General features: G+C 42.2%; 61 protein-coding genes (2 of these 61 only partly in view). 43 read left to right on the top strand and 18 right to left on the bottom strand.

The window, feature by feature from the left end:
* The 5 genes in view from ACXYMT_RS07605 to ACXYMT_RS07585 are tightly spaced (at most 32 nt apart) and all read left to right on the top strand, a layout consistent with a single transcriptional unit that may run on beyond the window.
* A protein-coding gene (locus ACXYMT_RS07605) for a ParB/RepB/Spo0J family partition protein (protein ID WP_459058483.1) crosses the window boundary here: on the top strand, positions 1-515 show its 3' portion. The gene continues 391 nt to the left of window position 1, outside the view; only the last 515 of its 906 coding nucleotides appear in the window; its start codon lies beyond the left edge, outside the window; its stop codon occupies positions 513-515.
* Positions 505-1,089: a DUF5683 domain-containing protein gene (locus ACXYMT_RS07600; RefSeq protein WP_459058482.1), complete on the top strand. Its 585-nt coding sequence runs from the start codon at positions 505-507 to the stop codon at positions 1,087-1,089. Before ACXYMT_RS07605 ends, ACXYMT_RS07600 begins: the two co-directional genes overlap by 11 nt.
* A complete protein-coding gene (dapB, locus tag ACXYMT_RS07595; RefSeq protein WP_459058481.1) occupies positions 1,089-1,796 on the top strand; it encodes a 4-hydroxy-tetrahydrodipicolinate reductase in 708 nt (235 codons plus the stop codon). Before ACXYMT_RS07600 ends, dapB begins: the two co-directional genes overlap by 1 nt.
* Before the next feature lie 32 nt (positions 1,797-1,828).
* On the top strand, positions 1,829-3,394 hold the full coding sequence (gene lepB / locus ACXYMT_RS07590; RefSeq protein ID WP_459058480.1) for a signal peptidase I: 1,566 nt from the start codon (positions 1,829-1,831) through the stop codon (positions 3,392-3,394).
* 12 nt (positions 3,395-3,406) lie between these two features.
* Positions 3,407-4,039, top strand: a complete 633-nt coding sequence (locus ACXYMT_RS07585; protein ID WP_459058479.1) for a WbqC family protein — start codon at positions 3,407-3,409, stop codon at positions 4,037-4,039.
* Here the strand turns inward: ACXYMT_RS07585 and ACXYMT_RS07580 are convergent.
* The 7 genes from ACXYMT_RS07580 to ACXYMT_RS07550 all read right to left on the bottom strand — a co-directional run bounded on the left by ACXYMT_RS07580 (position 4,028) and on the right by ACXYMT_RS07550 (position 10,272).
* Complete coding sequence (locus ACXYMT_RS07580) at positions 4,028-5,065, bottom strand: endonuclease/exonuclease/phosphatase family protein (RefSeq protein ID WP_459058478.1); 1,038 nt, start codon at positions 5,063-5,065, stop codon at positions 4,028-4,030. The two genes, ACXYMT_RS07585 and ACXYMT_RS07580, sit on opposite strands and share 12 nt — an antisense overlap.
* Entirely contained in the window at positions 5,065-5,976 is a 912-nt protein-coding gene (locus tag ACXYMT_RS07575; protein ID WP_459058477.1) for a rhomboid family intramembrane serine protease, read from the bottom strand. Before ACXYMT_RS07575 ends, ACXYMT_RS07580 begins: the two co-directional genes overlap by 1 nt.
* Positions 5,976-6,725, bottom strand: coding sequence for a rhomboid family intramembrane serine protease (locus ACXYMT_RS07570; protein WP_459058476.1), 750 nt, complete (start codon positions 6,723-6,725; stop codon positions 5,976-5,978). The genes ACXYMT_RS07575 and ACXYMT_RS07570 overlap by 1 nt, the downstream gene beginning before the upstream one ends.
* Positions 6,726-8,585 carry a DNA mismatch repair endonuclease MutL gene (mutL, locus tag ACXYMT_RS07565; protein ID WP_459058475.1) on the bottom strand — a complete coding sequence of 620 codons (1,860 nt, stop codon included), beginning with the start codon at positions 8,583-8,585 and terminating at the stop codon, positions 6,726-6,728.
* Positions 8,586-8,885: a hypothetical protein gene (locus tag ACXYMT_RS07560; RefSeq protein ID WP_459058474.1), complete on the bottom strand. Its 300-nt coding sequence runs from the start codon at positions 8,883-8,885 to the stop codon at positions 8,586-8,588.
* Positions 8,886-8,997: 112 nt separating this feature from the next.
* The gene (ribH, locus tag ACXYMT_RS07555) at positions 8,998-9,495 is read right to left on the bottom strand and encodes a 6,7-dimethyl-8-ribityllumazine synthase (RefSeq protein ID WP_459058473.1); all 498 of its coding nucleotides are present in this window, start codon (positions 9,493-9,495) and stop codon (positions 8,998-9,000) included.
* Between the two features lie 6 nt (positions 9,496-9,501).
* The gene (locus tag ACXYMT_RS07550; protein ID WP_459058472.1) at positions 9,502-10,272 is read right to left on the bottom strand and encodes a tetratricopeptide repeat protein; all 771 of its coding nucleotides are present in this window, start codon (positions 10,270-10,272) and stop codon (positions 9,502-9,504) included.
* 138 nt (positions 10,273-10,410) lie between these two features.
* Between ACXYMT_RS07550 and recF the strand changes: the two genes are divergently transcribed.
* The 4 genes from recF to ACXYMT_RS07530 all read left to right on the top strand — a co-directional run bounded on the left by recF (position 10,411) and on the right by ACXYMT_RS07530 (position 13,362).
* Positions 10,411-11,490: a DNA replication/repair protein RecF gene (gene recF, locus ACXYMT_RS07545; protein ID WP_459058471.1), complete on the top strand. Its 1,080-nt coding sequence runs from the start codon at positions 10,411-10,413 to the stop codon at positions 11,488-11,490.
* Positions 11,487-11,924: a lipocalin family protein gene (locus ACXYMT_RS07540; protein WP_459058470.1), complete on the top strand. Its 438-nt coding sequence runs from the start codon at positions 11,487-11,489 to the stop codon at positions 11,922-11,924. Before recF ends, ACXYMT_RS07540 begins: the two co-directional genes overlap by 4 nt.
* On the top strand, positions 11,905-12,201 hold the full coding sequence (locus ACXYMT_RS07535) for a DUF721 domain-containing protein (RefSeq protein WP_459058469.1): 297 nt from the start codon (positions 11,905-11,907) through the stop codon (positions 12,199-12,201). Before ACXYMT_RS07540 ends, ACXYMT_RS07535 begins: the two co-directional genes overlap by 20 nt.
* Before the next feature lie 516 nt (positions 12,202-12,717).
* Entirely contained in the window at positions 12,718-13,362 is a 645-nt protein-coding gene (locus ACXYMT_RS07530; RefSeq protein ID WP_459058468.1) for a protein-L-isoaspartate(D-aspartate) O-methyltransferase, read from the top strand.
* 54 nt (positions 13,363-13,416) lie between these two features.
* On the opposite strand, the gene ACXYMT_RS07525 is transcribed toward ACXYMT_RS07530, so the two are convergent.
* Positions 13,417-13,836 carry a nucleoside-diphosphate kinase gene (locus ACXYMT_RS07525; protein WP_459058467.1) on the bottom strand — a complete coding sequence of 140 codons (420 nt, stop codon included), beginning with the start codon at positions 13,834-13,836 and terminating at the stop codon, positions 13,417-13,419.
* Positions 13,837-14,001: 165 nt separating this feature from the next.
* On the opposite strand from ACXYMT_RS07525, the gene ACXYMT_RS07520 reads away from it, so the two are divergent.
* From ACXYMT_RS07520 to ACXYMT_RS07510, 3 genes are read left to right on the top strand one after another with little or no spacing between them, the layout of a single operon-like run.
* Positions 14,002-15,018, top strand: coding sequence for a DHH family phosphoesterase (locus ACXYMT_RS07520; RefSeq protein WP_459058466.1), 1,017 nt, complete (start codon positions 14,002-14,004; stop codon positions 15,016-15,018).
* A complete protein-coding gene (gene gldI, locus ACXYMT_RS07515) occupies positions 15,015-15,578 on the top strand; it encodes a gliding motility-associated peptidyl-prolyl isomerase GldI (protein WP_459058465.1) in 564 nt (187 codons plus the stop codon). The genes ACXYMT_RS07520 and gldI overlap by 4 nt, the downstream gene beginning before the upstream one ends.
* A gap of 25 nt (positions 15,579-15,603) precedes the next feature.
* The gene (locus tag ACXYMT_RS07510; RefSeq protein WP_459058464.1) at positions 15,604-16,716 is read left to right on the top strand and encodes a peptidylprolyl isomerase; all 1,113 of its coding nucleotides are present in this window, start codon (positions 15,604-15,606) and stop codon (positions 16,714-16,716) included.
* A gap of 78 nt (positions 16,717-16,794) precedes the next feature.
* On the opposite strand, the gene ACXYMT_RS07505 is transcribed toward ACXYMT_RS07510, so the two are convergent.
* A complete protein-coding gene (locus tag ACXYMT_RS07505; protein ID WP_459058463.1) occupies positions 16,795-18,258 on the bottom strand; it encodes an aminoacyl-histidine dipeptidase in 1,464 nt (487 codons plus the stop codon).
* Positions 18,259-18,590: 332 nt separating this feature from the next.
* On the opposite strand from ACXYMT_RS07505, the gene ACXYMT_RS07500 reads away from it, so the two are divergent.
* Positions 18,591-19,661, top strand: coding sequence for a DUF3810 domain-containing protein (locus tag ACXYMT_RS07500; protein ID WP_459058462.1), 1,071 nt, complete (start codon positions 18,591-18,593; stop codon positions 19,659-19,661).
* A 228-nt stretch (positions 19,662-19,889) separates the two neighbouring features.
* Here the strand turns inward: ACXYMT_RS07500 and ACXYMT_RS07495 are convergent, their stop codons facing one another.
* On the bottom strand, positions 19,890-20,333 hold the full coding sequence (locus ACXYMT_RS07495) for a hypothetical protein (protein ID WP_459058461.1): 444 nt from the start codon (positions 20,331-20,333) through the stop codon (positions 19,890-19,892).
* A 108-nt stretch (positions 20,334-20,441) separates the two neighbouring features.
* Here ACXYMT_RS07495 and ACXYMT_RS07490 point away from each other — a divergent pair, with 108 nt between their 5' ends.
* The 25 genes from ACXYMT_RS07490 to ACXYMT_RS07370 all read left to right on the top strand — a co-directional run bounded on the left by ACXYMT_RS07490 (position 20,442) and on the right by ACXYMT_RS07370 (position 48,056).
* Positions 20,442-21,263: a TrmH family RNA methyltransferase gene (locus ACXYMT_RS07490; protein ID WP_459058460.1), complete on the top strand. Its 822-nt coding sequence runs from the start codon at positions 20,442-20,444 to the stop codon at positions 21,261-21,263.
* A 166-nt stretch (positions 21,264-21,429) separates the two neighbouring features.
* Positions 21,430-21,921, top strand: a complete 492-nt coding sequence (locus tag ACXYMT_RS07485) for an endonuclease domain-containing protein (protein WP_459058459.1) — start codon at positions 21,430-21,432, stop codon at positions 21,919-21,921.
* Positions 21,922-22,167: 246 nt separating this feature from the next.
* Positions 22,168-23,400, top strand: coding sequence for a M48 family metallopeptidase (locus ACXYMT_RS07480; protein WP_459058458.1), 1,233 nt, complete (start codon positions 22,168-22,170; stop codon positions 23,398-23,400).
* 43 nt (positions 23,401-23,443) lie between these two features.
* On the top strand, positions 23,444-25,648 hold the full coding sequence (locus tag ACXYMT_RS07475; RefSeq protein WP_459059158.1) for a RelA/SpoT family protein: 2,205 nt from the start codon (positions 23,444-23,446) through the stop codon (positions 25,646-25,648).
* 23 nt (positions 25,649-25,671) lie between these two features.
* Complete coding sequence (locus ACXYMT_RS07470) at positions 25,672-26,127, top strand: Fur family transcriptional regulator (protein WP_459058457.1); 456 nt, start codon at positions 25,672-25,674, stop codon at positions 26,125-26,127.
* A gap of 10 nt (positions 26,128-26,137) precedes the next feature.
* Positions 26,138-27,409, top strand: a complete 1,272-nt coding sequence (locus ACXYMT_RS07465; RefSeq protein ID WP_459058456.1) for an adenylosuccinate synthase — start codon at positions 26,138-26,140, stop codon at positions 27,407-27,409.
* Positions 27,410-27,738: 329 nt separating this feature from the next.
* Complete coding sequence (locus ACXYMT_RS07460) at positions 27,739-28,353, top strand: hypothetical protein (RefSeq protein WP_459058455.1); 615 nt, start codon at positions 27,739-27,741, stop codon at positions 28,351-28,353.
* Positions 28,350-28,649, top strand: coding sequence for a winged helix-turn-helix domain-containing protein (locus ACXYMT_RS07455; RefSeq protein ID WP_459058454.1), 300 nt, complete (start codon positions 28,350-28,352; stop codon positions 28,647-28,649). Before ACXYMT_RS07460 ends, ACXYMT_RS07455 begins: the two co-directional genes overlap by 4 nt.
* A 75-nt stretch (positions 28,650-28,724) precedes the next feature.
* On the top strand, positions 28,725-29,036 hold the full coding sequence (locus ACXYMT_RS07450) for a potassium transporter KefB (protein ID WP_459058453.1): 312 nt from the start codon (positions 28,725-28,727) through the stop codon (positions 29,034-29,036).
* Between the two features lie 42 nt (positions 29,037-29,078).
* Positions 29,079-29,363, top strand: a complete 285-nt coding sequence (locus ACXYMT_RS07445) for a hypothetical protein (protein ID WP_459058452.1) — start codon at positions 29,079-29,081, stop codon at positions 29,361-29,363.
* A gap of 48 nt (positions 29,364-29,411) precedes the next feature.
* A complete protein-coding gene (locus tag ACXYMT_RS07440; RefSeq protein ID WP_459058451.1) occupies positions 29,412-29,651 on the top strand; it encodes a hypothetical protein in 240 nt (79 codons plus the stop codon).
* A gap of 87 nt (positions 29,652-29,738) precedes the next feature.
* A complete protein-coding gene (locus ACXYMT_RS07435; RefSeq protein ID WP_459058450.1) occupies positions 29,739-30,527 on the top strand; it encodes an oxygenase MpaB family protein in 789 nt (262 codons plus the stop codon).
* Positions 30,528-30,719: 192 nt separating this feature from the next.
* Positions 30,720-31,928, top strand: coding sequence for a DUF3500 domain-containing protein (locus ACXYMT_RS07430; RefSeq protein ID WP_459058449.1), 1,209 nt, complete (start codon positions 30,720-30,722; stop codon positions 31,926-31,928).
* Positions 31,929-32,412: 484 nt separating this feature from the next.
* Positions 32,413-32,670 (top strand): hypothetical protein, encoded by a 258-nt coding sequence (locus ACXYMT_RS07425; RefSeq protein ID WP_459058448.1) that lies wholly within the window; start codon positions 32,413-32,415, stop codon positions 32,668-32,670.
* Between the two features lie 86 nt (positions 32,671-32,756).
* The gene (locus tag ACXYMT_RS07420; RefSeq protein WP_459058447.1) at positions 32,757-33,914 is read left to right on the top strand and encodes an FIST signal transduction protein; all 1,158 of its coding nucleotides are present in this window, start codon (positions 32,757-32,759) and stop codon (positions 33,912-33,914) included.
* A gap of 1 nt (position 33,915) precedes the next feature.
* On the top strand, positions 33,916-34,959 hold the full coding sequence (locus tag ACXYMT_RS07415) for a sensor histidine kinase (RefSeq protein WP_459058446.1): 1,044 nt from the start codon (positions 33,916-33,918) through the stop codon (positions 34,957-34,959).
* Between the two features lie 323 nt (positions 34,960-35,282).
* Positions 35,283-36,518 carry an MDR family MFS transporter gene (locus ACXYMT_RS07410; RefSeq protein WP_459058445.1) on the top strand — a complete coding sequence of 412 codons (1,236 nt, stop codon included), beginning with the start codon at positions 35,283-35,285 and terminating at the stop codon, positions 36,516-36,518.
* 310 nt (positions 36,519-36,828) lie between these two features.
* Entirely contained in the window at positions 36,829-37,980 is a 1,152-nt protein-coding gene (locus ACXYMT_RS07405) for a porin (protein ID WP_459058444.1), read from the top strand.
* Positions 37,981-38,258: 278 nt separating this feature from the next.
* Positions 38,259-40,094 carry an OstA-like protein gene (locus ACXYMT_RS07400; RefSeq protein WP_459058443.1) on the top strand — a complete coding sequence of 612 codons (1,836 nt, stop codon included), beginning with the start codon at positions 38,259-38,261 and terminating at the stop codon, positions 40,092-40,094.
* Between the two features lie 4 nt (positions 40,095-40,098).
* A complete protein-coding gene (locus ACXYMT_RS07395) occupies positions 40,099-41,280 on the top strand; it encodes an aspartate aminotransferase family protein (protein ID WP_459058442.1) in 1,182 nt (393 codons plus the stop codon).
* A gap of 103 nt (positions 41,281-41,383) precedes the next feature.
* Positions 41,384-42,784 carry a tetratricopeptide repeat protein gene (locus ACXYMT_RS07390; protein WP_459058441.1) on the top strand — a complete coding sequence of 467 codons (1,401 nt, stop codon included), beginning with the start codon at positions 41,384-41,386 and terminating at the stop codon, positions 42,782-42,784.
* Between the two features lie 33 nt (positions 42,785-42,817).
* Positions 42,818-43,765, top strand: coding sequence for a DUF368 domain-containing protein (locus ACXYMT_RS07385; RefSeq protein WP_459058440.1), 948 nt, complete (start codon positions 42,818-42,820; stop codon positions 43,763-43,765).
* Complete coding sequence (locus ACXYMT_RS07380; protein WP_459058439.1) at positions 43,743-44,765, top strand: DUF368 domain-containing protein; 1,023 nt, start codon at positions 43,743-43,745, stop codon at positions 44,763-44,765. Before ACXYMT_RS07385 ends, ACXYMT_RS07380 begins: the two co-directional genes overlap by 23 nt.
* Positions 44,758-45,492: a shikimate dehydrogenase family protein gene (locus ACXYMT_RS07375; protein WP_459058438.1), complete on the top strand. Its 735-nt coding sequence runs from the start codon at positions 44,758-44,760 to the stop codon at positions 45,490-45,492. Before ACXYMT_RS07380 ends, ACXYMT_RS07375 begins: the two co-directional genes overlap by 8 nt.
* Positions 45,493-45,605: 113 nt before the next feature.
* Positions 45,606-48,056, top strand: coding sequence for a DUF349 domain-containing protein (locus ACXYMT_RS07370; protein ID WP_459058437.1), 2,451 nt, complete (start codon positions 45,606-45,608; stop codon positions 48,054-48,056).
* 101 nt (positions 48,057-48,157) lie between these two features.
* Here the strand turns inward: ACXYMT_RS07370 and mazG are convergent, their stop codons facing one another.
* From mazG to ruvX, 5 genes are all read right to left on the bottom strand, one after another.
* Positions 48,158-48,931 carry a nucleoside triphosphate pyrophosphohydrolase gene (gene mazG, locus ACXYMT_RS07365; RefSeq protein ID WP_459058436.1) on the bottom strand — a complete coding sequence of 258 codons (774 nt, stop codon included), beginning with the start codon at positions 48,929-48,931 and terminating at the stop codon, positions 48,158-48,160.
* 86 nt (positions 48,932-49,017) lie between these two features.
* Entirely contained in the window at positions 49,018-49,479 is a 462-nt protein-coding gene (locus ACXYMT_RS07360) for a DUF5606 family protein (protein ID WP_459058435.1), read from the bottom strand.
* Positions 49,480-49,535: 56 nt separating this feature from the next.
* Positions 49,536-50,126, bottom strand: coding sequence for a peptide deformylase (def, locus tag ACXYMT_RS07355; RefSeq protein WP_459058434.1), 591 nt, complete (start codon positions 50,124-50,126; stop codon positions 49,536-49,538).
* Positions 50,127-50,149: 23 nt separating this feature from the next.
* Entirely contained in the window at positions 50,150-50,551 is a 402-nt protein-coding gene (locus ACXYMT_RS07350; protein WP_459058433.1) for a four helix bundle protein, read from the bottom strand.
* A 38-nt stretch (positions 50,552-50,589) separates the two neighbouring features.
* Complete coding sequence (ruvX, locus tag ACXYMT_RS07345; RefSeq protein WP_459058432.1) at positions 50,590-50,997, bottom strand: Holliday junction resolvase RuvX; 408 nt, start codon at positions 50,995-50,997, stop codon at positions 50,590-50,592.
* Positions 50,998-51,118: 121 nt separating this feature from the next.
* Here ruvX and ACXYMT_RS07340 point away from each other — a divergent pair, with 121 nt between their 5' ends.
* The 5 genes from ACXYMT_RS07340 to ACXYMT_RS07320 all read left to right on the top strand — a co-directional run bounded on the left by ACXYMT_RS07340 (position 51,119) and on the right by ACXYMT_RS07320 (position 55,609).
* Positions 51,119-51,826 (top strand): hypothetical protein, encoded by a 708-nt coding sequence (locus ACXYMT_RS07340; RefSeq protein ID WP_459058431.1) that lies wholly within the window; start codon positions 51,119-51,121, stop codon positions 51,824-51,826.
* Between the two features lie 11 nt (positions 51,827-51,837).
* Positions 51,838-52,653 (top strand): 2,3,4,5-tetrahydropyridine-2,6-dicarboxylate N-succinyltransferase, encoded by an 816-nt coding sequence (locus tag ACXYMT_RS07335; RefSeq protein WP_459058430.1) that lies wholly within the window; start codon positions 51,838-51,840, stop codon positions 52,651-52,653.
* Positions 52,654-52,800: 147 nt separating this feature from the next.
* Positions 52,801-53,880 (top strand): glycosyltransferase family 9 protein, encoded by a 1,080-nt coding sequence (locus ACXYMT_RS07330; RefSeq protein WP_459058429.1) that lies wholly within the window; start codon positions 52,801-52,803, stop codon positions 53,878-53,880.
* Complete coding sequence (locus tag ACXYMT_RS07325) at positions 53,877-54,563, top strand: phosphocholine cytidylyltransferase family protein (RefSeq protein ID WP_459058428.1); 687 nt, start codon at positions 53,877-53,879, stop codon at positions 54,561-54,563. Before ACXYMT_RS07330 ends, ACXYMT_RS07325 begins: the two co-directional genes overlap by 4 nt.
* Positions 54,560-55,609 (top strand): CDP-glycerol glycerophosphotransferase family protein, encoded by a 1,050-nt coding sequence (locus tag ACXYMT_RS07320; RefSeq protein ID WP_459058427.1) that lies wholly within the window; start codon positions 54,560-54,562, stop codon positions 55,607-55,609. Before ACXYMT_RS07325 ends, ACXYMT_RS07320 begins: the two co-directional genes overlap by 4 nt.
* 12 nt (positions 55,610-55,621) lie before the next feature.
* Here the strand turns inward: ACXYMT_RS07320 and ACXYMT_RS07315 are convergent, their stop codons facing one another.
* The 3 genes in view from ACXYMT_RS07315 to ACXYMT_RS07305 are tightly spaced (each overlapping or abutting the next) and all read right to left on the bottom strand, a layout consistent with a single transcriptional unit that may run on beyond the window.
* Positions 55,622-56,380 carry a lipopolysaccharide kinase InaA family protein gene (locus ACXYMT_RS07315; RefSeq protein WP_459058426.1) on the bottom strand — a complete coding sequence of 253 codons (759 nt, stop codon included), beginning with the start codon at positions 56,378-56,380 and terminating at the stop codon, positions 55,622-55,624.
* Positions 56,380-57,171, bottom strand: coding sequence for a glycosyltransferase family 2 protein (locus ACXYMT_RS07310; protein WP_459058425.1), 792 nt, complete (start codon positions 57,169-57,171; stop codon positions 56,380-56,382). Before ACXYMT_RS07310 ends, ACXYMT_RS07315 begins: the two co-directional genes overlap by 1 nt.
* Positions 57,172-57,267: the end of a glycosyltransferase family 4 protein gene (locus ACXYMT_RS07305; protein ID WP_459058424.1), read on the bottom strand. Its footprint extends 1,026 nt past the window's final position; the window shows 96 of its 1,122 coding nt (coding positions 1,027-1,122); its start codon lies off the right edge, out of view; the stop codon is at positions 57,172-57,174. It abuts the gene before it with no gap.

Here is a 57,267-nt window from a genome sequence, read left to right as displayed (position 1 = left end):
TTCAAAGACAGGATCTTGATCCTATTGAGATCTCCCTGTCCTACCAAAGGCTCATAGACGAGATCAATCTCACACAGGAGCAACTTAGTGAGCGGGTAGGTAAGAACAGATCTACAATTGCCAATTACCTAAGACTTCTAAAACTTGATCCTATTATTCAGACAGGGATGAGGGACGGTTTTTTGAGTATGGGACATGGCCGTGCACTTATTAACATAGAAGACACTCAAACTCAGCTGGAGATATACGAGAAGATCCTTGCCAATTCATTATCAGTACGGGAAACCGAAAAGCTGGTAAGAGAACTACAGGAAGGAAAACCTGAGACAAAACAGGCAGCTTCTGCCCCTACCGTTTCAAGGGATATTAAAAAAAGCATCAAAGAATTCTCGGACAGGCTTGGAGCAAAAGTGGACGTTAAGGTGTCTAAAAAGGGAAATGGAAAGCTTATTATTCCTTTTACTTCCGAGGAAGATCTCAACCGAATAAAAAAGATCATACAGGGTGAAGAGTAGTTATCTCATAGGAGCCCTGACTTTTTTTCTTTTTTCCATGCAACTCTCTGCACAGGAGGATTCCCTGCTAATAGACCCACAGTTGGTGATCGAAGAACCTGCTTACAAGCCTTATGATCCCCTATCCCCTGCCCGTGCCGCCTTTTATTCGGCTGTACTACCTGGTTTGGGTCAGGCCTACAACGGCAAATACTGGAAGATCCCCATTGTCTATACCGCCCTGGGGGTAGGTGTTTATTTCTATTTCGAAAATGACCGGCAGTATGATCGCTATCGCGATGCATATAAAAGCCGACTTGCAGGAAATACGGATGATGAGTTCTACAACGAAAATGGGCAGCCGAGAGTTTCTACAAGCGGACTTATAGAAGCACAGCGTTTTTACCAGCGCAATAAAGAAGTCTCGATCATGGTAACCCTGGGATTATACGCGCTAAATATTATCGATGCAAACGTAGATGCCCATCTGCAACAGTTTAACGTAAGTGAAGATCTTTCACTTAAGCCCAACCTGGATTATGACCGCTTTTCGGGAACCACCGGTTATGGCCTTACATTAAATTATAATTTCTAATGAAAATAGCCCTTTTAGGATACGGAAAAATGGGTAAGACCATTGAAAGATTAGCCGTGGATCGTGGTCATGAGATTGTGCTGAGAATCACGGGAGATATCGAAGATACAGACCTGCAACAAGCCGATGTGGCAATCGACTTCAGTGTCCCTGATGCTGCATTCAAAAATATCACCACTTGTTTTGAAAATCAAATACCGGTAGTTTCAGGAACTACAGGATGGTTAAAGAGGTATGACGAAGCTGTAAATCTTTGCAAGCAGAAAGACGCTGCATTTATCTACGCATCAAATTTTAGCCTGGGAGTGAATCTTTTCTTTGAACTGAACAAACAACTCTCTCAGCTTATGAACAAGTTCAAGGAATATAAGGTTTCTTTAGAAGAGATACACCACACACAAAAACTCGATGCTCCCAGCGGAACTGCTATCACTTTAGCCGAGCAGATCATTGAAAACTCTTCCAAAAAGGGATGGAAACTCGAGGGGGCAGAAGAAAATGAAATTCCTGTGACAGCAAAGAGAATTGAGAATGTACCCGGAACTCACACTATTTCCTATGATTCTGATGTTGATACAATCAAAATTGAACATATAGCCCATTCCCGCGACGGATTCGCTCTTGGAGCCATCATAGCAGCCGAATGGCTTCAGAATAAAAAGGGAGTATACAGCATGAAAGATGTGCTATTCAATGTAACCGAATAACAAATCTGGATACTAATACATAAACTAAGCTCATGATATTTACAAATTGGATCCTGTTCGTTGTTATTATTCAGCTCATCCATTTTGCAGGAACCTGGAGACTCTATAAAAAAGCAGGGCGACAAGCCTGGGAAGCCGCTATACCTGTTTATAATGCGGTAGTATTAATGAAGATCATCAACCGTCCATGGTGGTGGGTTCTTCTACTGTTTATTCCCATTGTTAATTTAATTATGTTCCCGGTTATCTGGGTAGAGACGGTTCGAAGTTTTGGCCGTACTTCTACAACAGATACAGTTCTTGCAGTGATTACCTGCGGCTTATATATCTACTACCTCAATTATGTGAGCGATGTAAAGTACAGGGAGGACAGAAGCCTGCAGCCCGGAAGTGCGGCAGGAGAATGGATAAGTTCAATTTTGTTTGCCATTGTCGCTGCCACCATAGTGCATACGTACATCATGCAGCCGTTCACTATACCAACGTCCTCTCTTGAGAAGACACTGCTGGTAGGAGATTACCTCTTTGTCAGCAAGTTCCATTACGGTGCCCGCACTCCTATTACCTCGGTAGCGTTTCCAATGGTACACGACACCATACCTGTTTTAGGAATAAAGTCGTACTGGAACAGGCCCCTTATTCCCTATTTTAGAATACCAGGATTCCAGGATATTGATCGAAATGACATTGTAGTTTTTAACTGGCCCGTAGATACTGTCCGTCAGTTTAGGGACACCTCGGGAGAGCGCTACGATAAGCCCGTGGACAAGAAATCCAACTACGTAAAAAGAGCGGTTGGATTACCTGGAGATTCTCTTGAGATCATAGATGGTCGCGTTCATATCAACAATCAACCACTACAATTACCAGATCGTGCGAAACCTCAATATTCATACACAGGTACTACAAAAGGGCAGGGATTCGATCCTTATACCTTGTATAAAATGTATGACGTCACCGATGCTTTTTATCACGACCCAAATACCAACCAGTTCTACATTCAATCTCTTACTGAAGAAAATTTTCAAAGACTCAAGAACCACCCAAATGTAGCCTCGATCGAAAGGATGACCAGTCCTGAAGGTGAGCGGGAGGCCCCAATTTTCCCTAACAACAGAAGGTTTGACTGGAACCGTGATTTCATGGGTCCCATTTATATTCCTGAAGAAGGTGCCACCGTAGATATCACTCCCGAAACTGTTGGTTTTTACCGGCAGGTAATAGAGACTTATGAAGGTCTTGAAATGGACAGGCAAAGAAAGCTTACTGTAGAAGGTGATCAGGTCTTATTAAATGGAGAACCATTAAATTCTTACACTTTTGAGCAGGATTATTACTTCATGATGGGTGATAACCGCCATAACAGTGAAGACAGCCGCTACTGGGGCTACGTTCCAGAAAACCATATAGTAGGCAAACCGGTATTCATCTGGTTAAGTCTGGACCCAAATGCTTCTGGTTTTAGCAAGATAAGATGGGAGCGTATGTTCACTACAGTAGGTGGGCAGGGAGAGCCTGTTTCTTACCTTCCGTACTTCCTGGTAGTATTAGTCGGACTTTTTGGTTATAGTTTCTTCAGAAAAAAGAAAGCTAAATAATCTCATTTTTGGATGGATAAGATCCTGTTACATCCCACATATTTTGGACCTGCCTCTCAGTTTGCAGCAATGCTGAAGGCTAAAGAAGTTGTTTTTGAGAACGAGGATAACTATCAGAAGCAGACCTATCGCAACCGCATGTATATCTATGGTGCGAATGGGAAATTACTGCTAAATATCCCTATTAAACACACCGGAAACAAATCGGGTCATCAAAAATATAAAGACATAAAAATAGAGAACGATTTTCCATGGCAGAAACAACATTGGAGATCGTTGGAAAATGTTTATCGCACCTCCCCTTTCTTTGAATTTTACGAAGATGAATTCCACCCTCTGTACCATCAAAAGTTCGATTTTTTGATGGACTTCAATTATCACACTCTGGAGTTAGCTCTTGAGTGTTTGCAAACAGACATCACCTTCGATAAAACTTCAGAATTCATTTTGAAACCAAGGGGGATCATAAACGGGAGATCATTGGTCGAGGCCAAGAGCAGGAAACCTCCACAACTGGACCCTTACCCACAGGTATTTCAGGAAAAATTTGGATTCTTAAATGACTTGAGTATTGTGGACCTCATCTTCAACGAAGGCCCCAACGCTGTGAATTATCTCGAACAACAGGAGCCATCAATTCTTTAGCCTTAGAGTGGCCGTAATAGGAAAATGATCTGAGTAAGGCACTTCGTGATTTGAAAAGGTTAGGATCTCTAAAGCTTCTCCCGCCAGTATAAAATCAATACGCATTGGGAGGAATCCAAATAATTCAAAAGTCTTTCCAAAACCGTTCCCTGCTTCCTTGTAGGCGTCATTGAACCCAATGTCTTTAAGCTCCCGGTAAATGTAAGAGTAGGCCGTATTGTTAAAATCGCCAAGGATAATGGCGGGGTGTGGACTACCAAGAACAAGGTCCTTCACCAGCTGCATTTGTCGTTGCTGCCTCACAAAGGTCTGTCCCATTCCCAGAAATACTCTTTTAGAATGCTCCTTTTCGATGTTTTCAAGTGTCGGCTTTACTCCAAAAGACTGGAAGTGGACATTGACGACTCTAACGGTATCTCCATTCTTCACCACATCTGCAAACACAGCGTTATTATTACTGTGGGTAGGAAAATCAAGGGAACCCGATTTAACAATAGGAAACCTGGAAAAAATAGCCAGACCAAATTCTGCATTTTTCTCTTTTATGTGAATGTACTTGTGAGGAAAACTGTTCGCTATGTCTAACTCTCCTCTATAGTACTCCTGTATAGCAACTACATCGGCATCCTCACTTTTAATAAAGCCTGCGATCTTTTGTGGAATATCAATATCTTCGGCCCAGCCGTATTGATTGAACTGCCGCACGTTATAGGTTAGCACTTCCAGCACATTGTCGGGATTGAGCTCTTCCTCTTCCGAAGAGATTTCGTAGACCGAAGTCACGTGATTGAAGCCTATTAAAAGAACCACCAGGGAAAGCAGTGCCTGTTTGCGAAGCCTAAAGAGCCAAAACACCATACAAATGAGGTTGACTACTATAAGAAAGGGCACTCCAAGACTAAAGACTGAAAGTAATGCAAAACTGCTTGGAGGGATATAGGGTAATAAATAAGCAAACAGCAGGGCTATTGCAAAAAGAATGTTGAGCAGGAACAGGAACCTATCAAACCAGCTGAGTCCTTTCATCAATTATCTTTACCTGCGTTGAATAAAAAGTCTTTTTCCTGCTTTGTAAGACTATCATAGCCGCTCTTACTTATTTTATCCAGGATCGCGTCGATCTTTTCCTGTTCTTCCTTCTTATTCCGCACCCGGGAATTAAATCCCGAGCTGGTTGCACCTGTACTCCTTCTCCTGTGAACTGTTTTCAAATTACTTTTCTTAGGCGAGGATGGATTTGAAGAAAACAGGGAACCGATCCAGTCCAGCATTTTTTCAAACCCCGATGCTATGTTGTTGCCTTTCCCTAACTGCGTTGCATAAAGATAACCAAATCCCGCTCCTCCAAGATGTGCAAGATGACCACCGGGGTTGGATATAGGAATTTGAATGATATCGATAACTACCAGGAACGCAGCTATCCACCATAGCTTGATACTCCCAAGAAGAATAAGTCTCACCCTCATGTGCGGGATGTGAGTAGCGATCCCTACAAGTATGGACATAACAGCCGCCGAGGCTCCAATAAGGTAGGATCTTCCCATTCCCTGAAAGGCGGGGAACAAGTTGTAACTCGCCATATAAACCAACGCCCCGAATATACCTCCCAAAAAGTAGAAATTCAGCATCTTTTTTGGAGAGAAATAGTTGAGAAAATAGACGCCTGAGAAATACAGGATCAACATATTGGATAGCAAATGCCAAAGGCCACCGTGTAAGAATGCATAAGTAATAATAGACCATGGCTTGAACAAATATTCACCCGGTTCTTTAGGGAATACAAGCCATTCCAGCACAAAGTCCGATTCAAAATTAAAGAGGAAAGCCAGAGTCCTGAAAAAGAAGAAAAGCACAAAAGCTATAACATTAATGGCTATGAGCTTTTCACTCATGGTAGCCATGCCAATCTTTGCCCGTATGTTGTTACTTCTTCTCATTAATCCCAGCGGTTTTGGTTAAACTGGTTCTTTTTCCAGTACCACATCATGATAAATCCAAACAAAGCTCCTCCCACGTGTGCAAAGTGGGCAATCCCTCCACCAAATATAGAATATCCCGTGAATCCTGAAAAGAGATCTATAGCAATTAATGCAGGAATAAAGAACTTGGCTTTAATAGGAATTGGCACGAATAACAGGAATAATTCAACATTCGGAAACATCATTCCAAACGCCACCAGTATCCCGTATATTGCGCCCGATGCTCCCACAGCCGGGGTATTATAGGAGGTGAAGAACTCCCTTAGCATATCCTGCGAAACAGAATTTAGAATTGCTGTATTATATTCGCCTGTTTCCAGCAGGGTTTGTATTGCCCCGGGTTCCATGCCGGCCTCAATAAGCTGTGTAAACCCACTTTGAAAATGGTAGTAGTTCACGAGACTGTGAATGATCGCAGCCCCTATTCCTGCTGAAAAATAGAAGAACAGGAACCTGTTCTTTCCCAGCACCTGTTCTATGGGACTACCAAAAGCCCATAGCGCATACATATTGAAAAGGATGTGAAAAATGCTGTTGGGATCGTGCATGAACATATGAGTGATCACCTGCCAAAACCCAAAATTTTCATTTTTAATGAACCATAGCGAAAACAGCTCGTAAGCTTGCGGTCCCAAAACCTGGCTCCCTATATATACAATTACGTTTATGATTAAAAGAACCTTTACGGTTTCGGTCATTCTTCCCATCTACATGAACTTTTTATCTAATTCGTCTACAGTTAAGGTAATAAATATTGGCTTATTATATGGGGAAAGAGTCGTTTCCTTACATGCAAATAAGCTGTTGACAATGTTCTGCTGGTCTGCCGCTCCAAGGGCAGTACCTGGCTTTACTGCCATTCCCTTGGCCAGGGACTTTGACAATGTGTCTATTTGTGAGAATCCCGCTCCTGGCACATCGTTTTCAAGGTCAGACAGTAGCTGTTCCAGCAAAATAGCCACTTCACTTTCCGAAATTAAGGTCGGTATTCCGGTAATTTCTACAGAATCTTTATTTACTTCTGAAAAGATAAAACCTGTATGTTCCAGGGACTCCTTGATCTCCTTTAAATGTTCAATCTCATTTGTAGAGAATCTAAGCTGAAGCGGAAATAATAGCTGCTGACTTACTGCTGAAGTAACCGTAATATTCTTCAATAGCTCTTCGTACAAAATTCGGGTGTGCGCTCGGTGTTGATCGATCACTAAAATCCCACTTTTAAGGGTGGTAATGATATACTTTTTATTAAGCTGAAAGGTGGCACTGCCTGCCTCCTGTTCATCGCTGAATCCAAAGAGGTTTCCTGTCACCTCATCACTTTCAAACTCCACCTGATCCATGCCTGAAGTTGCCTCCAGCTCTTCTCCCCCCAATCCATTGTAAAGGCTTTCCCAACTGTTCCCAGATGTTCTTTCCCTTCTGAAATTGGTAGGAGATCCACCGCCATCAGATCTTTCATTCTGAAAAGGATTGAAATTTGGATCAACCTCCACTTTTGGCGGAGTCACTCCCTTCTGCGAAAATTCATAAGGAGTATCTAGAGTAGAATCCCGGTCAAAATCCAGCACGGGAGCAACATTGAATTGCCCAAGACTGTGCTTGATGGAGCTGCGCAGGATCGTATATAGGGCATGTTCATCATCAAATTTGATCTCAGTCTTTGTGGGATGTATATTAATATCAATGCTTTTTGGATCGACGTCCAGAAAAAGAAAGTAGCTTGGATAAGCTTTATCTTTTAATAAACCTTCAAAGGCTGCGCTTACAGCATGATTGAGGTAAGGACTCTTGATAAACCTGTCATTGACAAAAAAGAATTGCTCTCCCCTGCCCTTTTTGGCAAACTCCGGCTTGCCTACATACCCGTGAATCTTCACTATAGCTGTATCTTCCTCTACAGGAACCAGCTTTTCATTGGTTTTTCCTCCAAAGATATTTACAATTCGCTGCCTGTAATTGGCTTCGGGAAGCTGAAACAATTCGCTGCCATTGTGAAAAAGGGAAAACTGTATAGCAGGATGAGCCAAAGCCACTCTTTGAAACTCATCTATAATATGTCTTAATTCTACCGTATCACTTTTCAGGAAATTACGGCGTGCAGGAATATTATAAAAAAGATTTTTGACGCAGATGGTAGTTCCTACAGGGGTGACACAAACTTCCTGTGAGACCACTTCGCTGCCTTCTATTCTTATGCAGGTTCCCACTTCATCATCGTCTTGGCGGGTCTTAAGCTCCACGTGTGCAATGGCGGCAATAGAGGCTAGTGCCTCTCCCCGAAATCCCTTGGTCTTTAAGCTAAAGAGGTCTTCGGCCGAGTTTATTTTTGAAGTTGCATGCCGCTCAAAACAGAGTCGGGCATCGGTAGTACTCATTCCTTTCCCGTTATCGGTCACCTGGATGAGCGTTTTCCCAGCTTCTTTTACTAAGATCTTAATGTTGGTCCCGCCGGCGTCAATGGAGTTCTCCAGCAATTCCTTAATTACGGAAGCCGGTCTCTGTACCACCTCACCTGCTGCTATTTGATTGGCAACATGGTCTGGCAGGAGATGAATAACATCTGTCATTTACTGCGGATTGGTAAAAATGGATAAATCAAAATCTATGAACCACAGAAAAATAAGGACAAGTATAGCGATGATGACAAGAACAGTTTTATTTATCTCGCGATTTCCGCGATGGCGACTGCTTTCCCGTGCGTCTTTCCACTGGCTTCCAAAGTCTATGGCATTAGTAGCCTCACGGTATTTGTTGAACTTGTTCTGAAAGTTGTAAACGTTTCCGGTGTCCTTGCCCTTGTAATAACGCGGTGTATAGTTGTACCGGTTATTCTTCTTCTTCGCTGATAGGATATTTAGTTTAAGCATGACTGTCCTTTATTTTTCCGGAAATCTCAAATTTACTCAAAATGCTCAGAATTTCCGAAGTTTAGGTGAGCAAAGTCACCAGCACAAAAACAGTGCCTTACCAAAAGAAGAATTAGATTCGGGAGTCTTTACGAAGCTGGGCCATCTTGATTGCAGCAACAGCGGCCTCGGCACCTTTGTTCCCATGCTTTCCGCCGGAACGGTCAATGGCCTGTTGCATATTTTGATCTGTCAAAACACAAAAGATCACAGGAATATCATTCTGTACGTTCAGGTCCTTTATGCCCTGGGATACCGCTTCACAGACAAAGTCAAAATGTTTTGTTTCCCCTTCTATCACGCTTCCAATGGCAATAATAGCGTCCAGCATGTCATAGGACTCCTGCATCTTCTTGCAGCCGTAGATCAACTCAAAACTTCCCGGAACGTTCCAGCGTACGATCTTTCTTTCCAGCACCTCATTCTCCAAAAGCACCTCAATGGCACCCCTGCAAAGGTTTTCTGTGATATTATCGTTCCATTCAGAAACAACGATCCCAAACCTGAATTCCTTCGCGTTTGGGATCGTATTCTTATCGTATTCTGAAAGATTTTTTCCTTCTGTTGCCATACTTGTTTATTGCATTGCCTGCGCCTGTCCAAGATAAACCGCCACACGGTTTGCCTCAACTGAATCAGGATATTCATTCTGAATTCTATTGAGATATTCTTCGGCAGTTGCTCCATCCCCTAATTTAATAGCTGTAACCGCAGCTTTCATAAGAAATTTAGGAGTAGTGAAGTTATTGTCCCTCATCTTTGCAGCCTCTTCGTAATATCCTAAAGCTTCTTCCGGCTGATCAAGCTGAAGGAAAGCATCTCCAATTCCACCTTTTGCCAGGGGAGCAAGAATCTGGTCATCACTCTCGAAGTCATCTAGAGCTTCGATAGCCTGCTGATATTGGTTCGTATTTAAGTAAGCCATTCCCGCATAATAGTGAGCAAGATTTCCGGCTTTAGTAGAACCGTAGTTCTCCATGATATCTTCAAATCCATATTTTCCCTGTCCTCCTGTTAAAGCAAGATTGTACAGAGAATCACTTTGAGCTCCCGAAGCCTGTAACGCATTGTCAAAATACTGCTGAGCCATGAACATCTCATTTGCAGCTTCGGCCTCTTTAGGCTCCTGGATGAATTCCTCGTAAGCCAGATAACCAAGGATCACTGCAGCAGCAACCCCAATAATTATGAAAATATACTTCTGGTTTCGGGCAACCCATTCTTCGGTCTTACTCGCCCCTTCATCAAGAGTGTTAAATACTTCGGCAGTTGTTGATTGTTCCTCAACAGCAGCATCCTGTTCTTCCTTGCTTCTGGGCTTATATCCTCTTTTCTTGTAAGTAGCCATAAATAAACGTTAATTGAAGCGCAAAAATAGAATATTTCTTTAAAATTAAAAGGGAATTAAATTGTTTATTTATGCTAATTTGCAATGCTCAAAAGCCTCCCCATGGCTTCATTCTATGATGCTGAATAACAGTTTTTTATGTTTCTTAAAAACCTTTCCTTACTCAATTACAAGAATTTTGACTCGACCGAATACGAATTTGATCGCAAGATCAATTGTATGGTAGGAAATAATGGGATAGGAAAAACCAATGTCCTCGACAGCATCTACCACCTCTCCTTTGGAAAAAGTTATTTTAATCCCATAACCAGTCAGAACATAAGGCACGACGCAGATTTTTTTGTCATAGATGGCATTTTTGAGAAGAATGAACGGGAAGAGCAGATCATTGTAAGTGCCAAACGCGGACAAAAAAAGGTGATCAAACGGAATAACAAACCCTATGAAAAGTTCAGTGAACATATAGGTTTTATTCCTACGGTGATCATCTCCCCTGCCGATCGTGATCTAATCATCGAAGGCAGCGAAACCCGTAGAAAATTTATTGACGGGGTTATCTCTCAAAGCGACAATAAATATCTCAACAGTTTAATTGACTACGGAAAAATTCTTGCACAGCGCAATTCCCTGCTGAAGTATTTTGCAGCGAACAACAGCTTTGACCGTGACACTCTTTCGGTTTACGACATGCAACTGGAGGAACTTGGTAATATTCTGTTTAGAAAACGCAAGGCTTTTTTAGAAACCTTCATTCCAATCTTTCAGAAGCGTTATGCAACAATTAGTAATGGCCGGGAAGAAGTTTCCATTAGTTACAAAAGTCAGTTGGAAGAGGGAGATTTTAAGAATCAGCTGGAAGAAAATCTTCAAAAGGATATGGCTCTGCAATATACCGGTGTAGGCACCCACAAAGATGATCTCATTTTTGAAATTGAAGGTCATCCAATCAAGAAATTCGGATCCCAGGGGCAACAAAAATCATTTTTAATTGCTCTTAAACTGGCCCAGTTTGACTTTATGAAGGAATTGAGCAAGGTCTCCCCAATCCTGCTAATGGATGACATTTTTGACAAGCTGGATGAGAACAGGGTTGCTCATATCGTAGATCTTGTTGCGACAGATGAGCTTGGGCAACTTTTTATAAGCGATACCCACAGGGATAGAACAGAAAAAGTGGTGAAAAGCACCGGACAAACCTATAAAATGTTTTACCTGTGAAAAAGGTCATTTTTTTACTCTTTTTAGCAAACCTGTTCCTGTCCTGTGGCAGTGATGCCCCGCAGGAAAAGATAGACAATCTCAACGGCTACTGGGAGATCACCAAAGCCGAACTTCCGGAAGGCGTAATCAAAGAATTCAAATTTTCAGAACTGGTGGATTTTATTAAGGTGGATAGCGCGGCCGGATTCCGCAAAAAGTTGCGGCCACAACTGGATGGCAGCTTTATAGCTTCAGAAGATGTTGAGATCTTTGAAATAAAGCTTGAGAATGACAGTATTAATTTGTACTATTCGACGCCCTACGCAAACTGGAAGGAAAGCATTATTTCTTCCGAAGAAAATGAACTGGTGGTCCTAAACCAAGATGGGATCATCTACACCTACAAACGTTTCACCCCATATTCAGGAAATTATGGCCAAGAGGATCAATGATCACATTAGCATTAGCGAGGCATTAAAGGAATTTGTGAGCGATAACAAGTTGCAAAAAGGCCTGGATAAGGTGCACGTGCGCGATGTGTGGAACAGCCAAATGGGACCTGCTATAGAAAAATACACCACATCTATCAAGCTGGACCGGGATACACTTTACGTGCAGTTAAGCTCTTCGGTCCTTAGAGAAGAATTGAGCTACGGCAAGGAAAAGATTGTGAGAATGCTTAACGAAGAACTGGGAAGAGAGCTCATAAAAAAGCTTATTCTGCGCTAACGGGGATTCAAAATTTAAGGTTCAGGATTTAAAATTCTAAAAGTTCACTGACGTTTTAATACCTTTAATTCGTTAACGGTTAATTTTTGCTTGTTAACCTAAAAATCCACTTTGAAGTCAAGAATTATAATCGATTTATAACGTCTTTGTGAGCGATGGCGAAATAATCTCATTATCGGAAAGCAGTCTGATATTTTCAAAATACCATAATAAGACTTCACAAAAGAGGAAATTCTTCAGGACCAGTACATTTTTAAAAAGTCTAATGCTTCGCCTAACTATAGATCTAAGGTAGAGGGAAAATTCAATCTTTGAGTTTCCCCCCAGATCCCGCTGATTTTTGCAAATCTCTTTATGAATAACCTCATTTTCAAATTTTCAAATTCTTTTTTGGAATTTGGTGCTTGTAATCTCTAATTTTCTAAATCCTCTGTCCTCTAAAAAAAGAACCTCCTCTTCATTTTTCAAAAAAGACATTTTTGAGATTCTTATTAGGAAACAACATTTTAATTAGACATGGCAACTAAACAAGATATGATCGAGCGACAACTAAAAGGTCGGGGCATCTCCGATCCCCGGGTGTTGGAGGCTATGCAGGAAGTCGATCGATCTCTTTTTGTCCCCGAAGATGAGCAGGATAAAGCTTATGAAGACAAGCCGCTTCCCATTGGGAAGAACCAGACTATAAGTCAGCCGTATATTGTGGCTTATATGGCCGAGCAACTGCAACTGGAAAAAGACGAAAAGGTTCTGGAGGTTGGTACCGGCTGTGGATATAATGCTGCAGTTATTTCCAGACTTGTATCGCACGTTTACAGCCTCGAAATCATTGAATGGCTGGCAAAACTCGCAAAAGAAAACCTGGAGAAAACCGACTATAAAAATATTACCACCAAACACGGTGACGGCTATTCGGGATGGGAAGAGTATGCTCCTTTTGATGCTATATTGCTAACAGCCGCTCCATCCTCTATCCCAAAACCTCTGACCGATCAACTGAAGATCGGCGGCCGAATCCTGGCTCCCGTCGGTCGCATGAATCAGCAACTGATCATGATGTATAAGAAAGCTGAAGACGAATTTGAAAAGAAAACCTTGCTTCCGGTGAGGTTCGTTCCCATGACCGGCCGGGCAGACAATGGAGGCCGCTACGGAAGATAGAAACTAAAAAACCACCCAAAAAGGTGGTTTTTCAATATTATTTAAGAAGAGGTTCTAGAACATTTCTCTTCCGGCGAAATGGAAAGCACCTTCAATCTGTGCATTTTCATCACTATCACTTCCGTGTACGGCATTTTCACCTACAGAAGCAGCATATTTCTTTCTAATGGTACCTTCGGCAGCATCTTCAGGATTTGTAGCCCCAATAAGGGTTCTAAAATCTTCAACAGCGTTTTCTTTTTCAAGAATAGCGGCAACGATTGGCCCGCGGCTCATGAATTCAACCAGTTCTCCGTAGAATGGACGCTCACTGTGCACTTCGTAAAATTTTTCAGCATCACGACGTGTCATGTGGGTAAGCTTCATTGCAACGATTCTAAAACCTGAAGCTGTGATCTGCTCTAAAATAGCTCCAATGTGTCCTTTTTCAACTGCATCGGGCTTAATCATGGTGAAAGTTCTATTTCCTGCCATTTCTTCAATTTTTAATTTGGCTGCAAAAATAGTCAAAACAATCCCATATACAAGGTGCTTAGGCTTTTATTCGATCTACCGGAAAGAAAGACCTCCAAAAATGACATTTTTGGAACTTGATCCCACACTTTTTCCATCTTCAAATATTCGGTATCTTCGCCCTCTATGACAAACGAAGATATTTCGCGTGTAAAGGAGTTACTCGGGGGCCAAAAGAAAATAGTCATTGTTCCTCACAAAGGTCCCGATGGGGACGCAATGGGTTCTACCTTAGCACTCAAGATCCTGCTGGAGGGACAGGGGCATTACGTACAACTTATCGCTCCAAATGATTACCCCGATTTTCTAAAATGGATGCCTTATCAGGATGAAGTTTTGATCTATGAAAAGGACACTAAAAAAGGAAAGGAATATATAGCTGAGGCAGATGTGATCTTCACCCTCGACTTCAATCACCTTTCCCGTGCCGGAGAAATGTATCATCCCCTGCAAGAAGCAAATGCTGCATTTATTATGATAGATCATCACCAGCAGCCCGATGATTATGCCCAAGTTACCTACAGCGATGTCACCATGTGCTCCACCTGCCAAATGGTCTACCATTTCATTGAAAATATTGGTCTGGCAGAACATATCACTCCGCAGATCGCAACCTGTTTATATACCGGGATCATGACCGATACCGGCTCTTTTAGATATCGCTCTACCACCAGCCTCACCCACAGGGTGATCGCCGAACTAATTGAAAAAGGTGCCGACAATACTTCCATCCACGAGAATGTATTTGATACCAGCTCGTATGGGCAGCTGCAGTTACTGGGGTGTGCCCTTCAGAATCTAAAAGTAGTAGAAGGACTTCGCACGGCTTATATCACACTTTCACAGGAGGAACTCGACAGGAATAACTTTAAGAAAGGAGACACAGAAGGATTTGTGAACTACGGACTTTCCCTAAAAGGAATCGTTTTTGCAGCTATTTTCATAGAGAACGCAGCCGATAATATTGTGAAGATCTCCCTTAGGTCAAAAGGAACATTTTCGGTCAACGATTTTGCCCGGAAGTATTTTGACGGGGGCGGTCATATCAATGCCGCAGGAGGCAAGAGTGATCTCTCTCTGCAAGAGACAGTTGATAAATTTATTAGTATCTTGCCCTCCTACAAAACGAACCTGGCGCTATGAAGATAAAATTTTTAATGCTACTTGCGGGACTCCTCCTTTTTTCCTGCAAGTCGCCCGAAGCGAGAAGGCCGGTAACGCAAAAATCGGGTTCCTACATCAATGAAGCGGTAGAACGAAACCGCGCCATTGTGGCCGAAGAAGAAGCCCGAATTCAAAAAATTATTGAAACTGATTCTACAAGGGAGTACCTCTCCTCTCCTAACGGTTTTTGGTATTACTACAATACAAAGGACACCACCTCTACAAGAACTCCCGAATTTGGTGATATAGTAGAGTTTGATTACAACATTAGATCCTTGAATGGAGAAAACATCTATAGTGATGAGGATATTGCTCCCCGCACCTATGCCATCGATCAGGAAGAATTATTTAGTGGTTTAAGGCAGGGGCTAAAACTTATGAAGGAAGGGGAAACAGTCACTTTTCTTTTTCCGTCACACAAGGCTTTCGGGTATTATGGCGATAAAAACAGAATAGGATCAGATGTTCCGGTGATCTCCACCGTAACCCTTATAGATATTTCAGAAGAATCTGAAACTGAACAAGAGAATAACAACTAAAACAATCAATTACGAAATGAAGAAAATGAGTTTTTTGCTTTTATGCAGTATTTTATTTGCCTTTACTGCCTGTAATGAGGAATATCCTGAACTTGAAGACGGTATGTATGTCGAGTTCAATACCAACAAAGGACCTTTTGTTGCAGAACTTTATTACCAGGCTACGCCAATGACTGTAGCCAGTTTTGTCTCTCTTGCCGAAGGTACAAGTACTATGGCCGAGGAGCAATTCCGCGACAAGCCTTTTTATGACGGACTTGTTTTTCACCGCGTTATTGGGGATTTCATGATTCAGGGTGGTGACCCACAAGGAACCGGAAGCGGAGGCCCTGGTTACAAGTTTCCGAACGAAATCGTTGATACCTTGACTCACGATTCTGCAGGAATTCTTTCTATGGCAAACTCCGGTCCTAACACAAACGGAAGCCAGTTCTTCATCACGCTTAAAGAAACTCCGTGGTTGAACGGATTGCACACTGTTTTTGGAGAAGTGGTAAAAGGAATGGACGTGGTAGAAGCTATTGGGAATGTTGAAACAGATCCAAGTGATCGACCATTGGAAGAAGTGGTAATGCAGGAGGTAAAGATCATTCGCAAAGGAAAAGAAGCTAAGAATTTCAATGCTACTGAAGTTCTTTCTCAAAAACTCCAGGATTTCAAAGCTGAAACTGAAGCCAAACAAAAAGAAATGGAAGAAAAGCGCACGACTAATGCACAGCGCTATGAAGAATTAAAAGCCGAAGCTAAGGAACTGGAAAGCGGTTTACAATATACTATTCTTGAAGAAGGAGAAGGTCCACAGCCAAAACAGGGAGATACCGTAATGGTGAACTACAAAGGCTATTTAAGTACAGGAGATCTTTTTGATACTAACCTGGAGCAGGTTGCCGAAGAAGCAGGCATGGTCAATGAAAGAAGAAAGCAAATGGGAGGTTATTCTCCAATGCCTATGCTTTACAGCAAAGATGCACCTATGATCCCGGGCTTCAAGGAAGGAGTACAACAGCTACAGGTAGGAGATAAAGCAGTGATCTTTATTCCTGCCCACCTTGGTTACGGAGAGCGCGGAGCACCACCGGTGATCCCTCCATCTGCCGACCTTATTTTTGAGGTAGAGCTGGTAAACATCAAAGAATAGACACAAAGTCTTTTAACCTAAAATACCTCCCAAAAATGACATTTTTGGGAGGTATTTTTATTTAAGGCTTCCGAAGGATTAGTTCTTCTCCGGAATATTCTTTAGTACTTCAAGCACAAATTTCCAGTACTTCTGGGCAGATGAGATACTTGCCCTTTCGTCGGGAGAGTGTGCGCCGCGAATGGTTGGACCAAAAGAGATCATATCCATTTCGGGATAATTCCTTCCCAGAATTCCGCATTCGAGACCGGCATGGCAGGCAGCGATATCGGGCTCATCTGTGTTCATTTTCCTATACAATTCATCAAGCACCTTGAGAATTGGCGAATTCATATTAGGACTCCATCCCGGGTAAGCTCCCGAGAATTCAACCTCAAATCCTGCCAGTTCAAAACCTGCCCGCAGGCTGTTGGCAAGATCACTCTTTGTAGAATCCACCGAGGAACGGGTCAAACAAAGTACTTCAATCTTACCATTGTTGACAGTTACACGGGCTATATTATTGGAGGTTTCTACAAGCCCTTCAATTTCCGGACTCATTCTGTACACCCCATTATGTGCAGCGTAGATCGACTTCAGTAGCAATTCCTGAGCTCCCAGTTCCATAACCTTTTGTGGTGCTTCAGTTTCTGAAACCTCTATATGCAGTTTTGGCTCCAGCGACTTGTATTCCTGCTGAATGTCCTGAATGATCTTTCCTACTTCGGAAGAAAAATCCTCCTTTTGAATTTTCTCAACTACAACCACAGCTTCACTTTCACGCGGAATTGCATTTCGGAGTCCGCCGCCATTGATCCCGGCGATCCTCATCCCAAATTTTTCGAAACCTTCGAAGAGAATACGGTTCATCACTTTGTTGGCATTTCCAAGGCCTTTGATGATATCCATTCCTGAATGCCCACCCTGCAAGCCTTTTACCACTATTTTATAAGCAAGTGTGTCTGCTGGCACAGGTTCTTCATTATAGGTCCGGGAAGCGGTGATATCAACTCCGCCGGCACAACCAATCCCAATTTCATTATCTTCTTCTGTATCCAGGTTAAGAAGAATATCACCATTAAGAACCCCGGCTTTTAATCCCATTGCTCCGGTCATCCCGGTTTCTTCATCAATGGTGAAAAGCGCTTCCAGGGGAGGGTGTTGGATATCTTTGCTTTCAAGAATGGCCATCATGGTAGCTACTCCAAGGCCATTATCGGCTCCCAAAGTAGTTCCCCGGGCTCGAACCCAATCTCCGTCAACATACATCTCAATTCCCTGATTCTCAAAATCAAAATTTGAGTCGTTGTTCTTTTGATGTACCATGTCCAGGTGTGACTGCAGGACCACTGCCTTTTTGTTCTCCATTCCCGGAGTGGCAGGTTTCCTTATGATCACATTTCCTACTTCATCAACTTCGGTCTCCAACCCGAGATTGTTCCCAAAGTTCTTCATGAATTCGATCACCCTTTCCTCCTTTTTGGAAGGTCTTGGTACAGCATTGAGATCGGCAAATTTATTCCAGAGTGGCTTTGGCTCCAACGCCCTTATTTCTTCATTCATTTTGTTGTTGTTTTGCATTTTCACAAATATAAGAAAGTGGGTGGTGGAAAGCCGGATTTGCAAATTCCATTTTATTAGGGATCGAATTCAGAAAACAAATTTTGCCACTGTACACAAGTTTTAGAAGAACCCTCGTATTAAAAAAGAGACAGGTTGTGCATGGGTCCCAAGACCTATGATTCCTTTCTTTTGCTTAACTTTTTTACATGATTAATACGGAATATGGAAATGGAGATGACAAGTTTTCCAAACATGAAGCCTGCAACAGTTTTTATCAAAGTCTTGGCTTTTCGCTCTTGGTTCTTGGTTCCGAAAAAACCTATTTTTGAGAGGTGAAGAAAAAAGTAGCTGTCATTCTGGTCATTCTTCTACCCCTGCAGATCCTGCTGAACAGGATATTGGCTGCCAATCCTCTATTTGTAGAACAATGGTACAGTAACGGCATTTATCCCGTAACCTCGGCCCTGCTGCGAAGAACCCTTGGATTATTTCCTTTTTCCATAGGAGATTTCTTATACGCTTTACTGGTTGTAATGATCATTCGATGGCTGGTCCTTCGAATAAAACAGCGCTTTCGCAATCCGAACCGCTGGATCCTGCATTCCATAGCTGTACTTTCCCTCATCTATTTTTGCTTTAATCTTTTTTGGGGTTATAACTATTACCGTCTACCCCTGCATGCAGCCCTCGAGATCGAGAATGACTATACCACCGAAGAACTTGTGGAACTTACCCGTGACCTTATCGCCACTTCCAATGAACTCCATCTAACCATAACCGGAAATGATTCGGTTAAAGTAGATATACCCTACTCAAAATCGGAGATCCTGAAGTTGTCTTTTGCAGGTTACGAGAATATTGAAGATGATTTTCCAGAGCTGGTATATGACGTGCCGAGTCTCAAGAGGTCGGTTTACAGTGTTCCTTTGACTTATATGGGTTTTAACGGATATCTCAACCCCCTTACCAATGAAGGGCAGGTGAATACCCAGATTTTATCTTACAAGATCCCAACAACTGCCAGCCATGAGATAGGACACCAGCTGGGGTTTGCCAAAGAGAATGAAGCTAATTTTCTTGCCTGTCTCACAACCATGAACCATCCCGATAAATATTTTAATTACTCCGGATATACTTTTGCCCTTAGCTACTGCCTTAGCGAACTCTACAGGCGGGATCCAGCCCTGGCTGAAGAACTTGTGGATGAGCTCAATTTTGGTGTAAAGGAAAATTATCGTGAAGTGAGGGAGTTCTGGGAGAGTCATAAAAATCCCTTTGAACCCATGTTCATGTTCGTGTATGATTCCTTTTTAATAGCTAATAATCAACCCGCTGGAATGCGGAGTTACAGCTATGTTGTTGCACTTCTGGTAAATTATCACAAGAGCAGGGGCAGGTTGTAAGGAAATTTTGGAAAGGATGCCACTTTTTTCATAAGTGATGGTGATGGACTCGATATGCGCACCAACAAAGTTTGCCAGGCCTTCATTGAGGGCCGGGAAATAAGTCTTGATAGGCAGCAGACTGACCTGGCAAAGAGATACACAGATAAATACGGACAACAGGAATAAAATAGTTCCTGAAAATGTCATTTTTGAAAGGACTGTCCGGAGCATCTTCGGACAGTTTTTTTATACCTTAAAATTTCCTGAATTGAGCACCACCTGGGTCGAGGGAATCACGGGTTGGCCGTCATCTTCGGCGGTAATAAAGATCCGGATGGGTTCGTAAGGAGTATTGGTTTTAAGTTCGCCGTTATTTTTACGGTTGATGTCCAGTTTCCCAACATTGATAGTTCCGTGTTTTTTGGTGACCATCCAAACTACATAATAGCGACGCTCCGGCGACAGCCTATCGGGTGCTGCAAGGTTATTCACGTCCAGTTCGATCTCATAATTTCCGTTTGAATCCTTATCTACTTTTACAACCGCTTCGGCTGCAGGCACCACTTCCGAAACCGGAAAGGTCACCTTCTTACTACAGGAACTAATAAGAATGGCAGCGAAAATAAATATTAAGATTCTAAAAGCATCTTTGACTGCAAGAGGCTTCTTCCTTTTGTCATTATTTTCCATATGTCTGATTTTCAGTTAATTTACTTCTTTTTTATCATCTTTGAAAGTCGGCGCCTGCAGATTTTTAAAAATAAAGCTCCTCAGCCTGCAGTTTTCTATCTTTGCCCCATGCATAAATCAATTAGCAGTCTTCAAAATCCAAAAGTGAAAAGGATCCTGCAATTGCAGGAGAAAGCCCGTACCCGAAAAAAGGAAAATGTTTTTATAGTAGAGGGTGCCCGTGAAATTAGCCTGGCCATAAAAGGCGGTTATACAGCGCTGGAAATTTATTTCAATGCTGATCTTTTTCCCGCCGAAAAAATTGAGGATTTACTTTCGAATTCTTCAGCGGTTGAAAAATTTGAAATCTCTGCAGAAGTTTATCAGAAGATCGCTTACCGCGGAAGTACCGAAGGTGTGATCGCAATTGTTGCTATTAAAGAGCTTTCCCTGGACAACCTGAAATTCAGGAATGAAAATCCGCTGATCCTTGTCGCAGAAGCCCCCGAAAAGCCTGGAAACATAGGAGCACTCTTGAGAACTGCCGATGCCGCTGCGGTAGATGCCGTGCTCGTAGCTAATCCGAAAACGGACATGTTCAATCCCAATATCATTCGCAGCAGCGTGGGCTGCGTCTTCACCAATAAAATCGCCACCGGCAGTACATCTCAGATAATCTCATTTTTAAAGGAGCAAAAAATTGACATCTTTGGAGCCGCATTACAGGCCTCTGTTCCTTACCACACGGTAGATTTAACCGGCGGCAGTGCCATTGTGGTCGGCACCGAAGCCACAGGTTTGACTGATGAATGGCTGCAAAATACCACACAAAATATTCTTATCCCCATGGAAGGAGAGATCGACTCCATGAACGTCTCTGTGGCCGCAGGAATTTTAATTTTTGAGGCGAAGAGGCAGCGCCTTCGGAGAGATTCCGGGTTTAAGATTTAAAATTTTTTGTTGCGGGTTGCGGGTTGCGGGTTGCGGGTGCATAGGAGTCCTCTACCGGGGAGTTTGGCCGGAGGCCGGGGTTGGAAATGACGAAAAAATTTGACCAACATCACCATTTTCTTAAATAGTATCTCTAACCCAACGAAGGAAATCTCTATCTTAGAACATGGCTAATAAGAATTTGAATGTCGCTTCTGAAAAGTCCCCTCCCGGGGAGGGGTGGCCAGAGGCCGGGGTGGGAAACAGCGTTAGCATTCTCACTACCATCGATTCCATTCCAGTAAAACGAAAATCCCTTCCCCTACTTCCTGCAGATAAAAATTTGAGATTAAGAGCCAAAGCTTTACGTAAAATGGGAAATCTACCTGAAATTATTTTTTGGCAACAGGTTCATAAAGGCAAATTCTATAATATTGATTTCGACCGGCAGCGAGTGATTGGCAAATACATAGTGGATTTTTATGTGAAGGGCCTCGGACTAGTCTTAGAAATTGATGGCAGCAGTCACAATGAAAAGGTTAATTATGATGAACATCGGGAAAAGTACCTAAAGAGTCTTGGGCTACAGGTTTGGAGAACAACTTCAACTGAAGTATTGATGGATGCTGAACGTGTGATGGAGCGTTTGAAGGATTTTATAAAAGATAATTATTCGTAAGTTTTCCCCACCCCGCCTTTCAGGCACCCCTCCGGAGGAGGGGACGGTGCTGAGATTATTTTCTGTACGGCTTATAGATTCCAATGACTATATAAGCTAACTAATTCTTCTCCTCAAATCTGTTTTTTCGAGCTACTTCCCTATCCCGTCTTACAGGAACCCCTCTGGAGACTTCGCAATTTTCAAATCGTACTTCTAACTTCGCCACTATTCTGCTTATCTTAGCCTCTCTAAAATTTCTTACAATTGACTGCAGATACTCTCTTTTTCTTCATAGTTGGAATTATTCTCATCGATTTTATAATAGATAAGGTCCTGGATGCTTTGAATGCCAGGCATTACAACGATCCTGTACCCGATTCCCTTAAAGATGTTTTTGATGAAGAGGAGTATGAGAAATCTCAGCGGTATAAAAAAGCAAACTATAAATTCGGAGTCATTTCTTCTACATTTTCTGTAGTTGTTTTATTGCTGTTCCTGTTTCTTGACGGATTTGATTTTGTAGATGGGATCGCAAGATCAATTTCAGATAATGCCATTGTGATCGCATTAATTTTCTTTGGGATCATCATGATTGGAAGTGACCTGCTGTCTCTCCCGTTTTCGGGGTATCACACTTTTGTAATTGAGGAAAAATTCGGGTTCAACAAAACAAGTCCTAAAACTTTCATTTTAGACAAGCTTAAAAGCTGGGGAATGATGATAGTTCTCGGTGGCGGAATTCTGGCATTGATTGTATGGTTCTACCAGTTTGCGGGAGATGATTTCTGGTGGTACGCCTGGATCCTCGTGGCGGTATTCAGTGTCTTTTTGAATATGTTCTACGCGAGGTTGATCGTTCCGATCTTCAATAAACAGACTCCACTTTCCGAAGGATCCCTGCGGGACAAAATAGAAGCCTATGCTAAGAAAGAAGGTTTTAACCTGGAAAAGATCTTTGTAATAGACGGCTCCAAAAGAAGCACTAAGGCTAACGCCTATTTTTCGGGATTTGGAGATGAGAAAAGAGTAACCCTTTACGATACCCTCATCAATGACCTGGATGATGAGGAGATTGTAGCTGTACTGGCGCACGAGGTGGGACATTACAAGAAGAATCATATTATCATCAACCTCATCATTAGTATACTTACCACCGGATTTACCCTGTGGATCCTATCACTTTTTGTGGGAAACCCATTACTTTCAGCAGCTTTGGGAGTAGAGAATCCCGGGTTTCACATAGGATTGGTAGCCTTCGGAATACTCTTCAGCCCGATTTCAGAAGTAACGGGTATCATCATGAACTATCTTTCCAGAAAATTTGAGTATCAAGCCGACAATTTCGCTAAGAACACCTACAAGGCACAACCTTTGATCACCGGATTGAAGAAGCTGTCCAAGAACAGCCTTAGCAATCTTACTCCGCATCCTGCCTACGTCTTTGTACATTATTCTCACCCGCCGTTGTATAAAAGGTTCAGGAATCTGCAGGGGTAATTAAATTGCCTGTTTTCAATCTTAATCGTATTTTTAGAACATGATGACGGAAGCCGCTATAGAAAAGGAGAACAAGGAAATTGCACAGCAGTACAAGAAACTTCTGCGCATTAGCTATCAAACCCTGACCGATGAGGACAAGAAACTCATAAGGCAGGCTTTTGACATAGCCGTAGATGCTCATAAGGACCAGCGCCGCAAATCGGGCGAGGCTTACATTTTTCATCCTATTGCTGTGGCCAAAATTGTAGCTTCGGAAATTGGGCTCGATGCCACCTCTATTGCTGCTGCCCTTTTGCATGATGTGGTTGAAGACACGGCTTACACTCTGGAAGATATTCGGCAGATGTTTGGCGATACTGTAGCCAGAATCGTAGACGGGCTCACCAAGATCTCGCACCTGGAGCACGATAAAGATGTTTCCCTGCAGGCAGAGAACTTCCGGAAGATGCTGCTTACGCTGAATGATGACGTGCGGGTGATCATTATCAAAATAGCCGACCGGCTGCACAATATGCAGACCATGGATTCCATGCGAACCGACAAGCAGGAGAAGATCGCTTCAGAAACCCTTTACATCTACGCCCCACTTGCCCACCGTATTGGACTATATAACATTAAAACCGAGCTCGAGGATCTTGGTTTGAAATATACCGAACCGGATGTTTACCACGAGATCCTTCAAAAGATACGTGAGAGCAAGGAAGAGCAGGATAAATATATAGGAGAATTTACCCAGGTGATCCAGGATTCTCTGGACAAGGAAAACCTGCAGTACACTATTAAGGGCCGGCCAAAATCAATCTATTCGATCCGCCGGAAAATGAAGAATCAAAATGTCACTTTTGACGAGGTATATGATAAGTTTGCGGTAAGGATCATTTACAAGAGCGATTCGGCCAATGAGAAATTCCTTGCCTGGAAGATCTATTCAATAGTTACAGATCACTTCAGGCCCAATCCAACCCGCCTTAGGGACTGGATCTCTTCACCAAAGTCGACTGGTTATGAAGCCCTGCACATTACAGTGATGGGCCCAAAAGGCCGTTGGGTGGAAGTACAGATACGGAGTGAGCGCATGAACGAAATTGCCGAAAAAGGTTATGCCGCTCATTATAAATACAAGCAAGGCAGCAATCAGGAAGACGGGCTTGAGGAGTGGGTGAACAAACTTCAGGAAGCCCTGGAAAGTTCGGAAGTGAATGCCGTGGATTTCGTGGAGCAGTTCAAATTGAACCTGTATTCCAAAGAGATCTTTGTATTTACTCCGCAGGGGGAATTAAAATCCCTGCCCAAAGGTGCTACTCCCCTGGATTTTGCCTTCAGTATACATACCGAAGTTGGACTGCGCACAAGGGGAGCGAGAGTGAACGGAAAGCTGGTCCCTTTAAGTACCACCCTTAACAGTGGAGACCAGGTGGAGATCATTACCTCAGAAAAAGCAAAACCCAATTCCAACTGGCTCGATTACGCTACTACAGCACGTGCCCGCGCAAAGATCAAATCCTCTTTAAAAGAAGAAAAAAAGAGTATTGCCGAAGAAGGGAAAGCCATTCTCTCTAGAAAATTACGGGCTCAGAAAATTCCGTTTAACGAGAAGACCATTAATGAGCTGGTAATTTTCTTTAAGCTTAAGACCAGTCTGGACCTTTTCTACAGGGTGGGTGTTGGAACTATTGACAATCAAAAATTAAAAGATTACGCAGCCTCTCGCAGTAATGCCCTGGTGAGCTTCTTCAAAAGCAAGATCAGGAAACAAAGCACAGTCGAAGACATAGACAAGGATGAGATCACAGCAAAATATGATCAACTGGTCTTTGGGCGGGATGAAGAGATCCTGGACTATAAGCTGGCTAATTGCTGTAACCCAATTCCCGGGGATAGCGTATTCGGTTTTATAACCGTTAGTGAAGGCATTAAGGTTCACAAAAAAGACTGTCCCAATGCCATTCAGCTACAGAGTAATTTCGCCTACAGGATCATACAGGCGAAGTGGAAAGATTCTACCCAGGAAGACTTTAAAGCTGTGATCAAATTAACGGGAATTGACAACATTGGCCTTGTAAATGATGTTACCCGGGAGATCTCCAATAATATGAATGTCAACATTAAGAATATCAATTTTGACAGCCAGGACGGGATCTTCACAGGGAAGATCACAGTGGTCGTAAAAAATAACAGTATCCTTAAAAAATTGATGGAACACCTTAAAAAAATAAACGGTATAGATAAGGTGTCACGTGAATAATCTTATACCTTTGCACCCATATCATGAGCAAGAAAGTAGTGAATAAAAATGACCAGGCGGTTGTAAAGAATGTCTTTACAAAGTACCTGGAAGAAAAGGGTCACAGAAAGACCCCCGAACGTTTTGCTATCCTGCAGGAGATCTACAACAGCGAAGAACATTTTGATATTGAATCCCTCTATATCAAAATGAAAAATAAGAAGTACCGCGTAAGCCGGGCTACATTATACAATACCATAGAACTTCTTTTGGAATGCGGACTGGTGCGGAAGCATCAATTCGGGAACAATCAGGCGCAATACGAGAAATCATATTTTGACCGCAACCATGATCATATCATCCTTACCGATACTGGAGAGGTGATCGAATTTTGCGATCCCCGCGTGCAGTCGATCAAGCAAACGATCGAAGAAGTTTTTGATATTAAAATAAACAACCATTCCTTATATTTTTACGGAAACAAAAAATCAACCGAATAACCTGAATTTTATGGCAGTAGACTTACTTCTTGGATTACAATGGGGAGATGAAGGAAAAGGAAAGATCGTAGATGTATTCACCAAAAAATACGACATCATCGCCCGCTTCCAGGGAGGCCCAAACGCCGGACATACCTTAGAGTTTGACGGCCAAAAGCACGTACTTCACACAATACCTTCGGGAATTTTTCACGAGAATGCTATCAACCTGGTTGGAAATGGAGTGGTAATAGATCCTGTTATCTTTAAAAGAGAGCTCGATAACCTTAGCAAAGCCGGTGTGGACTACAAGGATAAACTCGTGATCTCCAGAAAAGCCCATCTTATTCTTCCAACACACCGTCTCCTTGACGCTGCCAGCGAAGCCTCAAAAGGTAAAGCTAAAATAGGATCCACCCTTAAAGGAATTGGTCCTACCTACATGGACAAAACCGGACGTAACGGGATAAGGGTCGGTGACCTGGAGCTTAGCGACTGGAAAGAAAAATACCGCAACCTTGCCGATAAGCATGAAGCAATGATAAGCTTCTACAACGTAGATGTGCAGTACAACCTTGGCGAACTGGAAGCAGAATTCTTTAAAGCTATCGAAACTTTGAAGTCACTGCAGTTCATTGACAGTGAAGAATACCTGTACCAGGCACAGAAGAATGGTAAATCCATTCTTGCTGAAGGTGCACAGGGATCATTACTTGATATTGACTTTGGGACCTATCCTTTTGTTACTTCTTCCAACACTACTGCTGCAGGAGCCTGCACGGGATTGGGAGTTGCCCCGAACCAGATCAAAGAAGTCTTCGGAATTTTCAAAGCCTATACCACCCGCGTGGGAAGCGGCCCCTTCCCTACCGAACTTTTTGATGAGGATGGTGAAACTATGGGAAGAGTTGGTAAAGAATTTGGCGCGACCACCGGAAGACCACGCCGTTGCGGATGGTTGGATATGGTAGCACTTAAATATGCAGTGCAGGTAAGCGGAGTGACCCAGTTGATCATGATGAAAGCTGATGTTTTAAGCGGATTTGAGACCTTAAAGATCTGTACCGCCTATAACTATCAGGGGAAAGAGATCACACACCTGCCTTACAACATTGAGCATCAGAATGTAACTCCGGTGTACACTCATTTTAAAGGTTGGGAGAAGGATCTTACAAAGCTGAGCTCAGCCGATGAATTGCCTCAGGAATTAAAAGAGTACATAGCTTTTATAGAAAAAGAATTGGAGATCCCTATCAAAATCGTTTCTGTTGGGCCTGACAGGCTGCAGACCATCGAACTTTAAGAGGTTTCAAAAATGACATTTTAGGAAGGTGTTGCGAAAGCAGCACCTTTTTTTTATTCAGCTCCACTTGAGACATTGTGCTCTCCATCGTCATTCTGAATTTATTTCAGAATCTCATCAATCGTATTTCCAACATTGTTAGAACCTGAAACAAGTTCCTTTAGACTTGCAAAAGTAAGTAGCAAATTAGGTTGAAGGAATAGAAATAATTTAGCTCCTCTCAATTATCAGGCTACTTTATTACGTAAAAAATTTTCCAGATACTGAAGAAAATAATTCTTGCACATATAAAATTTAGTATTAACTTTGAAATGCAAAGTACTTTTTAAATGGAGAGAAAAGAAGAAGATTACATGCAGGACCTTAGGGAGATACGTTCTATTATGGAACGCTCCACCAAGTTCCTCTCCCTTAGCGGAATTTCTGGTGTTTTGGCCGGATTTTATGCTCTGGCAGGAGCTTATCTGGCATTTGAGATCTTTGACGGTCAGGAAGCATTGGTGCCGGGAATACCTTCGGGAGAACAGGTTTGGAATCTTCTTCTAATTGGGATCATAGTTTTGATCCTCGCTATTACAACAGCTGTGATCTTTTCAGTAAAAAAGGGAAAGAAAAAGGGACAACAAGTGTGGAATTCGGCAGCCAGGAGAATGCTGGAAAATATGACGGTTCCCCTGGTAGCAGGAGGTTTACTCGCCCTTGTTTTTCTCATGAAAGGGCTCGTCATGTTAATGGCACCTGTTACGCTCATCTTCTATGGAATAGCTTTGTATAGTGCCAGCAAATTCACATATGAAGATGTGAAGTACCTGGGCTTTATTCAGATTGTTCTGGGATTACTGGGAGCTTATTTTACGCAGTACAGCCTCCTTTTCTGGGCATTTGGTTTTGGGGTGATGCATATTGTTTACGGAATCTATGTGAACTACAAGTACGAAAGGTGAAAATATCTATAGATGGTTTGCATAAAGCATTTGAGAGCAGGATAAGACTCGGCATCATGTCGGCCCTGGCTGTGAATGATACGCTGGATTTTTCATCGCTCAAGGAGTTTTTAGATGTAACGGACGGGAATTTGGCAAGTCACCTGAAAGCACTGGAAAAGGAAGAGTTCGTGGATGTAACTAAATCTTTTATAGATAGAAAACCTAATACCAAATACGTTATGACGAAACAGGGAAGAAAAGCTTTTGAAGAACACCTGGCAGCGCTTGAAAACTTGATAAAATCTCAAAAATAGATTTTTTTACACATTTACTTTGAATTTCAAAGTACTTTTAAAAAAGAAATATGAAAACACAATCTAAATTAATACATGAAAAGATCTGACACTCAGCTCGTAAAGACAGCACTAACAGGAGCAGCACTTGCTCTTATATTTATTGCGGTTTTTTTATTCGGCGTTGACCAGGCAGATCCCTCCTGGCCACAGTACTGGAAACTAAAGCCCTTTTTCATTGTCCCTCTTGCCGGGGCGATAGGCGGAGTTTTTTATCACCTAATGGGTTACCTGCGCACCCAGGGCAGTTGGAAGAAGGTATTGGGGTTTCTCGTAGGAATCTTGGGATATATAACAATCCTCTGGCTTGAGACTGTATTGGGGCTTAATGGCACTTTATGGCATTAAAAATCGATTCTAACACTTTAATTAACCTAAAAACAAACGATCATGAAAATTAAAAGATTAACTATTACTCTGCTCATTCCCACATTAATTCTGCTACTTCCTTTAATAGGGATGCAAGTTAGTGAGGAAGTTGACTGGGACCTGCGCGATTTTCTAATCATGGGTTTTTTGCTCTATGGAACTGCTCTAACTATTGAATTGATCATGCGGAAAGTGAAGAGTACCCAGAAACGTTTACTTTACAGCGCTATCATCCTGGGACTTCTTTTTCTCATTTGGGCAGAACTGGCGGTAGGGATTTTTGGAAGCCCCTTTGCCGGCAGCTAATCTCCTTATCCATGTAACATGAAGAAGTCAATAGATTTTACGGAAATAATGAGCAATTTCCTAGGACTAATTATTCTTAGCCTTGGCATCCTGAACCTCATCCTGGTGCATCCCGTGCCCGGAATCATATATGTCCTGCTTTCCCTGCTTTTCTTTTCTCCTGTAGAAAATTTTTTCAAGCGGAAATTCAGGTTTTCGATTCCTTTTCCCGCATTGCTGGTACTTGCGCTGGTGATTTTTTGGTTTACTCTCGGAGTAAGTGACCTGGCGGAAATGTACGGATTGTAACCTTTTTAGATCTTTGTCCAAAATGGCAGAAGCATCATGGCAATGGCGGGATTCTTGCACAAATCCTGAAAACGAATAGGAAAGCTGATGGAGTATTTTGTAGATGAAAATTCAATTGTGCGGAAGATATGGGGAAAGAGTGACACCATCCTTTTCATCTTCGCCGGAGCCTCAGCCGAATTCGCCCTAAACAAGGCGGTGGACTGGCTCTATTTTACCGGAAAACTTCCTGCCGATCCCCTGGCCAGGTTATTTTCTACGGTAACTTATGCTCGGCAGATCGTCTTCCTGTCCAAACCCGAGGCCGAAGCAGCAATAAACAGGATCAACTCCATTCATGCCGACGTAGAGAACAAGCGCGGCAGCCAAATTCCGCAATGGGCATACCGGGATGTTCTCTACATGCTCATTGGTTACTCCATTCGCGCCTACGAACTGCTGGAAGAAAAATTGAGCGAGGACGAAAAACAGGAGGTTTTTGATGTGTTTTATAGAGTGGGAACAGGAATGGGAATAGAAGATCTGCCACAAAATTACCATGAATGGTTGCTACAAAGAGAGCAACACATGGAGGAGGATCTTGTTGAAAGCAGGTACAGCAAAGATCTTTACCGGCAGTACAGGAAACACCTCGGCCCTCTGCGCTTCTGGTTCCTGCTGCAGGTACAGGAACTGGTTTGTCCATCACGGGTAAAACAGTTGCTCCACCTGACTCAAATCCCTGTCATCCCTCCTGCCCTGACGCTTTATAAGGCAAGTCGCAAAATAAAACTCGACCACCTCTTAAAATCTCTTCTACTCCCGGGAGATTACAAAGAGCAGATAAACGAACTGGACAGAATAGAAAAATTGCAGGCAGAAATTGCTAAAGCATGATTTATTCTAAAGAAGTAGGGCCCCGAAGATCTTTTTTGAAGTCCGCCTCAGTAATGATTCGTAGGAACCTGTCTTCCAGCTCCAACTAGGTTTTATTCAATATCTTGCAGTGGGTTGTTTATTTTCAAGCTTGAATAGAATAAACAACTAAATGTGTTTTGATATAACTAGTTGACTATAATTTTAATAAACATGAAAAATTTACAATTATTACTTATAGTTATTCTACTGCTTAGCTGTAAAAATGAAAAAACTGTTGAGTTTGATGAGAAAAACAGGAACGGTGATTCATTAATAAACTCGGTCAAAGAAAGATTCTTCAGAATGGAACAAGATGCGCTAAGTGAAGAGTATAAAGGGATATTTACCGAAAACGAAAAGCATGACAGTTTGTTTACTATAAAAGCAACTAACATATCAACAGATCCAATTATTAATGCCGCTATTAAGTTTTTGAATAATTTATCACCTGAACAACTGGATGCCACTACTTTTAAAATTGACGATAGAGAATGGAGGAAATGGTCAAATGTTGACAATGGAATTTATGATAGACAGGGAATAAGCTTAAAAGAGATGAATTCTGAACAAAAAAAGGAGGCTTTTAACTTAATGAGTGCTTCATTAAGTGCTAAAGGTTTGCAGTTAAGTAAGGATATAATGAAAACAGACCAAACATTAAGAGAACTTAATAATGGTTCAGCTGATTATCATGAAGAACTTTATTTTTTTACAGTAATGGGCGAGCCATCAAAGACTGATCCCTGGGGATGGCAATTAGATGGACATCATTTGGTAATAAATTATTTTGTTTTAGGAGATCAGATTGTTATGTCGCCTGTATTTATGGGCGCAGAACCAGTAATAACCACTTCAGGAAAATATAAAGGCAATACATTATTTCAGGATGAACAGAATTTAGGATTAGCTTTTATGAGATCTTTATCGAAAGATGAACAACAAACGGCAACTTTATCAAATAGAAAAGATGAGAATAATATTAAAGCTGAAGCAAACAAAGACAATCTTATCCTAACTTATCAAGGACTTAACATAAATGCTTTAGCAGATACAAAAAAAGAAAAGTTGCTTGAACTTATTTTTCAATATATATCGAATATGAGAGAGGGCCATCAAAAAATAAAAATGGATGAAATAATAAATCACATGGACCAAACCTGGTTTGCCTGGGTAGGAGAAACGAATGATGAATTGGTCTTTTATTATAGAATTCATAGTCCAGTAGTTCTAATTGAATTTGACCATCAAATAGCCGTAGGCGTTCCTAATTCTGATAAAGATCAGCCAACAAGAAATCATATCCATACAATTGTCAGAACCCCAAATGGGAATGATTATGGAAAGGATTTGCTTAAAAAACATTTAAAGGAACATCATTAAAACTATAGCTAACATTTGATTGAAAATCCTATTTAAGTTACCTCTACCTATTTCTCTGCCGCTCCTCTCTTCAACCCTCTACCCCGGCCTAGTTCATTTTCAGCATTTTCATTTTTCTTATCCTGTAAGTCCTTCATCATTTTCCATGTAAATTTTGAATCTTCGGAGTCTAGTCAAATTTTACTTACAAAAGCCAAAACCCACGGCTTTTATCTCTATATTTATTAGCTATACTTTTGATAATGAATAACTTATTAAAAGAAAAAAGTTCTAGGAACCTGGAAGGATGGAATAAAAGCGCGATCCAGGAAAGGGTAATTTAAAGAACCGGACCTAAAAAGCTGCCCTTAAGAGGTTTCAGAAGAATTTTTGGAGCACTATAGTGGCTACCGATAGTATATCCAAGAAAAAATGTCTTGGTTCTCTGATCTGTTTAAGATTGTTAGTGCCAAAAAATGCTGGAAATGTAAACCTTCAACAAAAGATGAAAGCAAAAACAATAAAAGGAACTTCACCGGCAAAGATACAGGCAGCTCTTGATGAAAGCACCAGGGATGGATTCAAACCAACGCTTTCTATTATCACCCTTACCAACATTGAAAATGCTGAACCCTTACGATCTATATTTGACAGGAACGGCATTGCAATTTTCGGGATCACTACAGCCCAAAAATTCACAGAAAAAGGAATGGAATCCGACGATATCGTGGCAATGCTATGGGTAGCACTAAAAGAAAAATAGGCGATAATAGCCAAAACCATAAAGGGAATTTCACAATAACACCTGCTGTGTGGTAGCCTTAAATGAAAAATAAAAAATCTATTTCTATGAAAGCAAAATCAATACATGGCAAGTCAGTCGCTGATATACAGGAAACCTTGGATCGAGCCATAGACGATGGTTTCGATCCAACCCTGGCCATAATCTTCATGTCTATTAAGCACGACAGAAATGCCATCTGCAAATTAATGGATTCCAAAAACATTGATGTCTTTGGTGCTACCTCCTGTGGAGAGTTTACAAACGGTCTCCAAACAGAAGGGGAAATTGCCATGCTGCTGTTAAACTTATCAAAAGAACATTATAAAATTCTTTTTGAAAATATAAGGGGTAGAAACCTGGGAGATACTACTTCAAACTTGGCCATTGCCGCCAAAAACCAATTTAGTAATCCATCACTTATTCTTTGCAGCACAGGAATGACTGTTGAGGGTGAGTATTTTGATGGCGAGACGTTCATTAACAGCATTAATGAAGACATTGACCCTAATAGAATATACTTCGGCGGTATGGCAGGTGACGACTGGACGTTTTCGGGATCCTTTCTGTTTACTAATCAAGGAGAAACAGATTTTGGAATGGCTGCTATCGCTTTTGATGCCGATAAGGTATCGCTCAATGGAATGGCCATCACCGGATGGAAACCGATGGGAATTTCAAGACGGGTTACCAGGAGCAAGGGAAACCTGCTTTATGCTATTGATGGCAAACCTGCCGTCGAAATGTACTATAAGTATCTTGGGCAGGCCGAAAAGCTGGATGATGAGAGTTTTGACATGTTTAAAGATCTATCCATTTACTACCCTTTTATTGTAAAAAGAGCCTCAGGGGAAACGGTCTTGAGGAGTCCATTAAGCATTGATGCTACAGAGCATGCGCTTAAAATGGACACAGAAATGCCGGAAGGAACGGAGTTTTGGTTTACGGTACCACCGGATTTTGATATTTCTGAAGAAATCACCGCTAAAGCAAGTGAACTAAAAGAGAAAAATGGCACCGATGCTGATGCCCTGCTTATTTTTTCATGTGCTGGCAGGCCACCAGTTTTAGGTCCCCTGGTTACAGTCGAAAATGAAGGTTTGGCAGATGTGTGGAATGCCCCAATGGCAGGTTTCTTTACGTATGGAGAATACGGACGGACACCCGGAGGAAAACAGGAATATCTCTCTGGCGCATGTTGTTGGGTAGCATTAAAGGAAAGATAGAATGGATAAAAATCTGCAAATCATTAATGACTTCATTCAGCAAGATCCAAATATGTCTGCAGAAGATAAAGAGTCTGCCCTTAAGGCTTTAAAAGCTGTTGACAGAGAACTTCAGATTTTGTCTTTTAAGCTCGACCGCACCGAGAAAGTGAAACGAACAACGGCCATCCTTCTCGAAGAAACTATCGAAGAACTGGAGCAAAAAAGAAAAGCTGTAGAAGAAGCATTGACAGAACTTAGAGTCACACAGGACCAACTCATCCAGCAGGAAAAACTCGCCTCCCTGGGACAACTCACTGCAGGCATTGCCCATGAGATCAAGAATCCGCTAAATTTTGTAAATAATTTTTCTGAACTAAGTAGCGAACTTATCGATGAAGCATTTCAAGAGGCGGTAAAAGTGAGCGACTCCTATGCCAAAGAAGAGATCCTGGCACTTTTAAAAGACGTAAAGGTAAATCTGTCCAAGATACATGAACATGGCACCCGTGCAAATGGTATAGTGACCTCCATGCTTCAACATTCCCGTGGTGGAGACGGAAAAATGGAGCCAACGCCCCTCAATCCGCTTATAAAGGAATATGTAAACCTGGCCTTCCACGGCATGCGGGCCGGCAAGGAAGCCATCAATGTAACTATAGACCTGCAGCTGGATGAAACAATTGGTAATGTACCTCTTGTAGCTGAAGATTTTTCCCGGGTGCTCTTAAATTTGTGTAACAACGCATTTGATGCGCTGCGAACACATTGCGCAGAGCGTTCGGCTCATGGAAAACCTTACACACCACAACTAACCGTTCGCACCAGATCGGAGAACAGCCATATCCTGGTTGAAGTACAGGACAATGGTCCCGGCATTCCCGCCGAGATCAAAGACAAAATCCTGCAGCCATTTTTCACCACAAAAAAAGGCACACAGGGTACCGGGTTGGGATTGAGTATCACAAATGACATTGTGAAGGCGCATGGGGGAGAATTGATCATCAAAACCGAAGAAGGTAATGGCAGCGTGTTCTCTTTTTCACTTCCTGCAAATAAAATCTGAATACTGGAAATTAGAACTTAAAGAGTTTCAATGGTTAAACCAGGATTTTCTTTTTGTATCAGAATTATGGCTTATCAATGATACACCAACCAAACACGCCCCACTTCGGGCATCATCATATTAACCGATCGTCCATGATCAAATTCTTCAAATCGTTTGTTTCATAAACGCACAAACATCTTTACACAATACAGTAATTCTATGCTTCCAAAGCCGCCCGTCACTTGTTTTATGGTTTACCATCTTCAGAATATTTCTTTAAATCTTTTCTCCTCCTCAAAACCAACAGCTTTTTAAACTAATTTCGGCCCTTTACTCAGGAAATGTTACAAAGATTATATAGGGGTTATGTGGGTTCTTTTAAGGACCTGAGACGGGAGGTATGGCTCCTTGCTTTCATCACTTTCATTAACAGGGCAGGTACAATGGTGATCCCATTCCTGTCTCTGTATCTAACTGAAAACAGAGGATTTTCACTTGAAGATGTAGGTTGGATACTAACCTTCTTTGGCTTGGGTTCTGTGGCCGGCTCATGGTTGGGTGGTAAGCTCGTGGACAAGATTGGACATTATAAAACTATGGCTTTGAGTCTACTGGTGTCGGGAGTCTTCTTTATCTTTTTACAGTTCCCTGTTTCTTTTTGGGGGATCTGTGCCGGGATCTTTATGGTCATGCTGGTAGCCGATGCCTTTAGACCTGCAGTCTTTGTCGCCATTAATGCCTACAGTAGACCAGAGAACAGAACACGATCTGTTACCCTTATAAGACTTGCCATTAATCTGGGCTTTTCTGCAGGTCCTGCAGTGGGCGGCTTGATCATTGCAAGTGCCGGGTATAGCGGACTCTTTTGGGTAGATGGGATCACCTGCATCCTCGCCGGATTTCTCTTGTTGAAACTGCTCCACCCGAAGAAAGCTGTAGAAAATCCCAAAGAGCTCATTAGCATTCCGAAGTCCATGATGAGTGACAAACCTTATCTCGTCTTTATTGGAGCTATGATCTTATTCGGGTTTGTTTTTCTTCAGTACTTTTCGACCATGCCCCTTTATTATTCCAGGATCCATTATTTAAGCGAATTCGAGATTGGCGTGCTGCTGGGATTGAACGGATTTCTTATCTTTTTATTTGAAATGCCCCTCATTAAGTACCTGGAATCAAAAATCCGCTCCCCGCTTTTTCATGTGATAACAGGAACTGTGCTTGTAGCCATAAGTTTTCTTCTTATCAATCTTACGGGTTGGGTGGGAATATTGCTTGTGGGTATGATCTTTATGACCATAGGTGAAATGATAGCTTTTCCCTTTTCAAATAGTTTTGCACTGAAAAGAGCTGAAGGCGGAAAGCAGGGAGCTTATATGGCTCTTTACAGCATTGCATTCTCCATAGGACATATTTTTGGTCATAACTCCGGAATGCAGTTGATCAACAAATTTGGATACACCCTCACCTGGAATGTGATGATCATCCTTTCCCTGATCTCCTGCGGACTTGCTGCCTACGTGATCTACCTGGTGAAAAAGGAGAAGAACTCTACTGTTATTGGGTATAATGGAACCTAAAATATTCTAAAGTTTCATTTGAATAATCAGGTTCTAACATGAATAAAAATCATGTTCAAATTTACCATTTTTCAGAGGTAAGCTTTGCTGTTAAATGAAGTACATTTTTTCGCCCAAAAAGTCTGTTTCCAAAAAGGCATTTTGGAGACCTCTGTTAAGGGGCATTCCGGCTATTATCAGAACTCATTAAAATTCAGTAGCTTTATAAGGATACTTCAAACTTTGGACCTTCCTTACTGAATCTATCGCATGGAGTGGCAGCCCCTGTTGCCGGTCCCACTGAAGTTTAATTGTAAAATCACATTGTTCTATGCTAAGATCATTTTTAATAAGTGTGGTTCTTTTCTCCCCACTCCTGGGATTTTCGCAGTTAAACGACACTCTAAGCAATCCGCTTATTCCGGCAGAAAAACTCGAGTTACTAAAGAATATTGATATCAGCTTTGGTATGCGTATGGAGTTTCAGGCATATACCTTCAGGGGCGGCGACAACTATTATAACGGGGTACAGTTCCGCAACGGGTTTACGGCACTAGGGATTTCTGGGAAATTACATGAAAGGGTGAATTTCAGTTTTAGAAACCGCTTTAACAAAGGCAGCGATGTGCAAACTCTCGACAACCTGGGCAGCGATATTGAACTGGCCTATATTGATGTGCAGCTGGCTCCATCTTTTAATATTTTGCTCGGAAAAATGAGTGCTTTCTACGGCGGCTATGAGTATGAATTCAGTCCGCTTTATGTTTTAGAGTACAATGACATTTACAACAATGCCCTGGCTTTTGTTACAGGGGCAGGATTAATTTATCAGCCTTTCGAGGCACATAAATTCGGGTTACAGGTCCTAAACTCACGCACCATGCATTACGACGACCTCTACGGAGATATAATTGCAGAAAATATTCAGGAACCGGACTGGCCGGTAGCTGTGGTTGGGAACTGGCGCGGAAGCTTTTTCGACAACAAATTTCAAACTATCTATAGCATGAGTTACTCCAATGAAGTGAAAAAGAGAGGAACCTATTTTTTCACTTTAGGACATAAATATCAGACACAGAGGTTGACCCTAATGTATGATTTTCATTACAGTTACGAAGAGGTGGACACCAAGGGGATCATGACCAGCATTGTCGGAAATCAGGTGGCCGAAGATGTGCTTTACACCGAAAACTGGTTAAGAGCAGAATATAGCTTCAGCTCAAGATTCGAGGCTTTGTTGACCCTCATGACCAGCAGCGCGTATGCTAATGCCGGGAGCGATAATAAACATGTGCGAACGAGCTACGGCGCCATTCCTACTTTATATTACAAGCCGTTCGAAAAGATTGACCTTCGGTTTTACCTGGCTTATATTGGGCGTTATTATGATTATTCAGATTATGCATTAGACAATTTTAGTGTCTCTAATTACAATAAAAATGAGGTGCGGGTGGGCTTTATTGCTCCCCTGCTGTTATTGTAAAACCACGATCTTGAAGATTAACTGGCGATCATGCTAAGCTATATATTCCAGTGCACGGTTACCCGGATTCATGAAAGATCGGAAATATCATTTTTTTAAATATGAAATTGAAAACTAAGGGGGGCGGTAATTTAAAAAACCTTCCTGCTTTCTATGACTTCTTAATACTGTAGGAGGATTCTGCACTATAAAATAACCTGATTAGCCGATGTTTAAAAGATAAACGCCATCCTCCTATTTCCTTCAGAATTCACTACTTTTGACGGAAATTTTCTTTGGTGAAGTACGTGCGCCTTTTTTGCCTTTTTTCGATCCTCTTTTTTTGGGGCTCTTCCACTTATGCCCAGGAGGAAAGGAAGATACGCTATGAGAGTGAACGCTTTTCCAGGGATGATCAAAAATATCCCGGCGCGCTTATTCTGACAAAGATCAACGAACAGGTGCATTTTATGCACCAGGGAATTGAGGTTTGGTGTGACCAGGCGATTCACTATGCCGAAGAGAACTTTTTCAAGGCCTATGGAAATGTACGCATGGAACAGGGTGATACCGTTACCATGACCAGCCAGTATGCCGAATATAACGGGAACACCCGTTTTGCCTTTGCCAGCGGAAATGTTTTCATGAGGAATCCGCAATCCAGCCTCCAAACAGACACCTTGTTCTTTGATCGTACCAAGCAGCAGGCCTACTATCGCAGTGGAGGCACGATAAGGGACACGGCAAGTGTCTTAAAAAGCCGGGTTGGCCGCTATTTTCTTGAAGAAGAGAAATACTCTTTCACTTCTGAAGTAGTGATCACAAACCCCGATTACGTACTACGGTCTACCCAGCTCGATTTTTATTCGGAAACGGGAAATGCCTATATGTATGGACCATCCACCATAACCAGTGAGGCTTCGACGATCTACTGCGAAAGGGGATTTTACGATACGCGGGGAGACACAGGATATTTTGTAAAGAATTCAAGAATTGATTACGAAAACCGCATTTTAGAGGGGGATAGCCTCTACTTCAACCGAAATACGAACTTCGCTTCGGCCACTAACAATATAAAAGTTACAGACACTATTAATCGCAGTATAATTCGCGGCCATTATGCTGAGGTATTCCGGGAGAAAGATTCCGTATTTATTACTAAACGAGCCGTAGCAGTAAGTGTACAGGAACAGGACTCAATTTACATTCACGCAGATACCCTTATGGTCACGGGGAAACCGGAAGACAGGGTGATCCGTGGATTTTATGACGTGCGCCTTTTCAAAAGCAACATGAGTGGTAAAAGCGATTCCATTCATGTACGTGAAGCTACGGGACTTACCCAAATGCTGGGACGGCCGGTACTTTGGTCAGAGAATAATCAGCTTACAGGAGATACCATTCACCTACTCAACAATGTGGAGACCGAAGAACTCGATTCTCTTAAAGTGTATGACAATGCCTTCATGATACAAAAGGACAGCCTTGGAGGGTATAATCAGCTCAAAGGCCTTCAGATGTACGGAAAGTTTAAGGACAACGACCTGCAACAGGTAGACCTGGTAAAAAACACCGAAACCCTCTATTACATGAGGAGCGAAAACGGGGATCTAATTGGGATCAACAAGACCTTATCCAGCTCCATAAGTATTTTTATGGAGGAGCAGCAGGTGGTGGATATTTATTATTACAACCAGATCGACGGAATTCTTTATCCTGAAAGTCAGCTGCCGGAAAGTGACAGGACCTTAAAAGGATTTAACTGGCGCGGAGAAGAACGAATCAACTCGGTGGAAGATCTCTTTGAAGATGACCCCGAGTATGAACCTGTAAGAATAGAAGGAATTCCATTACCTGAAGAAGAGGGAAGTTTCTTTGAAAAGGAAAAGCGGGACAGGCCATTACTGAATACTAAAAGCCGTCTAAAAGAAAAGGACCTTCAGGAGCGACCTGCAGATACGATTCCTGCCGCAACTAATGGAGCGACAGAACCACAACCTCTTTTAAAGCAGGAGGAAGTAGAAAACCTTCCTGCACAGGATTCTGTGCAGCCACCGCAAAAACAGTTACCGGTGCCCACTAAACAGCAGGATAGCATCTCCCCTGCCGTTACAATTCAACCCAAAAAAGACTAGTAAATTGAGACAGGATTTCCTCAAATATCAGGCGCAAACATCGCCCCATCCGCTGGCGCTGGAAGTTTCCCATGCTGAGGGCTCTTATATTTTTGATTCTGCCAATAAGGAATACCTTGACTTTGTGGCAGGTGTATCTGCCTGTACTTTGGGCCACTGCCATCCTCGGGTGGTAAATGCAATTAAACAGCAGGCAGAGAAATATCTTCATGTCATGGTGTATGGAGAATATGCGCAGGGGCCTGCTGTAGAGCTTTGCAGGTTACTGGCTGAACAATTACCTGCCCCGCTGGAGAAAACATACCTTACCAATTCGGGAACGGAGGCTATTGAAGGGGCTTTAAAACTGGCCCGGCGATGTACCGGCAGGACCGGGATCGTTGCTGCTAAGAATGCATATCACGGTAATACCATGGGCTCCCTAAGTTTAATGACTTATGAGGAAAGGCAGAAACCTTTTCGCCCGCTCATTGGAGATGTGTCATGGATAGAATTCAACAAGGAAAGCGATCTTCAAAATATAACTGAAAATACGGCCGGAGTGATCCTCGAAAGTATACAGGGGGGTGCGGGTTTCATTCAGCCGCAGGATAATTACCTGAAGAAAGTAAAAGCCAGATGCGAAGAAGTGGGTGCACTGCTCATCCTGGATGAGATCCAGCCGGGCTTCGGTAGAACCGGGAAGCTTTTTGGGTTTGAGAACTATGACATGGTGCCGGATATTGTCGTAATGGGAAAAGGTATGGGCGGCGGAATGCCAATTGGAGCTTTCACCTCTTCTTCAACAATAATGGACAGCCTTAGTGATAACCCGAAAATGGGCCACATCACCACTTTTGGAGGGAACCCGGTGATCGCGGCAGCTGCATTAGCTACCCTGCAGGAATTAATAGAAGGAGACCTGGTGGAACAGACGCTTCAAAAAGAGCAATTATTTAGAAAATTATTGGTTCATCCGTTGATCGAAGAAGTTCGGGGAAGAGGATTAATGCTCGCTCCTATCCTGAATTCTGAAAAAATTGTTAATGAATTGGTAATTAGAGCTCAGGCTAAAGGCCTCATTTTGTTCTGGTTACTATTTGAAGGAAAAGCTGTTAGAATTACGCCGCCGCTAACTATATCAATAGATGAGATCAAAAAAGGTTGCGGCATAATTATTGAAATACTAGACGAATTAATGCAGTAGATTAAAATGTTGATTACTTTGTTAACAACATATTTAGATTTTGACCCGGTCGCTGTAGAACATTTATAACTTTAATACTGTAGAAATCAGTAACAAACTGCTTATGCTATTAAGCCATAACGAAGAAAACAATTTTTCCCTTACTCGTTTTGAATCGATGCTGAAGACTAATGATGTGTTATTCTTTGACTCCGATGAGTTCGAGAATATTATTCATTACTATTTAGAGAACGGAAAAATTGCTCTTGCTAAAAAAGCTGTAAAGCTCGGTCTCTCACAACACCCTTCTTCGGTTAACCTGAAGTTGTTGCGTGTGGAGATCCTGGTTTTTGAAGACAAGCTTGACCAGGCAGAGGGAATACTGAACGAAATTTACGAACTGGAATCCTCCAACGAGGAGATCTATATTCAGAAAGCCAATATTTTATCTAAAAAGGACCTGCACCGTGAAGCCATTGAGATGCTGGAAACAGCACTTGAACTGACGCATGATGAGGCAGATGTCTATTCCCTCCTGGGAATGGAATACCTTTTCCTGGAAGATTTTGAAAATGCAAAGCTCAACTTCATGAAGTGCCTAGAAGCCGATGAAGAAGACTACTCGGCGCTTTATAATGTCATGTACTGCTTTGATTTTCTTGAACAAAAACAGGGAGCAATAGATTATCTCAACAGCTTTCTTGACAGGAATCCATATTCCGAAGTCGCCTGGCACCAGCTGGGAAAACAGTACTTTGACCTGAAGAACTACAAGAAAGCCCTTTCTGCTTTTGATTTTGCGATCATTAGTGACGATACCTTTATTGGAGCTTATCTGGAAAAAGGAAAGGTGCTGGAGAAACTGGGCCGGTTCAATGAAGCCATTGAGAACTATACCATCACCATGGATCTTGATGATCCTACTTCCTTTGCGTATCTAAGGATCGGGAAGTGTTATGAGAAACTGGGACTTGATGAACTGGCTCTTAAGAACTATCGCCAAACCGTACATGAGGATCCTTTGCTGGATAAAGGCTGGATCGCCATTACCGATTTCTTTTACAAGAAGAAGAATTACAACAAAGCGCTTTACTACATCAATAAGGCTATAGCCATTGATGGGGAAAATGTTTTGTATTGGAAGCGATATGCCCGCATCAATAACAGGCTACAACATCTTGAGGAGGCTGAGAGAGGTTATAGAAGAAGCCTTGAATTGGGAAACTACGAATTGGAGACCTGGATCAAGAGATGTGATATTCTTATCGATCTTGGCGAATTTGAAGCAGCTGTACAAAACCTGTTACAGGCCACGGAATTTTATCCAGAAACAGCCGAAATAGAATACCGCCTCGCGGGACTTTATTTTATGCTGCACGAGCCAGAGAACGGTAACAAGCACCTTAATAACGCCCTTAAGATGGACTCCGAATATTATATCATCATTGAAGAGCTTTTCCCTTCAATTTTCGCGAGAAAATCTGTCAAGGATAAAATAAAGATGCACCTCAAATCTTGCAGTTAATTCTTTTAACTTTGCGCACCTCAAAACAAGACGATGCGACGAAGTTTTAAAGATTACCTTCTTATTTCGGCAAAAGGAATGGCCATGGGTGCCGCAGATGTGGTTCCCGGAGTTTCTGGCGGTACCATAGCATTTATTTCAGGAATTTATGAAGAGCTCATTTCCACCATAAGCGGTGTGAAAGTGAGCCTTCTTTACACCTGGAAGAATGAGGGTTTTAAGGCGTTCTGGAAAGAATTTAATGGCAACTTCATAATTGCCCTTTTAGGAGGCATACTTTTCAGCATTTTTACCGTAATGCGTGTGACAAACTATCTGCTTGAGAATCACCCTATTCTCATTTGGGCTTTCTTCTTTGGACTCGTACTTGCCAGTGTTTACTATGTTGCCAAGCAGATCCCGAAATGGACCTTTAACGTCTTTCTTTTCCTCATAATTGGAGCCGGGGTCGCACTTTATATCACTTCCCTGCCTCCGCTGACTGCTGCAGCCAGTGACCTGTTCCTGTTCTTTGCAGGAGCAATTGCTATTTGTGCAATGATCCTTCCGGGAATTTCAGGGGCTTTTATTCTGGTTCTTTTGGGTGCTTATAAAACAGTAAGCGAAGCTGCACACGACTTTGATCTTAAGATCCTGGGAATTGTGGCTCTCGGAGCTATTTTTGGCCTCCTCTCTTTTTCGCGACTTCTCAAGTGGCTTTTCGTAAATTACAGTACCCTTACCCTGGCCACTTTGACGGGATTTATTGCCGGTTCCCTTAATAAGATCTGGCCCTGGAAAAGAGTTTTGGAAACTGCGTCTTACGGGGATAAATCTGTAGTACTTAGAGATGAGTCGGTTATGCCGTGGAATTTTGCTTCAGAACCTCATACGCTTCAGGCTTTTGTACTTATGCTTGCAGGATTTGCCCTTATTCTTATCTTAGAGGGCCTCGCAGAAAAAAAGCCGGTGCAGGAAAATGCAGCAAACCCGAACGTTTAGCGACAAGGTATTTCTAGTTATCAAAGGCATCCTTATGGGTGCCGCAAATAAGGTTCCAGGAGTTTCCGGCGGAATGGTAGCTTTCGTTGCAGGCTTCTATGAGGAATTTATCTATTCCCTGCGTCGCATCAATTATAATTCCCTCAAATTACTGGTCAATGGAAGATTTCGCAGTCTTTGGTATTATGCGAACGGTCGTTTTATTTCCCTGCTCATTCTGGGAATGGTGATAAGTTACTTTTCCGTTTCCCTTATGCTGGACTATCTTATTACCCGCTACGAGCTATACGTATGGGCAGCTTTCTTCGGCATGATCCTCGGTTCGATCTACTACATCAGCAAAGATTTTGAGGAATGGAACCGGCGGAATATTGGCTTTATGCTGCTGGGGATCATTGTAGGAGTCAGCATCAGCTTTCTCGAGCCTGCAGCCGAAAATGACAACCTGTGGTTCGTCTTTTTCTGCGGAATTGTAGGTGTATCAGGAATGACACTCCCGGGTTTGTCGGGTTCTTTTATCCTTATTCTCCTTGGAAATTATGTCTTGCTCCTGGTAGATTCGGTGAACGCTTTATATCTCACCCTGTCGGAAATGTTCATGCTGGATTTTTCCTTTTGGGAGAATGAAGAAAGGCTAAGGTTGCTTCAGGTCTTAATGGTCTTTACCGCAGGTTCAATTACCGGCCTGGTTTCCCTTTCTCACATTTTAGGATATCTCCTGAAGCATTATAAAAGTGCAACTTTTGCCGTGATCATTGGCTTTATTACCGGTTCCCTGGGAGTGGTATGGCCGTGGAAAGAGGCTGAGTATCGTCTTAATACCGAAGGTGTTTTTGTCCTTGACCAAAGCGGCAACAAGATCATTGATAACTATGACAGGTACTTACCACAGCTGGACCAATGGAGCACCTGGCTGGCAATTTTCTTTATAATCCTTGGAGCTTTACTGGTACTCTGGATAGCTCTGGCTGAATTAAAAAACAAAAGATCTCATGCGTAAATTCGGATTGATTGGCCGGAATATCTCCTATTCCTTTTCAAGGAAACATTTCGCTGACAAGTTTAGCAGGGAAGGTATAGCAGCCACCTATGAGAATTTCGACCTGCAGAAAATTGAAGAATTCCCGGAAATTCTAAAAAAGAATCCGGAATTGAAGGGTCTTAACGTCACCATTCCATATAAGCAGGCAATTTTCCCTTTTTTGGATACTCTTGATCCTGTTGCTGAAGCAATTGGTGCTGTAAATACTATTAAAGTCGAAAAGGACGGCAGCCTCACAGGTCACAATACCGATTATTATGGATTTGCCGAAGCTTTAAAACCACACCTGGAAGTTCATCATAAAAAGGCGCTCATCCTGGGAACCGGCGGTGCTTCCAAAGCGGTGAACTATGCATTGAAGACTCTGGGGACCACAACTACTTTCGTCTCCCGCACCCCTTCCAAAAATGACATTTCCTATGAAGATTTATCTGCGGAATTCTTGAAAGATCACACCGTTATTGTGAACACTACTCCTCTGGGTACCTTCCCCAACACTGAAGAATTCCCTGCACTTCCGGTTGAGCATTTAAGTTCCAGGCACCTGCTGTTTGACCTTATTTATAATCCGCCGAAAACGGCTTTAATGAAACTGGCTGAAGACAGGGGAGCCACAATCCTCAACGGACAGAAGATGCTCGAACTTCAGGCAGAAAAGGCATGGGAAATATGGAACCAGAGTTAATTTCTGCAGCACTACGTCAAATTCACAAATAGCCTCAAAGCCTTGTTAGGTACACGGGGAGTTGTTATCTTTCAGCATTATTATTTGAATATTGAACCCTAACATTGAAAGATATGTCTGAGAAAGAAAAACTGTCAAATCAGGAGCAACCGGAAAAGCGGAATAATGAACTTGATCCACAAGAGCAATCCGGCGCCGAAAAGACAGAAAAAACAGCTGAAAAAGCTTCCGAAAAGAAGGAAGAGAGAGATTCCATTGCCGATGCAATGGTAGATGAGGCTAAAGCAACCGAAGATAAGAGAGATGCCGAGCCCGGCACCTCTGCCGAAGCGGCTTTGCACCACGATGATGAGGAGGAAGAAAGACCAGCTTCTCAGAAAAAAGAAACTGCCAAACCTGCTGCAAACAAAGCGGCTTCTTCAGAAAAACCTGTTGAAAATAAAGAAGACAAGGATTCTATTGCCGATGCCATGGTAGATGAAGCCAAATCGACTGAAGACAGGAAAGATTCGACGGCGACTTCTCCCGAAGCGGCTTTGGAAACTGATGAAGAAGATGAGGAAAGAGCAGCTTCAAGATCAGGATCTTCAGAAGAGCCTATGACTGCCGAGGAAAGATCTTCAGAAGAAAAAGGAGAAGCCAAAAATCCCTTTTTTGACTCCAATAGTCCGGGGACTTCAGATGAAAAGGTGAGCGATAAAACTTCCGAAGAGAAGCTGGATCCTTCAGAAAAAGATGAAGAGTCTTCTGCACCAAAGAAGCCACGTGACGCGCAAAGTGAGGTGGACGAGGCCGTAGCCGAAGATAGTGAAGACGAAACTACGCATGAGCGCCATGGCATTGAAAAGAAGGATTATCATGCCATGAGCAAAGAAGCTCTGGCCGATGAGCTGGAAAAACTGGTCAAGCAAGAGAAAGTCCAGGCTATTAAAGAGCACGTAGAAGAAATTCGCGCCGAATTCAATGCCAAATTTGATGAGGAAATGGAAGAGAAAAAGGAGGAGTTTCTTGCTGAAGGCGGGAATATCATCGACTTCCACTACTCTACCCCTCTAAAAAAGCGATTTAACTCCCTGTATTTTGACTACAAGGAAAAAAGAAATAAATATTACCAGCAACTAAAACAGGACCTCAACCAGAACCTTGAAAAAAGGCTCGAGATCATTGAGGAACTAAAAGGCCTGATCGATGTTGAAGAGAATATCAACACCACATACAGGCACTTCAAGGAACTGCAGGATCGCTGGAAAACGGCCGGCCCAATCCCACGGGACAAGTACAATACGGTTTGGAACACTTATCACCACCATGTAGAGAATTTCTATGACTTTTTACATCTAAACAGGGAATTCCGAGATCTGGATTTCAAGCACAATCTTGAGCAAAAACTCAAGATCATTTCCCGTGCTGAGGAACTCACCCAGGAAACAGATACGAACAGAGCCTTTAGAGAGCTACAGATGCTCCACAAGATGTGGAAAGAAGATCTGGGCCCTGTAGAAAAGGAATATCGTGAAGATATTTGGCAAAAGTTCAGTGATGCAACCAAACAAATCCACGATAAGCGACAGGAATATTTTGAGCAACTTGAAAAGGAGTTTGAAAAGAACCTGGAGAAAAAGCAGCAGATCATTGAGCAGATAAGAGAAATAGCTGAAGGAAATTACAGTTCCCACAAACAGTGGCAACAAAAGATCACCGAAGTGGAAGCCCTTCGGGAAGCATTCTTCAATGCCGGAAAAGTGCCGCGTCACGTAAACGATGAGACCTGGAAGAAATTCAAGGAGACGGTGCGCAGTTTCAACCGCAATAAAAATGCTTTCTACAAGAACCAGAAAAAGGAACAGTACGAGAATCTGGAGAAGAAGCAGGAGTTAGTAAAAATAGCTGAAGAACATAAAGACAGTAATGACTTCAAAGCCACCACTCCTCTTATGAAAAAGATCCAGGCCGACTGGAAAAGCATTGGCCATGTCCCACGCAAGGACAGCGATAAGATCTGGAAAAAGTTCAAGGCGGCCTGTAACCATTATTTTGACAGGCTGCATGCTTCCAGAAACGAAGAAAATAAGGAAGAGAACGAAGCTTTTGAGCAGAAAAGAGAACTGCTGGACAAGCTGAAGAACGTTGAACTCACCGGGGATCGAAAAAAGGATCTTCCTACTATCAAGAATTTCATTGAAGAATGGAAGAAGCTGGGCCGTGTCCCACATAGTAAACGGTACATTGAGGGCAAGTTTAACAAAGCCCTTGACCAGGCTTTCGACAAGCTCGACCTTGACAAGAAACAGAGCGAAATGCTCAAGTACGAGAATAAGGTACAGGCTTTGGAAGATTCAGATGATTCAAGAAAGCTCAACAATGAGCATTACTTCCTTACTAAGAAGATCGAAGAAACAAAAGCTGAGATAAGACAGCTGGAAAATAACCTTCAGTTCTTCTCAAATGTGGATGATAAGAATCCGCTGGTACAGGATGTACACAAGAATATCAAGAACCACAAAGAACAACTGAAGATCTGGAAAGAGAAACTTGAAAAAGTAAAGTCTCTTTACGACCAGTAGACCAGAAGGTTCTCAACTAAAAACACCTCTCAAAAATGTTATTTTTGAGAGGTGTTTTGGTTATTAAAGTCTTAGCTCTAGGTTGTCACAGCGAATGCGGTCTAGATCTTTTTCGCTTCTTCCCAGTAGACATCCATTTCGGCCAGGGTCATATCTTTCAGGCTTTTGTTAAGCTCTTTTGCTTTGCCTTCCAGGTATTGAAAGCGTTTAATAAATTTCTTATTGGTTCGCTCCAGCGCATCTTCGGGATTTACCTTTAGAAATCGGGCATAGTTGATCATACTGAACATCACATCGCCGAATTCCTCTTCTATTTTCTGTTGATTATGGCTATCCACCTCATGCTGCAACTCTTCCAGCTCTTCCTTCAGCTTTTCAAACACCTGTTGCGGCTCCTCCCAGTCAAATCCCACTCCGGCGACCTTGTCCTGAATGCGACTAGCTTTTACCAGTGCCGGTAAGGAGGCAGGTACCCCCTCCAAAACGCTCTTTTTCCCCTCCTTTAATTTTAACTGTTCCCAGTTTCGCTTTACATCTTCTTCATTATCCACTTTCGTATCGCTGTAAATATGAGGATGACGACTGATCAATTTTTCACAGATCCCGTTGGCAACATCGGCAATATCAAAATCTCTAGTCTCGCTCCCTATCTTCGCGTAGAACACGATGTGCAATAAAAGATCTCCCAGTTCCTTTTTTACCTCCTGCAGGTCATTGTCCAGGATAGCATCACCCAGTTCGTAAGTTTCTTCGATGGTTAGATGCCGCAGACTTTCCAGAGTTTGCTTCCGGTCCCACGGGCACTGCTCCCGCAGTTCATCCATGATGGTTAGCAACCGGTCAAAGGCCTTGAGCTGTTCTTGTCGTGAATTCATTTAAAGATCTTTAAGAAAGGAAAGGTAAGTTTTACACAAAGAAAAAACCAACTGAAATCAGTTGGTTTTTTTGATTTTTTCAGAGGCTATTCTTCTTCGCCGCCGGTTTCTTTTGGAGCCTTTTCGGCTTCAGCAGTTTCTTCAGAAGCTTTTTCGTCGCTCTTGCTGAAATCTGTGTAACCTTTGCTTACCAAAAGGTTATACCACTGGATGATCTTTTTGATATCGCTTACATACACGCGATCCTCATCATAATCGGGAAGCACCTCGCTGAAGTATTCCTCCAGTTTTGCTTTGGATTCCTTGTGGCTAATAGCTTCTCCTCCATTTTCTTTTTCGTATATCTTCTGAAAAACCTCTCGTAAAGGAACTTCTTCGGTATAAGTATATATCGCGATCTCACTGAGCAGGCTCACGTTGTGACGCATGTTCACAGAGATCTTTTTTCCGTCTAACATAGATTCAGCTACAAAACCCCCACGGGTTTGAGCTTTAAGTTCATACAATCCCGGCTTACCAGAGATGGACAACACTTTATCTAACTTCATATTTTAAAATTTTAGGAAGGCAAATATCTTACCTCCTGCCTAGAAAACAAAACTAATTAACGGCCTTTTTTAAGTTCGGGAAACCTCATGCGGTAATCTACCTGGATCTTTCCTTTTGAAATATTGGAAAGCTTGGCTTTGATCAACCTCTTTTTGAGACTGCTAAGCTTATCGGTGAACAGTATCCCCTCAATATGATCGTATTCATGCTGAATTACACGCGCTGCAATTCCTTTGTATTCTTCCACGTGCTTGTTGAAATCCTCATCATAATATTCGATCTTGATCTCCGGCTTTCTGAATACATCCTCCCGAATGTCGGGAATGCTCAAACAGCCTTCATTAAAAGCCCACTCATCACCTGACTCTTCCACAATCTTAGCGTTGATGAATACTTTTTTAAGGCCTGCCAGTTCTTTTTTCTCTTCTTCAGAGAGTTCTTCATCTTCTGCAAATGGTGAGGTGTCGACCAGGAAGATCCTTATTGGCAATCCAACCTGTGGTGCGGCAAGACCCACTCCGTAAGCGCCATACATGGTCTCCCACATATTCTCAATCAACTCTTTCAGCTTCGGATAATCTTCCGAAATCTCTTTCGCTTTTTTTCTTAATACCGGATCTCCGTAGGCGGTTATTGGTAAAACCATATTCAATGTTTAATGTTTAAGGTCTAATCTCTGAGCCGGTTACATGACTCGTTCTTATCTCCTTCAGATAATCTGTCCAATGATCTTTGGGCGGTTCTTCTGGAAACAACAAAAATGGAAGTCAATTCCCTGGCTTCGGCAAGAACTTCTTCATAAGTTCCTTTCTTTAAAATATTTTCTTCCTCAAGAAATTCTATCCAAAAAATACATTCATCAGCCTCTTCTACAACAATACTTAAGTTGGATATAAATCCTCTTTTGGTCTGTCCCAAATTTGCTGCACGATAGTTTGCAGCTACAGAAGTAGAAGCTCGTATTAATTGCTTCTGCACATGCCACTCCAGAACTCCTTTAGATAAGGATAAAGCCAGCTTAACACAATTATGTGCAAATTTATTTGAACGTCTCTTGAGGTCTCTTTCCACTCCGCAGAATTAATTAATCCTTAATCACTAAACCTTAATCATTTATAAAGATAGCTCTGCAAAATGATCGTAGCACTTATTTCGTCCACAAGGGCTTTATTTTGCCGCTGTTTCTTTTTGAGTCCGCTGTCGATCATGGATTGGAATGCCATTTTGGAAGTAAAACGTTCGTCTACTCTTTCGAGCTTCATTTTCGGAAATATTTCACTGAACTTCTTAAGGAACTCCTGAATATTTACCTCGCTGCCGGAAGCGGTGTTGTCCATTTGTTTAGGTTCTCCCAATAGAACAAGTTCCACATTCTCCTCGGTAAAATATTTTTTCAGGAAAGGCATGAGTTCGGCGGTGGGAACTGTGGTAAGGCCGGAAGCTATTATCTGTAGCTCATCGGTAACCGCAATTCCGGTGCGTTTGGTGCCGTAATCTAATGCCAGTATTCTTCCCATTTATTGTCGGCAAAGATACTTTGAATAGTTGAGAATTGAAATTCTGCGGTAAATACCCGGTGGTTTAAGAGGAGATACCTTTTTTTTGTTTCTTTGCACCTCAAATCCGCATCATTATCTGATGAAATTTCTACCCCGAAGAAAATCCTCTTTAGTCATTTTAGGTGTCATTATTCTTTTGTTGTTACTGAATATTGGCAGCTATTTACACCTACTGTATTACGACCTCGAACCTGAAAGCTTTTTCTTTAGAAAATTAAATTTTGATTCTGAAAGAAACCTACCTACCATCTTTTCCGGAATTCTTCATTTTACAGCATCTTATTTGCTGGGGACTATTGCCATAAGCAGATTAACTATTAATAATAAAAAATGGTTTTGGGCGGTTCTATCGTTTTTATTTTTCTTCCTTGGAGTTGACGAGATACTCAGTATTCATGAAAAAGTTTCCGGTAATATTAAGGCACTCGAGGAAATGGGGACGTTTCTGTACAATTGGGTGGTAGTCTATAGCCTCGGGACTTTGATCCTTGCTACTGTAATCCTAAAACCTCTCTTGTCTCTTCCCCGCAGAATATACTATAGGTTTATACTGGCGGGAATTATTTTTATTTTTGGAGCTATTGTTCTGGAAAGTATTGCCGTTAATTTTGTTTTTCAACGGGAATTAGCTTCTGAAAACGTGACAACAGAACCTATTATATTTGTACTGGCTACATTTGAAGAACTTTTCGAAATGTTAGGTGTAGCTTTGTTCATAGACACACTTTTGTATTTCCTGGAGAAATATAAAAAGAGAGAAAACCATATTATTAAGCACAAGGATTAAATAATACGTACATGCAACATTTAAAAGAAATAATTGAAAAAGCCTGGGATGACAGGGAACTCCTTAATAAAACTGAAACTACAGATGCAATTCGTGAGGTCATCGACCTGCTTGACAGCGGAAAACTTCGCGTTGCCGAACCTACAGCCGATGGTTGGCAGGTGAATGAATGGGTAAAAAAGGGAGTTGTCCTTTATTTTCCTATTCAAAAAATGGAGACTTTGGAAGCCGGGATCTTTGAATATCATGATAAGATTCCGCTGAAAAAAGGCTATAAAGAAAGAGGAATAAGAGTAGTTCCAAATGCGGTAGCCAGACACGGATCCTATATTTCCAGCGGAGTGATCATGATGCCCAGCTATGTGAATATTGGAGCCTACGTTGATGAAGGCACAATGGTAGACACCTGGGCGACTGTTGGAAGCTGCGCCCAAATTGGGAAAAACGTGCACTTAAGCGGCGGAGTAGGAATTGGAGGAGTGCTCGAACCTTTACAGGCCGCACCAGTAATTATTGAGGATAATGCCTTCCTTGGTTCAAGAAGTATAGTAGTTGAAGGTGTAAAAGTTGAAAAGGAAGCCGTACTTGGAGCTAATGTAGTGCTAACGGCCTCGACCAAGATCATCGATGTGACGGGAGACGAGCCGGTAGAGATGAAAGGGATAGTTCCGGCACGTTCGGTGGTGATCCCGGGAAGCTACACCAAAAAATTCCCTGCAGGAGAATACCAGGTGCCATGCGCATTGATCATTGGAAAAAGAAAGGAAAGCACCGACAAAAAGACCTCTTTGAACAATGCTTTAAGAGAGCACAATGTAGCTGTGTAAATTTGTAAAAAAGGCTTCCTTAAAAAATTGAAAAACGTCATTCTGAATTTATTTCAGAATCTTTAAATTCTTATTTGAATTTTGATTAGAACTAGAAGTGCAGGATGACATTAATTAGAATTTGCAGGTAGTCTAACCCCAGGGGACATGAAGATACTCGTGATACAACAAAAAATGATAGGGGATGTACTAACGTCCTCTATCCTTTTTAGTGCCCTTAGACAAAAGTATCCCACAGCTAAGCTGGATTATCTTATTCACCGGCACACTGCAGCTGTAGTGGAGCATAATCCATTTATCGATGAACTTATTTTATTCGAACCAAAAGAGGATCAAAAACCTGCCGCTTTTTTCACCTTTTTGAAGAGCATACGAAATCAGGATTATGATGTGGTGATCGATGTTTATTCCAAAATAAATACCGCACTGATCACAAGATTTTCCGGGGCAAAAATCAGGATCTCTTACGACAAATGGTACACCAGGAAAGCCTATACCCACACCTTTAAAAACAAAAAGAAAAGCGAGACAAATGCTGGACTTGCCATAGAGAATCGGATGCAGCTCCTGCAGGCTTTGTCTTCTGATTTTCCTGTAGAGATCAAGCCTAAGATCTATTTGACTTCAGAAGAAAAAGAAGCAGCAAGGACACGATTGGAAGCTGATGGGATCTCCCTTGCGAAACCGCTTATTATGTGCGGGATCCTGGGAAGTTCAGCAGCAAAGACCTATCCACTGCCTTACATGGCACAGGTTTTGAATTTCATAGTCGAAAAAACAGGAGCTCAATTGTTGTTCAATTATATCCCTAAGCAGGTAGAAGAGGCCGGTAAGCTTTACGACCTGTGTAGTCCGGAAACTCAAAAGCACATCTTTTTTGACATTTTTGGAACCTCACTAAGAGATTTCATGGCAATAACATCTTATTGTGATGCCTTGATAGGAAACGAAGGCGGAGCAGTGAATATGGCTAAAGCACTGCAGGTACCAACATTTGCAATATTTTCACCGCAAATCAAAAAAGAGAACTGGAGCATCTATGAAGATGGCAGGGAAAATGTCTCTGTCCACCTTCGGGATTACAAACCGGCTGAACTTCAAGGACTTTCCACTTCAGAAATAACAAAAAAAGCTCCGGAATTCTATGAACTGCTGGCGCCAAATCTTATATTCGCGAAATTAAAATCGTTCCTTGAAACGGTGACAGCATATAAAATCGACAAATGAAAATAGTTATCCTGGCAGCAGGAATTGGTTCCAGACTCGGGAACCCATTTCCAAAGCCACTTACGCCCCTCAAAGACGGAAGAAGCATTATGGAAAGGCAGGTAGAAAGCCTTTCGGACATCTTTTCTGAACATGACATCAATATAGTGGTCGGCTTTAAAAAGGACCTCATCATGGAGCGTTTCCCCGACCTCACCTATATCTACAACCAATTCTTCGACTCCACAAACACTTCTAAAAGTCTGCTGAAGGCCTTGAAGAAGAACAGGAAAGAAGATGTACTTTGGCTTAATGGCGATGTTATCTTTGAACCTGAAATTTTTGAGATCCTGGAAGAGGAAATTGCCGCCGGAAATTCTTTTGTCTCGGTCAACACCAGTCGCGTAGCCGAAGAAGAGGTTAAATACACCCTCAAAAATGGCACAATTGAAGAGCTTTCCAAGACTGTAAAGAATGGTTTAGGAGAGGCTGTCGGAATAAATTACGTCTCCGCTAAGGATGTTCCTGTCTTGATCGAGCATCTTGAAAAATGTGACGACAATGACTACTTCGAACGCGGAATAGAAACTGCGATCCAGGAGGCAGGAATTAAAGTGAAAGCAGTGGATATTTCCCGCTACCGTTGTATAGAAGTGGATTTTGAGGAGGATCTTGAGACTGCAAACCTTATCTTTGAAGCATGAAATTCATCCTGTTCTGCCAAAATCCCTACGCCTTCGGAATAATGGAACCTATTATGCAGGTTCTAAAGCAGAATAATGATGAATATCTGTGGTTCCTCGCAGAAAGATTAAAAGGAAAATTCCCCTTTCCCGGAGAGCCCTATACTTATGATCTCGAGGAGCTGGTAGAATGGCAGAGTGACGCTATCCTGTGCCCGGGCAACGAAGTCCCACATTACCTTAGGGGAGTGAAAGTTCAGATCTTCCACGGACTTGCAGGTGAGAAAAAAGGACATTTTAGAATAAGACATTACTTCGATCTATACCTTACCCAGGGACCATATTTTACCCGAAAGTTTAGAAGGCTGAAGCGTCGCCACCGCAATTTTGAGGTCATGGAAACAGGTTGGCCGAAACTGGATATATATGCTCATGACTCTGCTAAATATGAAGCCGAAAAAGAAGCACTTTTAAAGGAACACAAGGCGGAAAAGCTCATTTTATACGCCCCTACTTTTTCTCCCTCCCTCACCTCTGCCCCGCACCTGCTAAATGAAATCAAGGAACTTGCAAAAGAGCAAGATTATCTTATTCAAATTAAGTTCCATGACCTAATGGCTCCGGACGTGGTGGCCCAATATCGCAAACTTGCCGGGGAGCATAAAAATATCCTCCTGGAGGAAGAGCCGAATATCATCAAGTTCCTGCTCATGGCCGATCTTATGATAAGCGACACCTCCTCTGTGGTCTACGAATTTTTATTGCTGGATAAGCCTGTGATCACCTACAAAAGCAGCTCTGAAGCTGTGGTCTGGGATAATGCTCCCAGCTACACCAACCTGGCCAGGAAAGTGAGACGCAACCTTGAACAGGATCCTTATAAGGAGGAGCGAAAAATAGTTATTGACGAATATCATCCTTACAATGACGGCCGCAGCGCAGAGAGGATGGTACAAGCTGTCAAAGATTATATTGAAGAACACGGGGTACCAAAAAGACGTAAATTACCCTTCCTTAGAAGGCGTAAAATGAACCGGATGTTCAGAAGAAAGAAGAACCGGAATTAACCTTTTTGACACCTAAGCCTTCCAGAACTTCAGCTTCTTTTTGATCTCTTTTTTCCGCTGAAATCCTTTCTGAAATTCTTCAGTGTAGTGCCACATTTTTTGAAACACCTCTTCTTCAGGTTTATGAATGAGCGGCGCATATTCAGAAGCCATTGTTTTCACCATCTCCTTTCTGGGTGTAAGTCGGGAGAAATTTTTCATCCGCTCTTCGAAATTCAGATCTTTAAAATTCATTCTATTCAGATCGACAAGAAAGAATTTGTAATTATCTCCAACTATCTGGATAAGCGTATTTCCAGGAGAATGGTCCAGGAACTCTATTCCCTTTTCATGCAGCTCGAATGTAAAGCGGGTAAATGCCCGTAAAATCTCTTCCCTCCCAGGATAATCAGATTGCTGGACGAGTTCGCGATAGGTTAGATCGTATTTCAAATGTTCGCTGATATAAAAGCTCCTTTTAAAAGCAGTTCCGGAAGTTTCTTCGGCATAGGCAATAGGACGCGGAGTTCCGATTCGTTTTTGCAATAGCTTTTGTGCGTAATTGAAAGATCTCTCGGCTTTGGATCTCCTAAAGAACCTGTAAGCGATCTTATTTACAGCATTCGGAACTTTGAAACTCTTGACGTTCACAGTTATTCCTGCCAGGTCGAACAACCTAATCTTATTCCTGGCTCCGCTACCCAATTGCTCCCCCCGCTCATTGAAATGCTCAAGGATTTCCCTGATCTCTTTTTCTGAACCTTTGAAATTTTCTGAAAGTACTAGTTTCATCAGTTCTTCAGATATTTATCAATTCCGGCTTCGCACCACTTCTTTTTTTCCCGGATAGTCTTTTCCTGGATCTCTGTATTGCGCTCCAGAAATTCCCTGGATTTCTCCACATGGTGAATGTGATAGACAATTCCGCCGTACCTCAACCTTTTTCCTTCCACTCCGGTGTTCAAAAGCCTTATCACATATTCGGAATCTTCTCTACCCCAGCCTTCCATGGTTTCATCATAGCCATTTACAGCTATGAAATCACTGCGCCAATAGGATAGATTACAGCCTCTGGTCTTGCCCGAAAATTCTGCTGAAGGTTTATATAATTTCTGAAATATCGGAATACGAATATTTCTGCTCTTATTCTTTATTTCACCGGACAATACTGAGAATTTTGCTGATTCCTTCTGAAGCACTTTTTCAACGGCCGAAGGCTTGATATTGACCCGGGAACCGAACAGAAATAAACCCTTTTTAGCACCTGATATATGATCCCTTACGAAATCGGGGTGCAAAATGCAATCGCCATCAATTTGCAGAATGTAATCCGCCTTGGTTCCTGCCACAGCCTGATTCAATACAGCCGATTTCCTAAAACCTTTATCCTCCTGCCAAAAATGGGAAACGGGAACCCGGCTTCTTTTCTTGAAGTTCTCAATCACAGTAGCTGTCTCTTCCCCCGAACCATCATCGGCTATTAGTATTTCATCGGGCAAGTGGGATTGATTCAAGACGCTATTAAGAACCTGCCGCAGTGCCTCAGGCCAATTATAGGTTGATATAAGAAGTGCTGTTTTCATTTAATGAACCAGATTCTTTTTGGAGTTTAATAATTCCCGGTATACCTCATAGGTGTTCTTACCCAAGTGCTCTGCAGTAAAAGAATTCTGAAATTT

This window comes from Salinimicrobium sp. CAU 1759, from assembly GCF_054482715.1.
This window is presented reverse-complemented; position numbering and strand designations above follow the sequence as displayed.

Bases quoted from the DNA above. Each gene is read 5' to 3' on its own strand.
- dapB (WP_459058481.1), top strand. From the start codon at position 1,089: ATGAAAATAGCCCTTTTAGGATACGGAAAAATGGGTAAGACCATTGAA.
- lepB (WP_459058480.1), top strand. From the start codon at position 1,829: ATGATATTTACAAATTGGATCCTGTTCGTTGTTATTATTCAGCTCATC.
- ACXYMT_RS07585 (WP_459058479.1), top strand. From the start codon at position 3,407: ATGGATAAGATCCTGTTACATCCCACATATTTTGGACCTGCCTCTCAG.
- ACXYMT_RS07580 (WP_459058478.1), bottom strand. From the start codon at position 5,065: ATGAAAGGACTCAGCTGGTTTGATAGGTTCCTGTTCCTGCTCAACATT.
- ACXYMT_RS07575 (WP_459058477.1), bottom strand. From the start codon at position 5,976: ATGAGAAGAAGTAACAACATACGGGCAAAGATTGGCATGGCTACCATG.
- ACXYMT_RS07570 (WP_459058476.1), bottom strand. From the start codon at position 6,725: ATGGGAAGAATGACCGAAACCGTAAAGGTTCTTTTAATCATAAACGTA.
- mutL (WP_459058475.1), bottom strand. From the start codon at position 8,585: ATGACAGATGTTATTCATCTCCTGCCAGACCATGTTGCCAATCAAATA.
- ACXYMT_RS07560 (WP_459058474.1), bottom strand. From the start codon at position 8,885: ATGCTTAAACTAAATATCCTATCAGCGAAGAAGAAGAATAACCGGTAC.
- ribH (WP_459058473.1), bottom strand. From the start codon at position 9,495: ATGGCAACAGAAGGAAAAAATCTTTCAGAATACGATAAGAATACGATC.
- ACXYMT_RS07550 (WP_459058472.1), bottom strand. From the start codon at position 10,272: ATGGCTACTTACAAGAAAAGAGGATATAAGCCCAGAAGCAAGGAAGAA.
- recF (WP_459058471.1), top strand. From the start codon at position 10,411: ATGTTTCTTAAAAACCTTTCCTTACTCAATTACAAGAATTTTGACTCG.
- ACXYMT_RS07535 (WP_459058469.1), top strand. From the start codon at position 11,905: ATGGCCAAGAGGATCAATGATCACATTAGCATTAGCGAGGCATTAAAG.
- ACXYMT_RS07530 (WP_459058468.1), top strand. From the start codon at position 12,718: ATGGCAACTAAACAAGATATGATCGAGCGACAACTAAAAGGTCGGGGC.
- ACXYMT_RS07525 (WP_459058467.1), bottom strand. From the start codon at position 13,836: ATGGCAGGAAATAGAACTTTCACCATGATTAAGCCCGATGCAGTTGAA.
- ACXYMT_RS07520 (WP_459058466.1), top strand. From the start codon at position 14,002: ATGACAAACGAAGATATTTCGCGTGTAAAGGAGTTACTCGGGGGCCAA.
- gldI (WP_459058465.1), top strand. From the start codon at position 15,015: ATGAAGATAAAATTTTTAATGCTACTTGCGGGACTCCTCCTTTTTTCC.
- ACXYMT_RS07510 (WP_459058464.1), top strand. From the start codon at position 15,604: ATGAGTTTTTTGCTTTTATGCAGTATTTTATTTGCCTTTACTGCCTGT.
- ACXYMT_RS07505 (WP_459058463.1), bottom strand. From the start codon at position 18,258: ATGAATGAAGAAATAAGGGCGTTGGAGCCAAAGCCACTCTGGAATAAA.
- ACXYMT_RS07495 (WP_459058461.1), bottom strand. From the start codon at position 20,333: ATGGAAAATAATGACAAAAGGAAGAAGCCTCTTGCAGTCAAAGATGCT.
- ACXYMT_RS07490 (WP_459058460.1), top strand. From the start codon at position 20,442: ATGCATAAATCAATTAGCAGTCTTCAAAATCCAAAAGTGAAAAGGATC.
- ACXYMT_RS07485 (WP_459058459.1), top strand. From the start codon at position 21,430: ATGGCTAATAAGAATTTGAATGTCGCTTCTGAAAAGTCCCCTCCCGGG.
- ACXYMT_RS07475 (WP_459059158.1), top strand. From the start codon at position 23,444: ATGACGGAAGCCGCTATAGAAAAGGAGAACAAGGAAATTGCACAGCAG.
- ACXYMT_RS07470 (WP_459058457.1), top strand. From the start codon at position 25,672: ATGAGCAAGAAAGTAGTGAATAAAAATGACCAGGCGGTTGTAAAGAAT.
- ACXYMT_RS07465 (WP_459058456.1), top strand. From the start codon at position 26,138: ATGGCAGTAGACTTACTTCTTGGATTACAATGGGGAGATGAAGGAAAA.
- ACXYMT_RS07460 (WP_459058455.1), top strand. From the start codon at position 27,739: ATGGAGAGAAAAGAAGAAGATTACATGCAGGACCTTAGGGAGATACGT.
- ACXYMT_RS07450 (WP_459058453.1), top strand. From the start codon at position 28,725: ATGAAAAGATCTGACACTCAGCTCGTAAAGACAGCACTAACAGGAGCA.
- ACXYMT_RS07445 (WP_459058452.1), top strand. From the start codon at position 29,079: ATGAAAATTAAAAGATTAACTATTACTCTGCTCATTCCCACATTAATT.
- ACXYMT_RS07440 (WP_459058451.1), top strand. From the start codon at position 29,412: ATGAGCAATTTCCTAGGACTAATTATTCTTAGCCTTGGCATCCTGAAC.
- ACXYMT_RS07435 (WP_459058450.1), top strand. From the start codon at position 29,739: ATGGAGTATTTTGTAGATGAAAATTCAATTGTGCGGAAGATATGGGGA.
- ACXYMT_RS07430 (WP_459058449.1), top strand. From the start codon at position 30,720: ATGAAAAATTTACAATTATTACTTATAGTTATTCTACTGCTTAGCTGT.
- ACXYMT_RS07425 (WP_459058448.1), top strand. From the start codon at position 32,413: ATGAAAGCAAAAACAATAAAAGGAACTTCACCGGCAAAGATACAGGCA.
- ACXYMT_RS07420 (WP_459058447.1), top strand. From the start codon at position 32,757: ATGAAAGCAAAATCAATACATGGCAAGTCAGTCGCTGATATACAGGAA.
- ACXYMT_RS07415 (WP_459058446.1), top strand. From the start codon at position 33,916: ATGGATAAAAATCTGCAAATCATTAATGACTTCATTCAGCAAGATCCA.
- ACXYMT_RS07410 (WP_459058445.1), top strand. From the start codon at position 35,283: ATGTTACAAAGATTATATAGGGGTTATGTGGGTTCTTTTAAGGACCTG.
- ACXYMT_RS07405 (WP_459058444.1), top strand. From the start codon at position 36,829: ATGCTAAGATCATTTTTAATAAGTGTGGTTCTTTTCTCCCCACTCCTG.
- ACXYMT_RS07390 (WP_459058441.1), top strand. From the start codon at position 41,384: ATGCTATTAAGCCATAACGAAGAAAACAATTTTTCCCTTACTCGTTTT.
- ACXYMT_RS07385 (WP_459058440.1), top strand. From the start codon at position 42,818: ATGCGACGAAGTTTTAAAGATTACCTTCTTATTTCGGCAAAAGGAATG.
- ACXYMT_RS07380 (WP_459058439.1), top strand. From the start codon at position 43,743: ATGCAGCAAACCCGAACGTTTAGCGACAAGGTATTTCTAGTTATCAAA.
- ACXYMT_RS07375 (WP_459058438.1), top strand. From the start codon at position 44,758: ATGCGTAAATTCGGATTGATTGGCCGGAATATCTCCTATTCCTTTTCA.
- ACXYMT_RS07370 (WP_459058437.1), top strand. From the start codon at position 45,606: ATGTCTGAGAAAGAAAAACTGTCAAATCAGGAGCAACCGGAAAAGCGG.
- mazG (WP_459058436.1), bottom strand. From the start codon at position 48,931: ATGAATTCACGACAAGAACAGCTCAAGGCCTTTGACCGGTTGCTAACC.
- ACXYMT_RS07360 (WP_459058435.1), bottom strand. From the start codon at position 49,479: ATGAAGTTAGATAAAGTGTTGTCCATCTCTGGTAAGCCGGGATTGTAT.
- def (WP_459058434.1), bottom strand. From the start codon at position 50,126: ATGGTTTTACCAATAACCGCCTACGGAGATCCGGTATTAAGAAAAAAA.
- ruvX (WP_459058432.1), bottom strand. From the start codon at position 50,997: ATGGGAAGAATACTGGCATTAGATTACGGCACCAAACGCACCGGAATT.
- ACXYMT_RS07340 (WP_459058431.1), top strand. From the start codon at position 51,119: ATGAAATTTCTACCCCGAAGAAAATCCTCTTTAGTCATTTTAGGTGTC.
- ACXYMT_RS07335 (WP_459058430.1), top strand. From the start codon at position 51,838: ATGCAACATTTAAAAGAAATAATTGAAAAAGCCTGGGATGACAGGGAA.
- ACXYMT_RS07330 (WP_459058429.1), top strand. From the start codon at position 52,801: ATGAAGATACTCGTGATACAACAAAAAATGATAGGGGATGTACTAACG.
- ACXYMT_RS07325 (WP_459058428.1), top strand. From the start codon at position 53,877: ATGAAAATAGTTATCCTGGCAGCAGGAATTGGTTCCAGACTCGGGAAC.
- ACXYMT_RS07320 (WP_459058427.1), top strand. From the start codon at position 54,560: ATGAAATTCATCCTGTTCTGCCAAAATCCCTACGCCTTCGGAATAATG.
- ACXYMT_RS07315 (WP_459058426.1), bottom strand. From the start codon at position 56,380: ATGAAACTAGTACTTTCAGAAAATTTCAAAGGTTCAGAAAAAGAGATC.
- ACXYMT_RS07310 (WP_459058425.1), bottom strand. From the start codon at position 57,171: ATGAAAACAGCACTTCTTATATCAACCTATAATTGGCCTGAGGCACTG.